Genomic DNA, 57,671 nt, shown 5'->3' with positions numbered 1-57,671 from the left:
CGAGATATAGACGCTGCACACGCTGCTCGAACGCTTTTCCGTGAGCGTCGCCTCCATGCGGGCATGGACGACCCGAACGCGACGGACGATGGGACCGAGGAGGGGGTTACGGAACTGCTCGCCGACCTCCCCGACCGCCTGCGCGACGAGGCCGACGCCGCGGTGGCCGACGCACGCGACACCGACGATCTCGTCGAGCGACTCGCGAATCTCCAGGGCGAACACGACGCGGCAGGCGAGTCCGACGGGACGGAGATTCTCGTGACTGTCGGGGACGAGGAGACCGGCGACGGCGTGTTCGACCGCGTCCGCTCGACGCTCGGCGACGCGCGTGATCGCGTGGCTGGCGACGATGCCGATCGGGCTATGGGCGTCGACGACGACGGCTTGGCGTCGGCGGGCAGCACGGACGTCGACACCGAGTCGTCGATGCTCCCCGGTATCGAGCGGTCGCGCGAACTCGCCGCGGACGCGCGGTCGACAGCGGGGTCCTCGCTCGATCGTGATGTCCCGCTCCCGTCGGTCGATCGGGATCAGACCCGAGATGTCGTCCGCGCCGCGCGCGATCGTGCGGGCATCGGCACGCTCGAACTCAAGCGAACCGTCCGCGACGCCGATCCGAAGCAGGCCGCGCTCTGGGGCCTGGCCACCGGCGTCACGGTCGCCAACCCAGCCATCGCAGCGAGTTACTCCACGGCGGCCCTCCTCTCGGGTGCGGTGCTCGGCGGGAGCGTGGTTGGCGCGTACGCCACCAGCCACGACGACACCATGTTCGACGACCTGGATCCGACGATGATGGCGAAGCGGGCCAACGCCGGGGCCTCGGCGGGAGCGGGCACGCGAAATATCGACGGCAAGTCGGTCGGCGCGATGGTGGGCGCGTCGGCGTACCTCGCCGAGGAACTCACGCCCGAGGCGTACGCTCAGTGGGTCACCGAGGCCGACGCCGAGTCGGTGCTCCGCGGCGCGGAGATGGGCGCGGGCCGGGCGACCGCCTCGGAGGACTTCGAAGGAGCGCGGTCCGGCGCGGCGCTAGGAGGGGGTCTCGGGCTTCTATACGGACTGGCGGCGGACGACGCAGCCGACGACCACCCGATCCGAGAACTCCTCGACGAGGACCTCTGGGACGAGTACGCCGGCCGCCTCGGCGATGAAGACGGTGACGCGGAAATTGAGGGACGACTCGTCGACGGAGACACCACCACCGAGGGCGGTATCGAGACGGACGACGACTCCGCCGCCGAGGTCGGCGACGACGAGTAAGAGTCGATTCGATCACCTGCCGGTTCGAATCACCGTCCCTGGCAACGACTGTTCAGTTCGCCGCGACGTCGAAGTCGTAGGTGACGCCCGTCAGTTCCGCCGAGACCTCCCAAAGCCGTGCTGCCGTCGTCTCGTCGTACGATCGCTCGCTGGAGCGCTGTTCTTCGGGCGAGCCGCGCATGTTTCGGAACCCGCCGGGGCCGATATACTCGCTGCCGCTCAGACCAGGTTCGGTAGCACCGTAGAGCATGGGCAGCGCGCCCGTCGCGGCGTCCTGAGCGACGATGGCGTTCGCGGCCTTCATCCCCCACAGCCGGAGGGTCTCGCCGGCCTGTTCGGGCCCCCGGCGCTGGAGGTCCGTCGCCGCGTAGCCCGGGTGACACGCCACGCTGGTTACGTCGTCGACGCCGACGTTCCGGAGCCGTCGGTGGAGCTCGTAGGCGAAGAGGACGTTCGCGAGCTTGCTCTGGCCGTAGGCGTCCCACTCGTCGTAGGAATCCTCGTGCTGGAGATCACGGAAGTCGATTGCGCCGCTCTCGTGGAGGCCGCTGCTCTGGGTCACGACGCGGGTCTCGCCGTCGGTCTCGTGGAGGTGTTCGAGGAGGGTGCCGGTGAGCGCGAAGTGCCCCAGATGATTGACGCCGAACTGGGTCTCGAACCCGTCGACGGTCTCGCTCCGCGGAATCGCCATCACGCCGGCGTTGTTGCAGAGCACGTGGAGCTCGTCGTGGGTGTCGGTGAAGTCGGCGGCGAAGCGGCCAACCGACGCGAGATCCGCGAGATCCAGCTCGATGACCGTGAGCGAGGTTTCGGGCGCGTCCTCCCGAATCCGCTCGCCCGCCTCGACACCGCGCTCGACGCTGCGGCACGCGAGGACGACGTTCGCGCCGTGGATCGCGAACTCCCGCGCCGCCTCGTAGCCGAGCCCGCTGTTCGCGCCGGTGACGATCACCGTCTTTCCGTCGAGGTCCCCCATTCGTTCCGCGGTCCAGCCGCCGTTGAATGCCATGCAGGTCGTGGGTAGAGGATACGGAAAGCAGTTAGCGTTGCGGCGGCCCCGCCCGATCCAGTATCGTCCACGAACGCGTCCCTGCGCCGAGGTGTTTTGTTCATGGTCGGTGATGTTCCAGTATGGACGACGAGCCCACCGACCTCGACGAAACCGAACGGACCGCGCTCCACGACCTCCAGCTCGGCATCGAACATCTCCATCGGGGGTACGGCCATCTCGTCGCGTTCCACCACGAGGTCGGTCGCGGGATGGACAGGCTGGACGACGCACGCGAGAAACTCCGCAGGTCCGGCCACGACGCGTGGGCGGACGTCCTCCGCGACGATCTCCTTCCAGCAGGTGCGATCGACGGGCGGTGGACCTACGAAGTCGTCGAGTCGTTCGCTGACGAGTTCCTCACGCCCGCGGCCGAGTTCGAGTCGGAGGTGCGCGAGGCGCTGGCCGACGGCCGACGGCACGTCACCGAGCGCCGACAACAGCGCGACTGGCGCGAGCGCAGCGAGGGCGACCGGCAAGCTGATCGATAGATCGAGAACGACGAGCGCGCAAACGCCACTTAGTTCTGGGCGGCCTCGACGTCCGCGGCGTGGTCTTCGAGCGCGGCCGCGACCTCGCGGGCTTGGTCGGGTGAGAGCTGCACCTCGTCGGCGTGAGCAGGAAGGTGGTCGAGGTCTGTGTTGTCGATTTCGAGCTGGAGCTGGACGTGCTCGGGGTTTTTGCGGGCAGCGGTGACGTTGAGCACCGCGAGTGCGTCCTCCTCGAAATCGTGACCCTCCGCGTGGCCGTCGAGCAGATCGAGCGTGGTGTAGGCGTTGACCTTCAGAATGCGATCGCTCATACCCCGGTTTCGACAGCCGGATACTTAACGAGACTGTGGGCGAGCGGGGACGGGAACAGGAATCACAGCAGGTTCGTCCCCGCGTTCGGCTACGCCGATCGGATCACCCCCTGAGCGTGATCTCGGAGAGCACGCCGAAGCCGGTCAGAACGAGATCGGGTTCGCTCGCCGGCCCTTCCTCGGCTGCGTGGATCGCGTGCCTGTCTCGGAACTCGCACAGCGGCGTCGACAGTCGTACGTCGACGTTCCACTCGTCGGGAACGGTGACGTCCACCTCGGCGAAGAGTACCCGTATGTCGATTACCGCCGGAAATCCGGGCGTCTCCGCTCCTCGGAGGTCGAGTTCGAATTCGGAGAGCACCGCCGTTACACGCCCACCTCTGAACTCCGCAGTGGCGATCCGCCGCTCGTCGCTGCTGAAGACCGCGTAGTGGTTCAATTCCATAGCACGGTCAACGAGCGACAGTATCGTAACTGTATCGTCGACACGGATCGCGACGAAAAACGAACGCGTCGAAGCGGGCGTCTCAGTCGTCAGCCGGGATCGGGGTGCCGTCGGCGCGGGCGGGCGTCGGTCGGTCGTCCATGTCGTCCTCCTCGGCGTAGGGGTACCACGTCATCTTCGTGTTGTGCATGAACGGGTCCTCGTAGTCGGTCTCCTCGGGGTCGGCGAGCGCTTCGAGTTCGTCCTCGTCGCGCGCGGCGATGAACTCACGAAAGCTCTCGGAGTCGTCGGATTCGTCCTCGTAGGCCGCGAGGACGTTCGCGATGTAGCCAGGCACCTCGTCGGCCGCGACCCGCATCGCGATCCAGTCCGCGAAGTGGGGGTCCTCGCCGAGTCCGCCACCGAGCCCGATGTCGAACGCCTCGACGGGCTCGCCGTCCTTTCTGGTCTTCATTCCCCGAAGACTGATGTCGGCGATCTGTGGCTGGGCGCACGAGGCGGTACAGCCCGAAAGGTGGACGTGGAAGTCCTCGATCCCGTCGGGGAGCGCGACGTTCTCTTTGAGCCAGCGGGCGTACCGGACCTGGCGGTTCTTGGTCTCGACGATCGAGAGCGAGCAGAACTCCGTCCCGGTGCAGGCGATCGAGCCGCGCATGAACGGGTGTGGGTCGGGCGAGTAGTCTTCCAAGAGGGGTTCGTCGAGGAACGCGTCGAGATCGTCCTCGGGAACGTCGGTCACGATGACGTTCTGGCGCTGCGTGAGTCGAACCTCACCGGAGCCGTACTCGTCGGCGAGGTCGGCGAGTTCGAGGGTGTCCTCGGCTCCCATCCGCCCCACGAGGACATCGAGGCCGACGTAGTAGTTGCCGTCGGGCTGTTCGTGGACGCCGATGTGGTCGCCGTGTTCGTCCTGGCGACCCGCGTTGTAGGTGTAGTCCTCGCGGAGGTCCTCGCCGGCCGTGGGGAGCTCGTAGTCGATGTACTCCTCTTGGAGGGTTTCGCGGATCTTCTCGGTACCCCACTCGTCGACGAGGAACTTGATCCGGGCGTTGAATCGGTCGTCGCGGTCGCCGTGATCGCGGAAGAGGGCAGACATGCCCGCGGAGACCTTCGAGGCATCCTCGGGGGTGCAGAACACGTCGATGTCGCGCGCGAAGCGCGGTTCTTTCCGCGAGAGGCCGCCGCCGACGCGGACGTTGAACCCCATCGTTTCCTCGCCGTCGATCTCCTTCTCGGCGGGTTCAAAGGCTAGATCGTTGATGTCGCCCTGGCCGCAGCCCTCGTCACAGCCCGTGACCGAGACCTTCCACTTCCGGGGCATGTTCTCGTAGGCGTCGTTGCCCTTGAACTCCTCGTGGAGCTCTTCGGCTACTGGCCACGCATCGACGTGCTCGTGTTTGTCCTTGCCCGCGACCGGACAGCCGACGATATTTCTCCAGGAATCGCCGCAGGCCTGGATGGTCGACATGCCGTTTTCTTCGAGTTTCTCGAAGATTTCGGGGACGTCCTCGATCCGGATCCAGTGGAGTTGGATCGACTGGCGGGTGGTCCAGTCGCAGTACGCGCCGCCGAACTCGGGGTTGTCGACCGGACCGCGGGCGTACTCGTCGGCGATCTCGCCGACTACTTCGAGCTGGCCCGGTTCGAGCACGCCGTTGGGCGTCCCGATCCGCATCATGAAGTAGCTCTCCTGGCCGTTGCGCTGGTGGTACAACCCCCACCATTTGAACCGCTCGAACCACGCGTCGTGTTCGTCCTCGGGGATCGCCTCCCACCCCTTCTCGGCGAACTCGAAGAGATGCTCGCGGACCTCCTCGCCGTAGACCTCGTCTTTCCAGCCCTCGACTTTACTCGGCATATCACCGCAAAGCGTCCGACGCCTAAACCCTCGCCCGTGGCGTCAATCCTCCCCGCGTCTCGCCGGAGGGAGAGAATGTTGCCGGTATTCCGGGTCGTTGGAGAGGGTCACTCGGAGCGAGCGAGGCGAGTGCGCCGGCGAGGGACGTGGACGCTCTCGGGAACCACGGAATAGAACTCGCCGTCGATCACCCGACCGACCGTGAGCCAGTCGGTGACGTCGCTCGCCCCGCAGGCGATGCACTGGCCGGCGATGCGGGCCTCGATCGTTGGGGGATCGACGCCGACCTCGACGAACCCTTCGGCGAGGAAATCCGCCATCTCGCAGGGACAGACGTCGTGTCGCGCGAGCCACCAGAGGTCGCCGACGCTGACCTCGCGGGTGTCGTTGACGCTGATCCACGCCCCGGCGTCGAGCTGGTGGACGTCGATTGGCACAGCCGTTCTCGACGCCGCGCTCCCCTGAACCCATCGACCCACGATCGCCCTCGAACGTCCACAGGTTCGATGACGCACGGCAACACCGAAATCACCCGAGGGCGTCGGCATTGTCCGTGATTCGACTGTCGGATATCACGACAACTGTTGCCGGTAAGCGAGAGCCTGGGTAGGGTTTACAGGTGGGCGCGGCCTTATCCGGGCCACTGGCGTACCGCGGAGTGATGAGAGAGAACGACGGCGAACGCCAACACGTGTCGGCGGACGTCGCACCGGAGCTGTACGACGAATCGGGAGCGGATCGATGAGCGACCCGGAGCCGGCCGAAGAGCAGCGGGAACCGAACACGGATCATCTCGACGACGTCGACGACGGCTGTGGCTGCACCGAGATCTGGGAGCATCTCTCCGAAGAGCGCGAGGCGAACGCCGACTGACGGTGCGCGGCTGACACACGGTGGCGGGGTACTTTTCATTCGTCGTCTCCACGAGGCGGTATGACCCCTGACGGCGCGCCCGACGGGACGAGGACCGACCGCGACTCGCCCGTCGGCGAGCCGGTGATCCGGGGTGATCCCACCTTTGCCGGTGAACGCGCGCGCGAGGCCGTCCAGTTCGATCCCGACGATCCCGAGAGCGTGGCGCGCGCCGCCGAGATCGTGCGGTCGTTCGCCGACGATTCCGTGGGCGACGCCGACAGTGTCTACATGCTCCGCGGGGCGGCGGCGTGTGCGGCTTTGGTCCGCGGCGAGGGCTCGTACAAGGCCGCGGCCGAGCGCGTCGACGGCGACGCCACGGTGTCGTTCATCCGGAAGTGGGCACGGGTTCACGATCTCCCGCGATCGATCCGTCAGTACGTCGCCACCGGCGAGATCGCCCCGACCGCGGCGAAACACATCGCCCGGGTCGCGGGCGAGGCGCGCTTCCTGCTCGCGTGGGCGACCCTCGACGCCGATCTCACCGTGCGGGACGTCCGATCGATCGCGAGCGACATCAACTCGGACGTCCCGCCGGAGCGCGCGCTCGCCACTCACGGTGTCCCGCCCGGGGAGGTGACGCTCGACCTTCCATCGGAGACGTACCGCGAGCTCAGACGCCAGGCCGCCCTCCGGGGGGTCGATCCGTCGGCCCTCGTCGCCGAGGCGCTCGATGTGTGGGAACCGACCGAGGACTCGCCGCCGGAACGGTACTGATTTAGGCACGACGGCCCCAGCGCGGGTGTGGGCTGGTAGCTCAGTTAGGCAGAGCGTCCGGCTTTTAACCGGACGGTCGGGGGTTCGAATCCCTCCCAGCCCGCTTCTGCGACGGTTTCACGAGCGGAGCGAGTGAAACGCCGTGACGAGCGGAGCGAAGTCACCGAAAACGGACGCGAGCAGCGAAGCGGCAAGGAGGATTCGAAGCAGGGAGTGAAGTGAGCGAAGTCGTTCGAAAGGCGCGAAGCGCCTTTCGTGATGACGAGAGAGCTTCGCTCTCTCGAACCACGAACGGAACGAGCGTGATTCGAATCCCTCCCGGCCCGTTTCTGACGGTTCTCCGAACGAAATGAAGACCGAAGAGAGCTGCGAGAGGGCGACGTTCAGCCCGAAAGAATGATTTGGGATTCAGCCTCTCACGGGCATGTACGCGAGCGCCGCGATGAGGATGGCAGCGAAGATACTGATGATGATGATCCCCCAGAGACCGAGAATGCGGTCTTCGAAGTCCTGGACATCGGCCAGCTCTTCCTGGTAGCCGGCGACGTCCTGTGAGAGCGTGACGGTGCTGTTGTCCGCACCGAACTGGGTGACGTACGTCGTGTTACCGACGGTGACGTTTTCTCCCGCCGCGAGCTCCATCGATTCAGTCTGTGGACCGGTCCACGCGAGCGACACGCCGCTCGTGTTGACGCCCGAGACGGTCGTGGAGTTGTTGGCGTAGGGGAACTCGTCACCGACCGAGACGTTCCGGGTTTCGGGCGTCGGCAGATACTCGCCGAGCGGCTGGGTCGTTCCGTTCTGATACCGGACGTACTGGGTGCCGTTGACCCCGGTCAGCGCCGTGTCCGCGACGTCCGGATCGTCCCGCAGTTGCTGGTTCACGTCGAACGTCTCACGAAGCGTGAACGAGGTGAGATTGGCAGTGGACGCGTTCCCGGCGGACGCGTTGCCGCCGGAGGCATTGCCGGCGGACGCGTTGCCCGTCGATGCGTTACCGGAGGCGTTTCCGCTGGAGGCGTTCCCCCCGGAAACGTTGGCGATCGCGACCCGGAAGCGTGTGCCGTCGGAGCCGTTGGCCATCGCTCCAGACGGAGTGGTAGTGGTGGGCGCGCCTGGCGTCGTGGTCCCGGCTGCGCCCCCACCGCCGGAGCCGTTGGGCGCTGTCCGATAGGTCTCGTTCTGATAGAGGAGGGTGGAGTTGTTCGCGAACGAGGTGCTGAACTGGACCGATTCGTTGACCCGCGACACCTCGCCGGAGCCGTCGCTGACGTTGACCATCCACGCCTGTCCTCCAGCCTGGAGGGTGTCCCCCTGAGCGTAGCTCTGCCCTTCGACCGAGACGGTCGGCTCCTCGGCCACCGTGATCAACGAGTACGCCCCAATCGCGACCACCACGAAGAAAACGATGTAGACCGCCGCAGCCCGTCGTTGCATACTCGGCGCGAGGATTGCCCGCCGTTTAATCGTTGCTCTTCGCCGAAGCGACCCGGGAGCGAACCATCCCGAACGTCGTCGACGATTCAGCGGTCCACGCGGATCGCGGGACTGCTACTAGCGAAATTGGTCTACTCGTCGCGGCCGGTAATAGATTAAAAATAACAACACGTACGAATCCACGAAGCGGTGGAAAATTTGACCTGTTCGATGAATCCGCTAGAGATCGGTCAATAGTGCCGTATCGCAGTCACGGTCGACAATGCAGTGGTACGAAGCGAGTGTTGAGTGATAGTTACAAACGAATAGTGAAGATGGGCGTTGGAATGATGAGTATAAGTACAGTTCGCTGAAATAGTTGAATAGTAGCCTTGATTGACGATCACAGCTGTCCAGTCGACATCACATCCGACCGTTTCGACCCTCCACTGAGAGTCTCGTAAGGGAGCTGGGTTCATCGTATCGCTGTCGGCTGTTTCAGTCGGTAGTGAGTTGATTGTTTTGATTGGATTGATGGTGCGTGCTGTGGCCGGTGGGTGACTGTGCGGTCGTCGACTGACGGAAGCGGGTTCGCACCGTCACGAACCGGTCGTCGGAACACGAAAGTGAAAGAACTCGTTCGCCAGAGTGACGATCGGGCGAGATAATACACACCCTAAGTGTGTAAAAATCGGAAAATGTCCTTCGTTCGATCGGTGACAGTGAGTTGCGTCATCACCAGAGACCGGCGTCACAGTCCATCGATTCAACGACTCGCCACACGCCTTTCGACGAGGGCGAGTTGAACGGGCGTGAGATCACGCCGTGGTGAGTGAGACCGGTGACAGCGGCCGGCGTTCGGCTGCTTACCCACACTCCAGAAAGATTAAGCCGGGCCAGCGTGAGGTGAGCGCGTGAAGCGCATCATCAGTACGGGCGACGCACCGGCGGCGGTCGGCGCGTACAGCCAGGCGACCACGAACGACGATCTCGTCTTCACCGCGGGTCAGATCCCGTTCACGCCCGACGGCGATTCGCTCGCCGACGAGTCGATCGCGACCCAGACCGAACAGTCACTCTCGAACGTCGAAGCCATCCTCGCCGAGGAGGAGCTCGATATGGGCGACGTGCTCAAGACGACGATTCTCCTCGCCGACATCGACGACTTCGACGAGATGAACGAGACCTACGCCGGCTTCTTCGACGACGAGCCGCCCGCCAGAAGCGCCTTCGAGGTGGGGAACCTCCCGAAGGGCGTCGGCGTCGAGATCGAAGCCATCGCGTCCCGGTAATCCACTGGAAAAAACCCCTCTCGGACGGTCGATCCGGCAGTTTCGTCGATCCTGATCGGGTTCAACAACGGTAGCTTCCAGAAAGCGTCAAGCGAGGCGTCACTCAGTCCAGAGCTTGTGGCGACAGCAGGTGGTTCCACCGCGTCGTCACGGCAACCATCCGGTAGTCCTAATTGGCTCTGCTCCAGAGCGAACGCAATGGCGGACGCTCGCGAAACCCCGGACGATCTCCCGCGGACGGTCGGCCTCCGTGACCTGCTGTTGTTGAGCGTCGGCGGAATGATCGGCTCGTCGGTGTTCTTCTACCCCGCGTTCACCGGTCAGTGGATCGGTCCGGCGGCGATCCTCGCATGGCTCGTCGCGGGCGTCGGGATGGTGAGTATCGCGCTCTGTTACACCGAGCTCGCGACCGCGTTCCCCCACTCCGGCGGCCCGGCGGTCTTCCCGGCCGAAACCCTCGGCTCGAACGGGCTCGTCAGACAGTTCTTCTCCTACCTCGAAGGAACGTCGTACGCGCTCGGCTGGGTGTTCGGCGTCGCGGTTTCGGCGTGGTACGTCGCGAACTACCTCGGCGCGATCCCGTCGCTCGCGGGAGTTCGGTCCCACACCGTGCTGTTCGGGCTGCTCGCGATCGGTGCGAGCCTCGGCGTCACGCTCGCCGGGATCGACGTGACCAAACACACGAACCTCGTCCTCACCGCGTTCGTCCTCGCGGTGCTCGCGGCGGTCGCAGCTCTCGGATTTGCGAACGGCGAGCCCGCGAACACGACGCCGTTCGTTACCGGAAGTAGCACCCAGTTCCTCACCGCCGTCGGCGTCGCGATCACCGGCTACGGCGCGTGGACGGTCGTTCCCGCGGCCGCGGGCGAGGTGAAACGGCCGGCGTGGACGATCCCGCGCGCGATCGTCGGGAGCCTTCTCATCACCACGCTGTGCTACACGGCGGTCGTGGTCGCACTCCATCTCACGACTCCTCCGAGCGCGTTCGCGGGCGACAATCTCGTGATGGTCGCGCCGCTCTCGGCGGTCGTCGTCGACGCGGGGCTCCCGCTGCTCGCGAACTACGCACTGCCCGTCGCGGCGCTCGTCGCCATCTTCACCACGATGCTCGTCGGCATGACCAGCTCCGCGCGCGTCCTCCGCGCACTCGCCGAACGCGACACGTTCCCGACTGCGTTCGCCGCGACGAGCGACCGCACGAACGCCCCCTACGTCGCGCTGTGTGTCGTCGCCATTGCCGCTGCGGCCGTCGTCGTCGGCAAGCAGGTCGTCGGCGGGATCGTGCTCGCCGCACTCGTCGGCACCGTCCTCCCCTATGCCATCAACATCGCGTCGTTCGTCGGTCTCCGGGTCTACCGGACGGACGTAACGCCGACCTTCCACGCGCCGGGCGGCCTCCTCACCGCTGGGGTCGCGTTCGGCTTCCTCACGCTTCTGGCAGCCGGGCTCTCGATCGATTACCCGGTGGCTGCCGGTCTCACCGTCGCGACGCTCCTCGCCGGGTTCGTCGTGCAGTACGTGTTCGGCGACGTCACGGCGACGCCCGACAGCGAGAACGCCTGACGTGTTCCCGTGAGGAAAGCCGACAGAGTACGTCGCACATGCCGTCGACCGACAGCTAGCAACCTTTTTGTTCGTCGACCGGCGACCGGTACTCGGTTATGCTACTGGCTGGCACCGTCGTTGTCGACGCGCAGACGGTCATCCACGACGGTGCGGTCGTGGTCGAGGACGACCGGATCGAAGCCGTCGGCGACGCAGCGGAGCTGGAAGATCGCTACCCCGACCACGCGACCACGGCGTACGACGTGCTCGCGCCGGGCCTCGTCGGCGGTCACATTCACTCGATCCAGAGCCTCGGACGAGGGATCGCGGACGACACCGCGCTGCTGGACTGGCTGTTCGACTACGTTCTCCCGATGGAGGCGACTCTCGACGCCGATCAGATGGAAGCCGCCGCCAAACTCGGGTATCTCGAACTGATCGAGAGCGGGACGACCACGTGTGTGGATCACCTCTCCGTCTCACACGCCGATCGGGCGTTCGAGGCCGCCGGCGAGCTGGGAATCCGTGGACGGCTGGGGAAGGTCCTGATGGACAAGGAATCGCCCGATGGCCTCCTCGAAGAAACCGACGCGGGCCTCGACGAGAGCGAACGACTCATCCGGGAGTACCACGGCGCGTTCGACGACCGCATCCGATACGCGGTGACGCCACGGTTCGCGGTGAGCTGCACCGAGGAGTGTCTCCGCGGTGTGCGCGAACTCACCGACCGGTACGACGGCGTCCGCATCCACACCCACGCGAGCGAGAACCAAGACGAGATCGCGACGGTCGAGCGCGAGACCGGCCACCGCAACATCCACTGGCTCGACGAGGTGGGGATCACCGGCGAGGACGTCGTGCTCGCCCACTGTGTCCACACCGACGAGACCGAGCGCGAGGTGCTCGCCGAGACCGGCACCCACGTCACCTACTGCCCCTCGTCGAACATGAAGCTCGCCTCGGGGATCGCGCCGATCCCGGACTATCTCGATCGCGGGATCAACGTCGCGCTCGGCAACGACGGCCCGCCCTGCAACAACACCCTCGACCCGTTCACCGAGATGCGCCAGGCGAGCCTGCTCCAGAAGGTCGACGCGCTCGATCCCACGAGCACGCCCGCCGAGACGGTGTTCGAGATGGCGACGGTAAACGGTGCGGACGCCGCCGGGTTCGAGGGGATCGGCAAGCTCGTGGAGGGGTGGAAGGCCGACATCATCGGGCTCACGACCGACCTCACGCGCGCGACGCCACTCCACGACGTGCTTTCGCATCTGGTCTTTGCGGCCCACGGCGACGACGTCGCGTTCACGATGGTCGACGGCGAAGTGCTCTACGAGGACGGCGAACTCACGGTCGCCGACGCCCACGCGATCCGCGAGGAGGCTCGTGCTGTGGACCTCGATCTCGACGCGGTCGCCGACGAGCCGGTTCCATGACCGACCGGGGTGAGGACGTCTCGCTCGACGGCGCGACGATCGAATCGGTGCGGCGGGAGGCGACGCGCTCCGTGGTTGGTCGAGAATCGTCGAGTCCCGGTAGCGGTTACTGGAACCGGACGCCGAGGTCGTGCATCCCGTCGTTGTTCATCGCGAGGTTGATGAGCAACGGCGTGATGCTCTCGATCTCGGCGCTGTTCGCGAGCGGCCCGGCGTCGAGCGCACGCAGCCCGTCGATCTCCTCCGCGAGCTCCACGACGACGCCCTTCGCGTCGGCGTCGTCGCCGGAGACCACGACGTCGAGGGCGAGTTCTCGATCGAGATCGGTGAGCGCGCCGGCCGCGAGGTTCTGGAACGCGCTCACGATCGGCACCTCGTCGGGCGTGACGGCCGCAACCGCCTCCGCGACGCTACCTGCTTCCGGTGTGTCGTAGTGAAAACCGGTGCCGTTGCGCGCCATCGCCACCGCGGGGCTGACGACGATCGCCTCCTCGGTGAGGTCGTCGCGCACCGCCTCGATCGTGTCGGCGGCGTAGGCTGGCGGGACGCCCGCCACGACGATCCGGCTCCCCGCGGCGGCGCTCGCGTTGTCGGTGCCCGAAATATCGGTGTCGATGCCGCGATCGGCCAGGCGATTCCGGTAGTCCGCCGCGCGGGACTCGCCCTTCTCGGCGTTCCGCGAACCGATCACGATCTCGTGGTCGGTGTCGCGTGCCCATCGAAGCGCCAGGCCTTCGCCGATGTCGCCGGTACCGCCGAGTAGTGCGACTCGCATACTCGCCTCTCGCCTGACGGTGGCAAAAACGTACCGTCTCCGGCAGTGTGCACGGAGCCGCGCCGGTTCACACCAACCGAGGGAGTGCTTCAAGCACCCCACCGCCGAGACACAGCGCCTCGTCCGAAATGCGTTACACTGCCCCGGTAAGCACGCCGCTCGTGCGGACGTAGAAGTAGACCACGAACGCAGCGGCGATCACCCACTGGCCCGCTTTGACGTCGTCGAACTCACCGACCGCGGTCTTCATGATGGGGTAGGTGATGAGGCCGGCGGCGATGCCGTACGCGATCGAGTACGTCAGCGGCATCACGAGGATGGTGAGCCCCGCCGGGATCGCGTGCGTCAGGTCGTTCCAGTCGATGTCGGCGACGTTCGTGAGCATCAACAGCGCGACCACGACCAGCGCGATGTTCGAGGCGTACTGTGGAATCGCCGCTGCGAACGGAACGACCACCAGCGCGAGGAGGAACAACACGGCGATAACCAACGCGGTCATGCCCGTACGGCCACCCTCTTCGACGCCGGTTGCCGATTCGACGAACGTGGTCACCGTCGACGTACCGAGGGCCGCACCGGCCGTGGTGGCGACCGCGTCGGCCATCAGCGGTTTGTCGATGTCCGGGAAGTTGTTGTCCTCATCGAGAAAGTCACCGGCCTGGCCGACGCCGACGAGCGTGCCAGCCGTATCGAAGAAATCCACGAAGAAGAACGTGAACACGACGAGCCCGAAGACGAACCCGTCGATGTCGGTGAACCCCTCGAGGAACGCACCGAACAGCGGTGTGATGTCGTACTGTGCGCTGGGCAACGTCTCCGGGAACAACACGCCAGGATCGGTGAGACCGACGGTGGTGGCGAGATATCCCAGTACAGCCGTGAGAACGACACCGACGATGATCGAACCCTTGACGCCCCGAGCGTACAGCGCAAGCGTGACGAACAGTCCAAGCACCGCAAGGATCGCGACGGGATCGGAGGCAACGTTACCGAGTGTGAGGAGCGTCGTCGGATCGTCGACGACCACCTGCATCGCCTGGAGACCGATGATCGCGAGAAACAGGCCGATTCCAGTACCGATCGCGAGTTTGACCGGCTCCGGAAACAGCCTGATGACGTACGTCCGTGCTCCGACGGCCGTCAACACGATGAAGATGATCCCTTCAGTGAATATCGCCGCCAGGGCCGTTTCCCACGGAATGCCGATGGCCCCCACGACGGTGAACGCGAAGAAGGCGTTGAGTCCCAGACCGGGAGCCAGACCGAACGGCTGGTTCGCGTAGAACGCCATCACGAGAAGTCCCACGACGGCCGAGATGATCGTCACGACCGTCAGCATCTGCTGGACCTCCACCACCGAGTACCCCTCGATCACGATACCGGGCTTGCCATCGCTGCCCGGTATCCCAGCCAGTATCGCGGGGTTCACGACGATGATGTACGACATCGCGAGAAAGGTCGTGATCCCGGCGACGATCTCGGTCCTGAGATCGGTGCCGTGTTCTTCGAACCCGAAGTACCGCGCGAACACCGAACCCTTCGTCCCGCCACCCTCGTCGCTGCCCCCCGACATCGATCCAGTATCGTCTGCCATGTCGTCGTGACACATCACAGCAGCACTTTTAGTCGTTTGGATAGGACGGTGGATACTCGTCCCGGTGAGTTTCGTGGCCGGCACGGACCGGGCGCGACGTCGACTACCGAACGGCGAAAGCGTCAGTGACACTCTTTGCCACGATGGCGACGGGCTAATGTACCCGCTGGGTGTAGCCTGGCGCATGCAAACCGCAGCCGATCTCCTCGTCGAATGCCTCGAAGTCGAAGGGACCGATCACGTCTTCGGTCTCCCCGGAGAGGAGCTTGAGGAGCTCCTCTTCTCACTCCGGGACTCGTCGATCGAGTTCGTCCCCGTTCGCCACGAGCAGGGCGCGGCGTTCATGGCCGACGTCCACGGCCGACTCACCGGCGATGCGGGCGTCTGTCTCGGGACGCTCGGGCCGGGCGCGACCAACCTCGTGACCGGCGTCGCCGACGCCCAGCTCGACAAGAGTCCCGTGGTGTCGATCACCGGCCAGGGTGGGCTCGAACGCCTCCACAAGGAGAGCCATCAGAAGCTCGACATCGTTGATATGTTCGAACCGATAACGAAGTGGAACACCCAGATCTCCGACCCCGAAATCGTCCACGAATCGGTGCGAAAGGCGTTCAAACTCGCCGAACACGAAAAACCCGGTGCGACCCATCTCGAGTTCCCCGAAGACGTGGCCGGCACGGAGACCGAGGCCTCCCCACTCCCGACGCGAAGTCGGATCCGGCGGCCGAGCCCCGACGAGACGGCGGTCGAGCGCGCGGTCTCGTTGCTGGCCGACGCCGACCGGCCGATCGTGCTCGCGGGCAACGGGGCGATCCGCACTCGCGCATCGGAGCGCCTCCGGTCGTTCGTCGACGCGACCGACGTTCCGGTGGTCGCCACCTACATGGGGAAAGGTGCGGTTTCGGACGCCGACGACCACTCGCTGTTCGCGCTCCAGTACGAAGCCGAAGCGGGCGGCGGCACCCGGATCGCCGACGCCATCAGGAAGGCTGACGCGGTGCTCACGGTGGGCTACGACATCGCCGAACACGACCCGGAAGACTGGAACCCCGCAGCCGACAAGCGGATCGTCCACCTCGACTTCGAGCCCGCCGAGGTGTACGCCCACTACAACCCGAACGTCGAGATCGTCTGCGACGTCTCCGCGGGGCTGCGCGCGATCCAAGAGTACGGCGACGACATCGGCACCGATCCCGACTGGTACGCCTCCATCCGCGAGGACGTCGTCACAGCGAAGTTCGGCCGGCCCGACGGTGACGACGCCTTCTCAGTGCGGCGCTCGCTCCCGCTGCTCCGGGACGCGATGGCCGACGATGACGTCCTCATTTCTGATACGGGCAGCCACAAGATGGCGATCGCCCAGGACTACCCGACCTACGAACCGAACACCTGCATCATCTCCAACGGGTTGGCGACCATGGGGATCGCGGTCCCCGGCGCGGTCGCCGCCGACCTCGCGATCGACGGCAACGTGGTTGCCGCCACCGGCGACGGCGGCTTCCTGATGAACGCCGCCGAGATCGAGACCGCGACCCGCCTCGGCTGCTCGTTTACCATCCTCCTGTTCAATGACAACGACTACGGCCTGATCTCGGAGAAACAGGCCGAGCATCGCGGCGAAAGCACCGGGACGCAGCTCACTAACCCCGATTTCGTCACCTTCGCCGAGAGCTTCGGGATCGAGGGCTACCGCCCCGAGAGCTGGGACGAACTCGACGACGTGCTCGATCGCGTCGTCCCCGACGACGACATCGCGCTCGTCGAGGTGCCGGTGGAATAAGGGTTCGTCGACGAACGAAACGGGACACCGAACTGCACGATCACTGCGGATCGCTACTGCGGTGCCGTGACCGACCGCTCGTCGGAGACGACCGTCCAGTCGTCGAGTGCGATCTCGTTGCCCTCGAACGCCGTGTACTCCGGGTGGACGGTGAAAACGATGTACGTCGCTCGATCGCGGAGGTACTCGACGAGAGTGTGGAGGTTCTCGTCCGCGAGGCTGCTCAGGCCGTCGACGAGCAGGCAGGGAACGGTGTCGCCGACCTCGAAGGCGGCGTGGCCCGCGAGCGCGGCGACGAGCCCGAGGAGTTCGCGCTCGCCCTCGCTCAGCGCGCTCAACTGTGCTTCCCGGCCGTTCCGCGCGACCACGAGGTCGAAGTTCGGCGTGAGGTGGGCGGTCTCGAACCCGGTCTCGAACCGAGGGACGATCTCGCCGATCGCGTCGTCGAACGCTTCTCGTGTGCGGCGTTTCACCGCAGCCTTCCGGTTGCGGAGGTCCGCGATCTCGGTCGAAAGGCGCTCGCGTTCGGCTTCGAGGTCATCGGCGCGCTCGACGCGGGTTTCGAGCGTTGCCAGCTCGTCGCGGTACTCCTCGAGCTCCATCTCGCGGTACTTGACCTCGCTTTCGAGGTCGGTGAGCTCGTCGGTGGTCGCCGAAACTTCGGCCGAGAGCTCCTCGATTCCGTCGTCGAGCTCGTCGCGCCTGGTCCGCAGCTCCGCGAGGCGCTCGCGGCGGTCGGCGACGGTCGATTCGTGGTCCGCGATCGCCTCCTCCAGGTCGCGCTCGCGTCGCTCGGTCTGGGTGAACTCCTCGGCACGCGCTTCGAGTCGATCGACGGTGTCCCGGTGGGTCTCGACTGCCGAGCGGAGGTCGGTGACGCGCTCGCCGAGCGCGTCGACTCGGGCCTCCATCCCGCTGCGCGACGACTCGCTGTCACAAACCCAGCACGCGACCGCGTCGTCGGTGAGCTGGTGGTCGACGTCGGTGACGAGGCCGAGGCGGTCCTCTTCGAGCACGCGCTGGTTGGCCGAGTAGAGCGATTGGAGGAGATCGACGTCGTTTTTCACGCTCTGGAGTTCCTCACGGGCGTCGGCGAGGTCCGCCTCGACCGACGACTCCTCCGGAACCGTGAGCGCTTCGAGCGCCTCCCGTTTGTCCGCGAGCGTCGCTTCGGTGCGTTCGACGGTGTTCTCGAAGCGATCGATCCGCGAGTCGACCTGGTCGCGTTCGGCCCGGAGCTCGCTCAGTCGGTCGCGCTCGTCCGAGCCGTCGTCCTCGGTCGAGAGTTCGCTCATCCGTCCCTTCGCATTCTCGATCTCGGTTTCGAGCCGTTCGATCTCGTCGCGAACGGTTGGGGTTCGGTCCGCGGCTTCGTTCGCCTGCGCGAGCTCGCCCTCGACCTGCTCGCGTTCGTGTTTCAGACTCCCGATCTCCTCGTCGATGTTCTGGATGTCGAGCGGTTGCAGCAGAACTTCTTCGAGGTTCTCGCCGGCGTCGACCGCCTGGCGGACCGGGTTGCGCTCGTCGAGGCAGGCGAACAGCCGCGCCCGCTTGCGGTCGTACTCGTCGATGAGGTAGGGAGATCCTTCCCGTCGGACGGTCCGTCCGTCGCGGACGAGTTCGACCGTGATCGACGCGTCATCGGCGTCGAGTTCCACGTGGCCGCGGTCCGCTCCCTCAGTCAGCGGCGACGCCACCCCGATTGCGGTTTCGAGCGCCTGGATGAAGCTCGATTTGCCCTCCCAGTTCGTGCCGCGGATCGCGTCGAGGCCGGGTTCGAGCGTCGCCGCCCCGTGACGGATCCCCGCGATGTTCTCGATGTCGAGGTGCCAGGTCATGGTGTGCCCTCGCTCGGCACGCGATCGTGGTGCTCGGCGCAGACGTACCCCCGATCGAGCGCCGTGTCGAGCGGCACCCGGCGCGGGCACTCCCCGCAGGTTAGCTGGACTTGGACCTCGACCGTGGCGGCCTCGCCGCCAACGAGGTCGTCCTTCGACGCGAGCGCGCCGAGCGCCTCGCGGACCCGGTCGGCCGTCCGGTCGCGGGCGATCCGCACGCTCTCGCGCTCCCAGTCGGTCCGGGCTTCGGGAGTCCCCTTCTCCCTCCCGAGACAGTCGTTGAGGTGGTTGCGCATCGTTCCCCACGAGATCATGTCGTCGCGGAGCGTCTCGCCGTCGATGCCTGCCGCGGCGAGGACGTCGATGAGCTCTGCGCGTTCGAGGTCGTCGTCGCCGGTCAGGATCGCGTGGTCGGCGTCGAGCTGGGTCGCGAGCGTCTCCCGACCGTTGGCGTCGTAGCTGGCCCGGAGCAGTCGCTTGTTGAACCACTCCGTCAGCGATCGATACCCCTCCGCGGCTCGATCGTCGTGCCCCAACCAGCGAGAGAGCAGATAGTCGTCGACGGAGTCGTGAGTCGACGGGGCGGTGAGGTCGTAGCGCTCGGCGTTGCGCTCGACTTTGCAGCGTGATTCTGCACTCATTCGCCCCTCGTTATGCGAGATATACATATATGGCTACCGAATCGTTCACATGGCGCTGGTCGTGGAGTGAAGCGACATCGGCGACCGGCCGATTTCACACCCCTAGATCGTATAGTTCAGCACAGAGGAATCGGAACGATCGGAGCGATCACGGCGACACCGGACGAATCGGGAAGGGACGACCCACGCTGTGTGTACAGCGAAGGATCCGGCAGTCAGTCGAGTCAGTGGACGTCTTTCCGACGGTCGACGTCGCGCACGACTCCCGGATCGTCGGTTTCGACGAGAGCCGTGTCGTCGCCAACGAGCAACTCCCGACCGCCGGTGTCGCCCTCGATCGCCGCGAGCGCGGTGAAGTGAGCCGCGTCGAACAGGGCGGGGTTGCCGCGCTTTCGGTCGTACGCCGCCGCGAGGATCGTCCCGTGGTCGGCCGCGTACGCTTTCAACAGTCGCTCGATCGAGTCGGGATCGACGTGGGGCATGTCACCGAGCGCGAAGATCACCGCATCCCAATCCCGCTCGCGCGCGGTCGCCACGCCTGCGTGGACCGACGTGCTTTGCCCTCGCCCGTAGTCGGCGTTCGTCACGAAGCCGACGTCGAGCCCCGAGAGTGCCTCGCGGACCGCGAGCGCTTCGTGTCCCACCACGACCACGACCTCGTCGACAGGGCTCGCGAGTGCCGTCGTCGCCGCGCGCCGTACCAGAGCCTCGCCCTCGATCTCGACGAGGAGCTTGTTCTCGTCTCCAAACCGGCTGCTCGTGCCCGCGGCGAGCACGATACAGCCGACCCGTTCGGAGGGTATCGACGCACCCGCGAGGTCGTCCGTCGTCACGATCGGCAGGTCGGTGGGCGAGCTGTGTGTGCCGTTCGGGGAATCGTCCGGTTGGTTCGTGTCGTCGCTCATCCGAATGCACCACGGAAGGAATGGCTCCGGACGCACATGAATCGTGGTGGCGCAGCGAGCACGGCGAAGCGCCCCGACGTCGTGGATGCGAGGGAGCGAACGGTGGTCAGGAAAGCAGCGGCGTTCCGTCGGCACGTGGTCCCAGAACCGGGCCGATCGGATCGGCGTCGAGATCGATCCGGCGGCGGTCCTCGTAGTCCATCGAGCGCTCGACCGGAGTCCGGCCGATGGCAGAGATCATGTCGACGTAATCGGCGAGCGATCGGAACTCGCCGTAGCTCCCGCCGGCGCGCTTCGTGATCTCCTCGGAGAGGATCGTTCCCATGAAGTCGTCCGCACCGCAGTTCAGGAGTTTCAGTCCCTTCTCGTCGCCGAACTTCACCCAGCTCGATTGGATATGATCGACGTTGTCGAGAAACAGTCGAGAAACGGCGATCAGGAGTTCGTCCTCGGCGTCGCTCGCGCCGCCCGAGACGATCCCGCGCTCGTACAGCGGCGTCTGCTGGTGGATGAACGAGAGGGGAACGAACTCGGTGATCGCGCCGGTGCGGTCCTGGAGCCGACGAATCCGATCGAGATGCATGACGCGGTGGCGCTCGTTCTCGACGTGACCGTACATCATGGTCGCCGTGACGGGCAATCCCGCCGCGATCGCTCCCTCCATCGCTGCGACCCACTCTCCGGAGTCGATCTTGCCGGGGCAGATGACGTCGCGCACCTCGTCGACGAGGATCTCGGCGGCCGTTCCGGGTGCGGAGTCGAGGCCGGCGTCTGCGAGACGACGATACACTTCCTCGTAGCGCCGATCCGTGCCGCGAATCGCGTGGTACGCCTCTTCGGGCGTCATCGAGTGGAGGTGGACGTCTCCGACCGACATCGCCCGCATCTGCTCGACGTAGGTTCCGGGCGGGGTTTCGTACTGCTCGGGTGGTTTGTAGTTCACGTCGCTCGCCGGGCTGTCGAACGACCCGAGGATCTCGTGATGCTCGTCGTCGAGCGCGAGCCCCGGATGGAGCCCCGAGACAGACGTCACCTCGGAGACGCCCCGTTCGACCGCGTCACGGACGGTCTCGCGCGACTCGTCGAGAGTCTTCGTGAAGCCGGCGTGATCGACCGCCGAGTCGGATTCGAAGTTCGCGGCGGTGTCCTTGAAGTTACAGAACAGACAACCGGTGTTACACGCGGTGGTGACGTTGTTGTTCAGGTTCGCCACGAACGTGACCTCCTCGCCGACGACCTCGGCACGACGGCGATCGGCAGCCTCCAGCACTCGCTCCTTCCGGCCGTGGTCGATGCCCGCGACATTGGAGCCCGTCGTGATGAGCGCCACACCGTCCTCGACGGAGAGGCGCTCGCCGTCACGTGCCTTCGCGAGGGCGTTCTCGAACGCCTGGTCGGTCTCAGGCATGTGATCGAACTCGATCGTGTCGGGATCTCCCGACGCTGCACCGTCTGCGGGTTCGAGCATACGCCAGCCAGTACGGCGCGCGTGATAAAGCTACGCTCGTATCTGATTGTACGACCCGAAACCGGGTGAACGAGTGGAGACCGAGCGCGAGCAGAGATGGATATACATCGTTACGGACCACCGCCTCTGGTCGAGAGCAGGTGGAGACCATGCCATCCCAGAACGTACAGAAATCGTGGCTCGCATCAGAAAAATACGCGCAGATATACGACATCAACAGCGGACAAGGATACCCAACAGCACCACACACGGTTTCAAAGAGAGTGAGATCAGAGCGGAGAAGCCAACTGTCCCTGAATTCTGAGCACATATTCCATCAAAGCAGAGAAAACCTACCACAAAGGACAAGAAGAGGAGCCGATCGATCATCGACGACTGGTGTAGCTATCGCTCGATCTGGGAGACGAGTTATGAGCCGAAAGGGCCGACGTAGAAGTTTCGTGTTTGCCGATACCGAAGTAGAACGACGACGAGGAAGGTGGTAGCTGCTACAAAGCTGGCGCAGTCGAGAGCGGACCCATCCGTTGCTCGACGTCACGAACGGACGGGATGAGAAGCCAAGGGCCGGATTTGAACCGGCGATGGGCGGCTCTGCAGGCCGCTGCGTTAGGCCGGACTCTGCCACCTTGGCGCAGTTGCTACTACTGAACTCGAAGGGATAACGGTAGCGATTGCTACCGAGCGTTGCCACTCTATGAGAGTGATGAATCGAGGCACCGAAACGGTGCCTCAGGTATGAATGGAAAGGCGGCGAACCACTAGTTGCGAGCCGTTGTAACGGAACGGTCTCGGGTTCCACCGGGACGGACCCAGCGTGTACTACCGATTGCGTTCCTGGGCTCGTACTTGGCCCCTCTTGCGAGGCAGTTTTCCCAGAGGCTCGCGCACTCCAGTACTCGCTGGAACGCTGGCGGGCTTATCTGCCGTGTTCGGGATGGGTACGGGAGTTTGCCCCGCCGCTATGGCCGCCTCAATGCCGATCCGCGGAATCGAACCGCGTGCAGCCGGCGATCGGTGAGGCCAGCGTATGGCTATGATACGTGCGATCCAGATAGCGCCTGGACCCGTCCAGCAGGACGGATTCAATGCGTTATGACTGTGTGGCTCGGTCTGTTAGTGCTCGCGGGCTAAACGCCTCGTTGCCTCGGCGCGTACACCCCGAGTCTATCGAACTCGTCTTCTACGAGTGACCTCGGCGGTACCTCTTTTCCAGGTGGGTTTCGAGCTTAGATGCGTTCAGCTCTTACCCCGTGTTGCGTGGCTGCCCGGCACGTGCCCTCTCGGACAACCGGTACACCAGTGGCAACCAGTCGTAGTTCCTCTCGTACTATACGACCGTTCCCGTCAGGTACCATCACACCCCCAATAGATAGCAGCCGACCTGTCTCACGACGGTCTAAACCCAGCTCACGACCTCCTTTAATAGGCGAACAACCTCACCCTTGCCCGCTGCTGCACGGGCAGGATGGAGGGAACCGACATCGAGGTAGCAAGCCACTCGGTCGATATGTGCTCTTGCGAGTGACGACTCTGTTATCCCTAAGGTAGCTTTTCTGTCGTAAATGGCCCGCATCAAGCAGGCTCATCCGTTCGCTAGACCACGCTTTCGCGTCAGCGTTCTCGTGTTGGAGAGAACACTGTCAGACCACCGTTTGCTCTTACGCTCTATTCCGGGTCTCCGACCCGGATGAGGTGATCTTTGGGCGGGCTCGATATTCTTTCAAGCCCGTACCGCCCCAGTCAAACTGCCCAGCTACCGGTGTCCTCCGCCAGGAGTAAGGGTCACAGTCACTAGTGGGTAGTATTTCAGTGGTGCCTCGGTGGCCCGCTAGCGCGGGTACCTGTGTAACGGCTCCTACCTATCCTGCACACTAGCGACCGTGTCCCAGCGACAGCTTGCAGTAAAGCTCTATAGGGTCTTCGCTTCCCCTTGGGGGTCTCCAGACTCCGCACTGGAACGTACAGTTCACCGGGCCCGACGTTGGGACAGTGACGCTCTCATTCATCCATTCATGCGAGCCGCTACTGAAGCGGCAAGGTACTACGCTACCTTAAGAGGGTCATAGTTACCCCCGCCGTTGACGGGTCCTTCGCCTCATTGTACTGAGTGTTCAGATACCCGCACTGGGCAGGATTCAGTGACCGTACGAGTCCTTGCGGATTTGCGGTCACCTGTGTTGTTATTAGACAGTTGGAGCGTCCGAGTCGCTGCGACCTGCTCCATTCCGGAGCAGGCATCCCTTATTGCGAACGTACGGGACTAACTTGCCGAATTCCCTAACGTCGGTTGTTCCCGACAGACCTTGGCTTTCGCCGCCACGGACACCTGTGTCGGATCTGGGTACGGTCAGCGTGCGCCTTTTCACGGGCTCTAGGTTGGATCGAGTTTCCCTGTTCTGCCGTTCGCCCGCTTCGTGCCATTACGGCTTCCACGAGTTTTGACAGTTCGACCGGGCGAGTGCCCGGCTCGATCGACCCCAAAGCGTCGGCATTGTTGCACGCAGGCACTGGAATGTTAACCAGTTTCCCGGTTCGTCCCCGTCGAATTGCGGGGGGACTAAGGACCGGCTAACCCTCAGTTGACGAACATTGCTGAGGAACCCTTGTCCGTTTGGTCGTCGAGATTCTCACCCGACTACCGCTGCTACTGTGGCCAGGATTGTCGTCACCGCTCGGTCCATACGAACTCTCGCCCGTACTTCCACCCGAACGGAGTGCCGACCTACTGGATCGTACCATAGTGGTACGCCGCTAGGTCTCGGTGGTGGACTTGAGCCCCGATCATTTTCGGCGCTCCAAACCTCGGCCGGTAAGCTGTTACGCTATTCTTAGCGGGTAGCTGCTTCTAAGCTCACCTCCCGGCTGTCTATGGCTCGGAACCACCTTCGATCGCACTTAGTCCACACTTGGGGACCTCAACCAAGCTCTGGGTTGTCTCCCTCACGGTGCACAGGCTTACCCCGCACACCGGACTCCCTGCGTCTGCGGCGTTCGTAGGTTCGGAGTTCGACAGGAGGGCTGACTCCTCTCGGAGTCAGACCCTCCAATCGGTCGCTCTACCCCACGAACTACCTCGACAGAGGTCATGCTTCGACATGTTTCGGTCGGAACCAGCTGTTGCCGGACTCGATGGGCCTTTCACCCCTACACGACGGTCACGGGAGGGTATTGTAGGACACCATCCCTAACAGGCCTCCACGTGCCTTTCGGCACGCTTCACCTTGCCGGCGCGTAGATCGTCCGGATTCGGGTCGTGTCCGCCTGGCTCCCCGCGCTTGAACACGGCGGCCCTGACGTTGCTAATGCAACGTTGCGGCCATGTCGGTTTCCCTATGCCTCCCCCGATACTCGGGTTAGACTCGCCGGGCAGACACACTCCCTGACTCGTTTTTCAAAACGCACGACGGAACACCGGCTCGTGTCGAGTCCTACTGCGGGGTCGCCCCCGGGTCGTTCGTCGACACGCCTTTCGTGCCCCGTCGTTCGATCGCCAACTGAGTTCAAGCCCTGTTGCACCTCCCTTCTTGGGGTGCTTTTCAGCGTTCGCTCACGCTACTTGTTCACTATCGGTCTCGAGTTGTGTTTAGTCTTGGCCGTCGATGCCGGCCACATTCACGAGGGAGATCCAACCCCCGATACTCTGGAGCTGACGCACACCGTACTGGTCCATGTTACGGGGTTGTCACCCTGTCTCACGCTTCGTTCCAGAAGACTTCACATGGACGATCCGGCGATGAGAGTCAGTCCGAACACCACATTGCTCGTGGGTGTGACCCCGTAAGCTTCGGTTTGGACTGTGTCGCGTTCACTCGCGGTTACTGACGACATCCCGTTCGGTTTCTCTTCCTGTCCGTACTGAGATGTTTCAGTTCCGGACGTTCCCCATTGCGCGAAGCAATTGCGATGGAGATTCTCATTCGGAAATCCTGAGTTCTTCGCCTCCGTGCGGCTCCCTCAGGCTTATCGCAGCTTGGCACGTCCTTCGTCGGCACTCGAGCCGAGCTATCCACCAGTTGGCATAGTAGCCACGGTCGTCTACAGAATCCATGAACCCGCTGAACGGGTCCAGTGGACGCCTGGATCGCACGTACACACGGTCTCATCTACACGCCCAGGTGTGGAGTGGTGCGTGTATTGACCCTTCCCACCCGCGCTCACACGGGGTGGTGCATCGGTTCGGTCGGACTCGATCATACCACCGAGACCCACTTAAGGGACTCGGTTCGGATCGAGTCGACGCATGGACCCACTGGGATTCGAACCCAGGGCATCCTCCTTGCAAAGGAGGCACTCTCCCACTGAGCTATGGGCCCGCCTTCCACGAAGGAAGGCTGGTCGCGGACAGACGTCAACCCTGATAGTTCGTCGGTGCCCGGTCGGCACCACGAGTCGCCGAGTACGAACCGCGAGTGGGTCGGGCCGTCGGCCCGATCCCGTTCTGTAGGAGGTGATCCAGCCGCAGATTCCCCTACGGCTACCTTGTTACGACTTAAGCCCCCTTGCGAAGCCCAGATTCGATCGACGTTGCGTCGACCTCATCCGGACCTCACTCGGGTGCTTTGACGGGCGGTGTGTGCAAGGAGCAGGGACGTATTCACCGCACTCTTCTGAAATGCGATTACTACCGAATCCAGCTTCATGCGGGTGGGTTTCAACCCGCAATCCGAACTACGACCGAGGTTAGGAGATTAGCGTCCCCTCTCGGGGTAGCGTCCCACTGTCTCGGCCATTGTAGCCCGCGTGTAGCCCGGCACATTCGGGGCATACTGACCTACCGTTGCCCGTTCCTTCCTCCGCTTTGGCAGCGGCAGTCTCCCTAATGTACCCAACCACCACATGGGTGTTGCTGGCAATTAGGGATGCGGGTCTCGCTCGTTGCCTGACTTAACAGGACGCCTCACGGTACGAGCTGACGGCGGCCATGCACCTCCTCTCAATGGCTCAGGTAAGCTCATCACACTGACCGTCACTGCACATTGTCGGTGCCGGTGAGATGTCCGGCGTTGAGTCCAATTAAACCGCAGGCTCCTCCGGTTGTAGTGCTCCCCCGCCAATTCCTTTAAGTTTCATCCTTGCGGACGTACTTCCCAGGCGGCTCGCTTCTCGGCTTCCCTACGGCACAGCGCAGGCTCGTAGCCTGCGCCACACCTAGCGAGCATCGTTTACGGCTTGGACTACCCGGGTATCTAATCCGGTTCGAGACCCAAGCTTTCGTCCCTCACTGTCGGATCCGTCCTCCTGCGGCGCTTTCGCCACCGGTGGTCCGTCTGGGATTACAGGATTTCACTCCTACCCCAGACGTACCCCGCAGGTCCTCCGGTCCCAAGCCGACTGGTTTCCGCCGGACGCCCACCCGTTGAGCGGGTGGATTTCCCGACGGACCCGTTCGGCCAGCTACGGACGCTTTAGGCCCAATAAGAGTGGCTATCACTCGGGCTGCCGGTATTACCGCGGCGGCTGGCACCGGTCTTGCCCAGCCCTTATTCTGAGACCACCTTACGGTCACGAAAAGCGAGGACTGTATGCCCTCGCACTCGGGATCCCCTTATCGCACTGTCGTGCAGTGTAAAGGTTTCGCGTCTGCTGCGCCCCGTAGGGCCCGGACTCTTGTCTCAGAGTCCGTCTCCGGGTTCTTGCTCTCACAACCCGTACCGATTATCGGCACGGTGGGCCGTTACCCCACCGTCTACCTAATCGGCCGCAGTCACGTCCTCCGGCGGCGGACCGTTTCCGGCTTTCCGTATTCCAACATGAAAGCTGTATCCGGGATTAGCCTCAGTTTCCCGAGGGTATCCCAGTCCAGAGGGTAGTTTGACCACGTGTTACGGAGCTATTCGCCACGGGTCTGAGCCCGTGCGACTAGCATGACTGAATCGGATCCCGATAGCAATAGCCTCCGGCAGGATCAACCGGAATGTCCCGAGCACAAGGCTCGGGGGGTTTAGGCGGGAACACAAGGTATGTGTTCACCTATCGGGTTCGCACTCGGCGACACCGCGGACCGAACCGGGTGTCACCGAACTATCAGGGCTGACATCAGATCCCGTCTTGACGGCGGACCGCAGGGGCGGAATCCTCATTTCCTTCGGACTTCATCGTACACCGTTCGGGGGTATAAACCCTTCGAACGGCGTCCGGAGCGAATCCAACTCGCCCCGAAAGCCCGCAGCGGAGACCGAGTTGAACGGCCTCCCATGTCGTTCGCTTTCTGCATTCCATCCGAGTGCCCTGTACCACTTAAGGGCATCGGATCGTTTTTCGTGCCGGCGGTCGACTCCGACCGGCCGTTCGCATTCCATTCGAATCGCGACGAACGGATAAACCCGTCGACTCAAGGCCGCTTTGTGCTCTGGTGACTCGGTTCCTGCGACCAGTTCTCGGTGAGAGTTCATCGGCAAATTGCCGGATTATGTTTCCGGTACCGAAACGCAGCTACCGGGAGTTGGGTGAAATCGTCCGATAGTCGGTAGTCGAAGCGAGCTGGAGGCTCGCGTGTCGTCTGGAAGATCGAAGAACGGTGTCGCGCGGCTGGAGGCCGACTCCTCATCCCACGCGTGCGCGTCCGGTCGAGTCGGGTGTCTGGCCGCGCACTCGCACCTCGAACTGCGGGCTGAAACCAGTACGGATTTCGTCGGTCGACGTCCTCAGAGTGCTTCGAGGTGTTCGATCCCCTGCTTCGAGACGTTGGCCTCGGTGATGGTGTTCGGCATCCAGTCGGGTTTGTCCGCCGGTGCGTCCTCGTTCCACGCCCAGCCCTCGTAGATATGGACTTTGTGGGTCCCCTTCTCTCGGAGCCGGAGCTCTTCGCGGCTCGCGTTTTCCTCCCCATCGGCGGCGTCGAGCCGCCGGGCAGCCTTGAGTGCCGCCTGGCGTGGTGTCCGCCCCGAGAAAACGCTGGTTTCGTCGTCGCCGTCCCCACGGAGCGCGAAGTTTCGCTTGTCGTCCGTATCTCGTGCCATGGTTTTTGCCACTCCGTGCTGAACCAGCACATGGCACACTATAAATATATCCCTGCGACGGGGGTCGATTTCGGTTGGAGTGGCTGTCGTCCGAGCGAATCGTTCCGTGATTCGGACAAGCGGTCGGATAACAACGAAAGCGTCCACGGCGTTCGTCATGGATCTGCCCGGCAGCTTATACCGTCACGATCCCGACACCCCTCTGTACGGGTGACCGGTGGTCGTCGGACCGTAAGGTTAAGTGTATCCTGTATCGAACAGCGGGATAAGACACCGGGATGGTACGGAAAAAGAAGCTCAGTCCCAGCGGGGCGAAGGACGAGAACGGCGAGTACCACAACGTCCACGTCAATCTCCACGAGGACGAACTGGCGGTGGCAGGGATGGCGATCGGCGACGAAGTGTTCGTCCGGGTGCGCGAGGACAAGATCATCATCCAGAAAGCCGACCAAGACGAGGTCGAACACGACTTCTGAGGAACGGGCCGACGACTGCTCGGCCGGTTCAGAGAGCACGATGCATTTCTACGACGCACTGAAGCCGCTGTTGTTCCGCCTGCCAGCCGAATCCGCCCACAGCGCTGTGCACAGGCTGCTCGAAGCCGCCCAACACACCCCGATCGAACGGGCGCTCGCCGCGCGCTACGGCGTCGACGACGATCGGCTCGCCACCACCGAGTTCGGTCTCGACTTCCCGAACCCGGTCGGCGTCGCCGCCGGTTTCGACAAGAACGCCGAGGTCCCGCGCGCGCTCGGCCGGCTCGGCTTCGGTCACGTCGAGGTCGGCGGTGTCACCGCCGAGCCACAGGACGGCAACCCACGCCCGCGGCTCTTCCGGCTGGCCGAGGACGGCGCGCTCGTCAACCGGATGGGGTTCAACAACCACGGTGCCGACCACATCGGCGATCGCCTCACGCGCGCACGCGCGAACGTTCCCCTCGGCGTCAACATCGGGAAGTCGAAATCGACGCCGCTCGAAGCGGCCGCCGATGACTACCGGTACTCCTACGAACGCTGTGCTGCGGGCGAGTACTTCGTGGTGAACGTTTCGAGCCCGAACACGCCGGGCCTCCGCGATCTCCAGCACCGTGATCATCTCGAACACATCTTCGGGACGCTCCAAGACGCGGGCGCGGACCCGCTGTTGGTGAAACTCTCGCCCGATCTCACCGACGACGCCGTCGAGGAAGCGCTCGCGGTGGTCGACGAGATGGGTCTCGACGGCGTGATCGCGACGAACACCACGACCGAGCGGCCAGCGTCGCTCCAGAGTCCGAATCGCGTCGAGAAAGGCGGCCTCTCGGGGAAGCCACTCGAAGCACGCGCGACGCGAGCCGTCGCGTTCGTCGCCGAGCGGACCGATGTGCCGGTGATCGGGGTCGGCGGCGTGTCGAGCGCGGCCGGAGCCTACCGGAAGCTCCGCGCGGGCGCGTCGCTGGTACAGCTCTACACCGGCCTCGTCTATCAGGGGCCGTCGATCGCGCGCGACATCAATCGTGGACTGCTCGAACTGCTGGAGCGCGATGGGTTCGAGAGCGTCGAGGAAGCGGTCGGCGTCGACCTCGAATAACGAGGGTTACCGGAGCGCGTCGGCCCGGAACTCGAACGCCGCCACGGGCAGTTCGAGGCCGTGCTCAACCAGAATTTTAGGATGGAGTTCGCCGACGACACCAGCATGCTCGCCGTCGAGAACGATGCTCGCGGCGCGACCGTCGATGAACGACGGATGGTCGGTCGCGGGCGTCGCGAGTTCGGCGTCGAACGCGCGCGCGAGCGCGTTCACCCTCCCCTTCGCGTCCTCGTAGGAGGCGTCGGTCCGTGCGAGCACGCCAGCGACGTGGCGTTCCTCCGCGACGTTCGTGTTCTCCGCGCTGTCGACGTGGGCGGCGAGACCGACCTCAGCGAGGTCCTGAGGATAGCGTCGGTGGGTGTTGTTCTCCAGGACCATCACGAGCGAGGGGAGCGTCCACGTCCGGACCATCCCGTACTCCTGGCTGTACGGCTCCGCGATAGTGGTGGGTTCGGCCGCGCCGAACGCATCGTCACCCGGGGAGAGCTCCATCCGATCGAAGTTCTCGGCCTCACCGATGAGGTGGAAATCGAGCAGATCCTCGAACCCGAGCCCCACGAGGGTGTCCCGGATGGCACGCTCGCGCCGCGAACGCTCGTGACGACCGCCGACGGTGCTCACGTCGGGGTACTGCGGCTCCAAATTGTTGAACCCGTACGCGCGACCGATGTCGTCGATCACGTCGACCGGGTGGAGCACGTCGACGCGGTACGGCGGGATCGACACGTCGTAGACCCGGCTCTCGTCGCCTTCCCCGCCCTCGTCTCCGCCGTCCGAAGCCTCGGCGTCGAGTCCCGAGCGTTCGATGAGGTCCACGACCTCGCTCTCGTCGAGCGAGAGGCCGAGGGAGCGTTCGATCCGCTCGTGGGAGACGGTTTTCTCGGTGAGGGCGAAGTCGGGCCGATCGAGCGTCCGGTCGGGGTACTCGACGTTCACGCGCTCGACCGTCGCGCCGCGGGCGTCGAGCGCGTAGCAGATGATCGCGCACATCCGGTCGATGGTCCACTGGTCGGTCCCCGTGAGTTCGACGAACAGCTCCCGGCTCTCGGAGTTCACCTCGGTCCGGCGGCCGTTGATGACTGGCGGGAACGAGAACAGCCCGAGATCGTCGTAGATCGCGGGGTAGCGCTCGTACTCGGCGATCAGGTCGGCGTAGGTCTCGCCGGTCGGATGGTCGGTGAGGACGTCGGCGGGCGTGAGTTCGGCGTGACTGTCGAGCGGGACGAAGCTGTCCTCTTCGGGGTCGATCCCGCGATACGTGATCGAGTTGTCCGCGCCCTCGGCGAGGGATTGGCCCTTCAGCATGGTGAGGTCGTGGATGCCGATGGCCCCTTTCGCGCGCCCGCGGCCCATCGTGGCGTGGAGCTTCTCTTGAAGCTGGATCAGCGAGTCGAGGCCCGCCTGGTCGAGATCGAGGCCCCGAACGACCGCACCGGTGACGTACGGCCGCTCGTCGGGCGTCGAGGGATCGACCTCGATCGTCCAGTCGGCGTCGTTGGTCCGAGGGACGTACACTCCCCTGTCGTCGCCGTACTGGTAGCGCAGCGAGCGCGCGATCCCCTCCACGGAGAGTCGATCGAGCCGATCGGCCTCGAACTCCAGCTGCATGAGTCCCTCCTCGGTCTCGCCCTCGTATTCGAGGCCGAGCTCGAACAGGTCCTCACGGAGCTCCTCGTCGCTTTTCTCGTCGTGGCCGGTAAACCGCCGGAGCTCGTCGGGATCGACGTCGACGACGGCCATCAGTACACCACCTCCGCGTTCCGGAGGAAGTCGAGGTCCACCAGCGTGCCGTGCACGTCCCGAATATCCTCGAACCCGTGGGTGAGCATCAGGAGGCGTTCGAGCGCGAGCCCCCACGCCATCACGTCGCAGTCGACCCCGAGCGGTTCGAGCATCTCGGGCCGGAACAGACCCGAATTGCCGATTTCGACGATCTCGCCCGTCACGGGGTGCTCACCGAACAGTTCGAAGCTCGGCTCGGTGTAGGGGTTGTACGTCGGCTTGAACTCCAGATCGGTGATCCCGAACTGCTCGTAGAACTCGGTGAACGTGCCCATCAGGTCACGCACCGAGAGGTTTTCCGCCATCACCAGGCCCTCGATCTGGAAGAACTCGAGCAGGTGTGTCGCGTCGAGAGTGTCGTTGCGGTACACCTTCTCCACGCTGAAGAAGCGCTGTGGCGGCTCCAGCTCGCCGACTTCGAACCCCGAGAGATATCGTGATGACAACGACGTAGTGTGACCACGGAGCGCGAGTTCGCGTGCGAACTCGGCCTCCCACGGCGAGTGATACCCGTCACTGTCAGGACCGACGCCGTCGCGGTGGGCTGCACGGACGCGCTCGACGAGGTCCTCGGGCAGGTCGTCGATTTCGGTCGGTTGGTCCATCTCGAAGCGCCCCCAGTGCGTTCTGGCGGGATGGTCCTGGGGCATGAACAGGCAGTCGTTGATCCAGAAGTCGGCGTCGACATGCGGGCCGTCCATCTCCTCGAATCCCATCCCGACGAGCACGTCCTTGACGCGCTCGGCGGTCCGTCGGAGGACGTGGGTCCGGCCGCCGTGGGCCTCCTCGGCGTCAGCCTCGACGTTGTACTCGGCGAACTCGACGTCCTCCCACTCGCCGGTGGTGAGGAGTTCTGGCGTGACCTGGCCCACCGTATCGGCGGTCTCGACGCCTTCCATCAGCGCGGTGATCCCGTCGTCGGTGAGACGGACTTCCCGATGGGTGGTCTCGTGACGCTCGACCAGGTTTCGACTCGCGAGCCGATCGAGCACCGACTCGTCCGCGATCGACTCGCCACCGGCGAGCGCGGCGAGCGCGCGTCGTTCGGGATCGGCGTCGGGATCGGCGTCCGCGTCGGCGGTGACCGTCCCGCTCTCAATCGTTCCGTAGCCCTTCCGGGCGTAGTTCGAGAGTGCGATGTCGACCTGCGGGCCGGCGAGGTCTGCCGCCTCGATCACGCTGCCGAGATCGGTCTCGCCGTCGGCCTCCCGCGCGGCCTCGAACAGGGCGATTTCGGGGAGGCCGGTGTCGAGATACTCGTGCCCTTCGTCGGTGAGCGTCACCGAGGTCTCGACGCGTTCGGTGACGCCCACGAGGCCCTCCTCTTCGAGGGCGAACGCCGCGCCAGCGACGGTCGGAGGGTCGAGGTCCGTTTCCTCGGCGAGGCGGTCGATCGGCTGTGCGTCGTTCGCGCTCGCGGCTTCGAGCACCGCGAGCTGGGCTTCGGGGAGTTTCATGTTATGGGGTATACCGAGGGTCGTTCAACTAACGGTTCCGATGCCGATCGAGCGGTTTCACCCGCACCGCCACGGGTTCCACCGCCCGTTAGTTCGCGAAGAAAAAGCGAACGCCGAACGCCACAGTCGCGATCGGTGGTCGGTCTCCGGAGCGTCCGACACGAGGTTCGGCTGCCATGTCACCGAGTGGCGCGCTCGCCGGCAAAAACCTTCCGGGTCGGGAGGTGGGGTCGGTCGCGACTGATCTCGATCGGCCCCGACCGTGCCCAGCTGTGCCCGCAGAAGAGCTAACAGGGACGGGCACGACGCGACGAGTGACGAATGTCCCCGAAACGCATCTCCGAGGCGCAGGCGGCCGAGGCGGAGATCGAGAACCAGGCCGCGGTCGTGACGTCCACGACGCCGATGGACCGCGAGCGAAACGGCGAGATCGAGGCGGCGCTCGACGCCGACCGCGAGATGCTGGTCGAGAGCCTCGGCGGCGAGCCGCCAGGCGACGTGACCGACGCCGAGGCGTGGGACGACGCCATCGAGCGGTTCGCAGACACGGGCAAGGACCATCTCGCCGAAACGATGGCGTCGAAGGTCGAGGCGCTCCGCGAGCGGGCCGAGCGGTCGTCCCCGTCGTTGCTCCGGCTCCGCTTCCGGCCCGAGGAGCCGTTCGAGTTCGTACCGGGCCAGTATGCGAGAATCAGCTACGAGGAGGAGGCCCCGCGAGTCTATTCGATCGCGAGCTCGCCGAATCGGGACGAGATCGAACTCTGTATTCGACGGGTGCCTGACGGCGAGCTCACGCCCGATCTCTGCGATCGCACCGTCGAGGGCGACGAGCTGTTTCTTCGAGGCCCCTACGGCGACGAGTTCCTGCTGCAGGACCCCACAGAGCGCGATCTCGTGTTCGTCGCCACCGGCACCGGCGCAGCACCATTCAAAAGCATGATCGACTACGTCTTCGAGGAAGGGCTCGACGAGTACGAGGGCGAGGAACGTGACGTCTGGCTGTTCCTCGGCGCGTCGTGGGTCGACGACCTGCCCTACCGCGAGGCGTTTCTCGATCTCGCCGCCGAGCACGACAACTTTCACCCAGTCATGACGTGCAGCCGGGAGTCGTACATGGGCAACTGGGACGGCGAGACCGAATACGTCCAGCACACCCTCCTGAAGTATCTCGATCCCGACTGCGTCGACACCGACACACTGCCGCCCGACACCACGGAGTTCGTCGGCAGCGAGCCTGCCGAAGACATCGACGCACGGATCGACCCCGAAAACGCCGAGGTGTACGTCTGTGGCATCGGCGCGATGTGCAACAGCGTCAGGGAAGTGATCGAACCACTCGGCGTTCCGGACCTCTACTACGAGGAGGAGAGCTACGGATGAGACGGCATCAAGAAAAGCGCCTCCGCTGATGGACGGTGGCGCGCGGAGAGCGCTGTGGTGTGGAAGCGCTCTCCCGTGCGAGGGATGACCGAACGAGCGGAGCGAGTGAGGGAGTCGGCTGGGGAGGGTGTGGTCTGCGGTTCTCGTTTGTGTCGTGACTCGATCTCGACGAATCGACCGTAATCACCGGACTCCGTAACGAGGTCACACGGAAATCGATTCGATCGACGGTGAAGAGCGTCGATCCCGTTTTCTGACGGCCGTTACGCCCGCTCGGTATCGAGGTCGATATCGAGATCGTCGAGGATCTCTTCGGCCTCCGCTCGTTTCTCCTGATGATCGGCGAGAAAGTCACGCATTAGTTCGGCGGCCTGTTCCTTGCACCCGCCACACAGCCGTTCGCCACCGACGCACTCCTCGTAGACCTCTGTGGCGAGCTCGTCGTCGTCCGCCGCGAGGAGATAGGCATAGAGCTCGTACACAGGACACTCGTCGGCCTCGCCGCCGAGCTCGCGCTGGAGTTCCGCCGTCTCGCGCCCGCCGGTGGTCGCGGATTTCACCTTGTCGTACCCCGTCTCGGGGTCGTCGAGCAGGCTGATGTGACTCGCCGGGATCGACGAGGACATCTTGCCGCCCGTAAGGCCAGTCATGAACCGATGGTAGATCGACGACGGCGCGCGGAAGCCGTAGCCGCCGTGGTCGAGTTCGATGTCGCGGGCGAGGTCGTCGGCCGCGTCGAGCCCGAGATCGAAACTGTCGATATGCTCGTCGTAGACGCGTTTCTCGCCATCGATCGCCTCGATGAGCGCCGAAAACGCCTCGTCGGTCGCGTTGCGATCGAGGAATCGGGTTCGGGGCCTGAGCGGCTCCTTGCCGGCGGCCCGGAGTTTCTCGATGGCGTCCGTTCGGGTGCCGTCATCTGGACCGGCGTCGTCAGTGCTGGCCTCGGCCCGGTCCGCGAGCCAGTCGGCAGCCTCAACGCACCGCACCGGATCGACATCCTCGGGAGCCCCAGTTTCGACGTTCGACGAGAGTTCCTCGTGGGCCGCGGCGATGAGATGGCGTTCCTCGGGATCGGCCTCGAAGCTCGCGTACGCCGCCGTCACCCCAAAGAAGCGCATCCGCGCCGCGAGGTCGCGCGCGAGGCGGACGTGGGGGTCCTGGTCCGGCCCGACAGGGATCACGGTGGGTTTGGGCTCGTCGAGTTGGGGGTAGAGGATGTCCGCCATCTGGGTCACGACCGACTGCATGTGCGAGACGTCGGTCTCGCCGCCGAACCCGTAGATGCTTTCGAGTTCGGAGAGGTTCGTCTCGACGCCGAGCTCGAAGGCGAGATCCTGAAGCGGACGGTTGTCGGATTGGCGGTAGAGCTCTCCCTCCTCGGGATCGAACCCGAGTGCGATGAGCGAGAGGAGGTAATCGCGGGCGTGGTCGTCGATCTCGTCCCAGTCGAGCCCGCGCGCACTGTGGGCTTCGAGATCGGCGATCAGGCCATACGAATCCGCGCCGCGCTCTTGATGCCAGACCAGTTCGTCGAAGACGAGCTTGTGGCCGATGTGGGGGTCGCCGGTCGGCATGAACCCCGAGAGCGCGGCGGCGGGTTCGTTCGCTTCGAGCGCCGCCAGCACGCGGTCGTAATCGCGGTGGCCGAAGATGACCCCGCGACGCATCAGATAGTGTGGGTCCGGCACGTTCGGGAGCACGTCGTCGAACTCCTCGATTCCGAACTCCTCGAACAGGTTTCGATAATCGGCAACCGTCGAGGAACCCCACGGGTCGAGCGTCGTCTCGTCGGCTCCGGTGGCGGTCCCACCATCCGAACAGAGTGTCGATGTGTCCGACACACTCCGACGAGGCTCACGGTCGTCGCTTCGGGAGCGCTCGCCCTCGTCGGGAACCGAGCGCTCGGACGAGGCGTCGTCCCCGTCGCGGTGATCGTCGGCCATTTCGTCTCGGGGTCGGGCAGGTTCGCGCAAAAAGGGTTCGTTCCCCGCAACCGCCCACACCGCGGGGAAAGAACTAAACCCACGGCGTTTGAAGTAGTAAGTGAAGAGTAAAATCTCGGCTTTCGACAGTTTTTTATCGGAGCAGTCAGTACGCCGAGAAGCCACCGGAGAGCCACGGTGGCGTCGGTTTAGCGGTGTCGCATCGAGCGGCGAGTAGCAACTGCTACACCATGACAGGACACACATCCGACACGGTGGACGGAGAGCGAGGCGACAGGTTGACGGTAACGAACCCGGCAGCGGTGGCCGAACGAAGTGGGGTGGCGTCCGAGCGGCGGACGTACGAACGCGACGACGTAGAGCACTGTGAAACCGACGCCGCGGGGCGGGTCGTCGTCGGGGTCACGGACACTGATGGACGGTTGCTCCTCGTCGTCAACCCCGAAGACGAGTTCGCGGTCCTGCCGAACGAGACGGTCGAGCCGGAGGGCGACTGGGCGACAGTCGGTCGATGGCTGATCGAGGAGATGACGGGCGCTGACACGACGCTCGACGACGTGCGAGCGGTCTGCGAGGTGGAACACGTCGTCGGCGGCGAGAGACAGTCACGAACCCATCACGCCGTCCTCGAAGGCTCCATCGCCGACGATACGGTGACAGACGGGTTCGACGAAGCGGATTGTGAGTTCCAGTGGGTCGAGGCAGTACCGGAGTGGCTCGAAGCGGACGGGACCGGCCGTCGCGCCGATGTCGAACGGTTCGTCGGGGCGGACGAATGAGCGGCGAAGCCGCCGAAGCGAGTTTCGACTGGGACGCATACTGGACCGACGCCGACGAGGAGAAACGTGAGGAGGCGAGCCCGAGCGCCCACCACGCGGCCGAGGTACTGCCCGAATTCGTCGAGCGGTTCGACGCGCCGCCAGGCGTCGCCGACGTGGGCTGTGGAGCCGGTGTCACGACGTTCGCGGTGGCCGATCGCCTCGCGGAGCCGGTGGTCGGCTACGACACGGCCGCGCCGGTCGTCGAACGGAACCGCGACCGCGCCGCACGAGAGGGGGTCGAGAACGTCCGGTTCGAACAGACGACGCTCCCGGAATTCACTCCCGACCGTGAGTTCGGTGTCGTGTTTGCGTACTTCACGCTCCAGTACGTGCGGGATGTGGAGCAAGCACTGGAGAACCTCTATGCGGCGGTCGCACCGGGCGGCGCGCTCGTGTGCAACTACATGAACCGCGCCGCCCGCGAGTTCTGTCTCGTCGCCGCCGACGACCCGCACGACAACGCCGACCACCCGTTCGTGTTCGATCCCGACCAGTACACCGAGCGATTCGGCGCGCTGCTCGACGGCGACAGCGTGCTCTCCCGCGAACGGATCTACGAGACGCTCGGGACGTGGCCACGAAGCGCGTTCACAGTCGCCGACCGACCCGACGTGCGGTGGGCGTGGCACCACGCTCCGCTAGTGTACGTTCCGAAACTCTGACCCATCAGGGCGTGAGCCGCTCGACGGCGAGCCAGTCGATCTCGCCGGTTGGGGTCGTCAGTGCGAACGTCATGCGTTTGTGAACCCCGCCGGCGAGCCGAACGTCGAGCGAGAGCTCACGCGGCGCGAACGCGTGGTCCGCGGGCAGCGCCCGGACGAGTCGCTCGGAGTGGCCGAGGGAATCGACGCTCTCGACGTCGGCGTAGGTCCGGAAATCAGCCCCGAACTTGAAGCCAGTCTTCGGGACGAGGCCTGCCTCGCGGAGCGCCGTGTACACCGCGAGCCGGCGGTCGAAACGCTCGCCCTCGACCCGCCGGCCGCGTTCGACGACCGCGGCGAGGTCGACCCCGAGGTCGATCGTGCCCTCGCCGAGGAGGAAGGCGGTCTCGACCAGGGAGAGCTGGAGCGGACCGCCCTCGGCCCCGCGGCCGGCGAGGCGCTGACCGTAAAAGGCCGCCTCGTACAGTTCGTCGGGTGGGTTCCAGAGGATCGCGCGATCGGCGAGGAGATCGCCCGCAACGTTCGTCGGCAGGTCGTCCGTCGTCGATCCGTCGATGGCGGGACGGGTGGTGTCGAGGTAGGTGATCTCGCTCTCCTCGTCGACGACCGCGAGGACGCACCGCCCGAGACTCGACGTCCGGATCGATTCGCGCTCGCCGACGATCCGGACCCGGTAGGCAATCTCGTCGTCCCACGGCCCCTTGCCCTGCGGATAGACGACGAGATCGGCGCGCGGGCCGTCCGTACTGCGGTCGTGGTCGGCGGCGGTGGAGTCGTCGTGCGCGAGGTCGTCGGCGTCGATCCAGCCTTCACGCACAGGAGAGAGGTAGAACCCGCGCTCGCGGAAGTCCTTGTAGACCAGGAATCGGACGACGAGGCGGTCTTCGACGCTGAGGAATTTCCGAAATCCCATCCCGTCGACCGCGTCGAGATCGCCGCGAAAGAGCAGGTGGGCGGCCTCGACCGGTGCGAGCGCGACTCCCTCGCCTGTGGGCCGACCGTATCCACTAGAATCGTAGTACCGCTGGCGAGCGTCGCCACCGACACGAACGACATCGCCGTCGAGCCGTCCCTCCATACCCTGTATCGGATCGTTGGTCGACATAGGGGCTGTGGTCCGCCGGTCCGGGCGCGTCAGTAGGGCCAGACCGAACTCAGGCGGCGTGCTCGCAGGTCGCGTCGAGACACCGGTTCCCGCTGGGTGTCGCGAATTCGGGCAGTCCACAGTCACACTCGCCGTCGACCACGCCGGTCGGGAAGGAAAAGGCGGTCTCACAGTCGGGGTAGTTGTCGCAGCCTGCGAGGAGGTGGCCCTCGCGGATCACCCGGAGATCGCCGCCACAGTCGGAACAGTCCCACGCACGGTCGAACGTGGCTTTCACTGCGTCGTCAAGTGACTCGCACTCGCGGTCGATACAGAGCGTGAACGCGCGCCCGCGCTCGGCGCGCATCGTCGGGAGGCCACACGCCTCGCAGGGGGCGTCGAGCACGTCCGCACCCGCCGGCAGGCCGTACTGTGCCTCGCAGTCGAGACACGTCACCGCGCCGTCCGCGCGGACGAGCGCGCCGTTGCAGTCAGGACACCTCCCGGCCGGCGCGCCGGCGGCGGAGACTGGGTAGCGCGCGAGTCCGTATCGATCGTTGGTGACGACCCGGAGACGCGAATCGCCGTCGATGGCAGTGAGCGAAAAGTCGTCGGTACTCGTCCCGTCGTAGGCGAGCGTCTCGGGGCGGGTGAGCCACGCAACAGGTCGAAAGCCGTCGCGGTCGTGGACCAACACCGTGTCGTCGGGTTTGATCACCACCACGACATCGCCGCGCTGCTCGCGGGCTCGGTCGCCCTCGGTAGTGATCGTGCAGTCGCCGGCGAACACCCGGATGCCGTCGGACATGGCCCGGGGTGGCCCCGGCTTCGGTCGTAAACCTTCGCCGGTGGGATCGAACGGGAAGCGCTTTGCCGGGGCTGCGAGTAGCGCGCTCATGGACGCAGTACTGTTCGATATGGACGGGGTGATCGTCGATTCCGAGCGCTACTGGGCCGACATCGAGGAGGAGCGGATCTTCCCAGCGGCGGGCGTCCCCGACCTCCAGGCCAGCGAGATCACCGGGATGAACTACCGCGAGGTCTACGACTACCTCGACGACGAGTACGGCGTGACCGTCGGTCGCGAGGAGTTCCTCGGGATCTACGAGGAGGCCGCCCACGAGGTGTACACCGAGCGCGCCGTGCTCATGGACGGCTTTCGCGACCTCTGTGGCACACTCCGGGATCGCGGGGCGCGCCTCGCGATCGTCTCCTCCTCGCCGCCCGAATGGATCAATCTGGTGTGTGAGCGGTTCGATCTGCAGGAGTTCGACGCGACCGTTTCGGCAGAGGAGGTCGACGGGCCTGGCAAGCCCGAACCCCACGTCTACCGTCACGCAGCCGACGAGATCGGTGTCGATCCCACGAAGTGCGTCGCGGTCGAGGACTCGACACACGGCGTGGCGTCGGCCACGGCGGCCGAGATGACCTGCATCGGCTATCGCGGTGCGGACGCGAAGGAGCTCGACCTCGCGGCGGCGGATACGGTGGTCGACGGCCCCCAAGAGCTCAGAGCAACGCTGCTCGCGCAGTGAGTCCGGGGAGAGATATCGGTTTTTACAGCGAACCGACACAGTGGTTATTTTTGACGGCTGCTGTGGAAGTACAATGAATGAAAGACACGAGGGTACGAGATCGGCCCTCAGACATCTCGGCGTGCTCGTTGGGCTGGTGCTGTTCGTGCTGGTTGTTGGATTCCTTCTCACCGGAAGCCCCACTGCCGGCGTCGGTGCGATACTGGGCATGACCGCCATCTTCCTCACGATGTATGCTTTCTATACCGTCATCGACGACTGAGTGGTTCTGTTCGATCCGCCGACTGCGAATGCCGACACGAATGAGATACCGCCACCGCCCCGCAAACCGTACCACACCACGTTCCTCCCCAGCCGATTCACTTCACTCGCTCCGCTCGCTTCGTTCATCCCTCGCGCGCGAGCGCGCTTCCCCACCGCAGCGCGCTCTCCGCGCGCCACCGCAGACGACCGCACAGCAGCCACGTACGGCTCGATCACCCGCTATTCGGATCGGTTGGGCACCGCCGCTGTTGATGTGTGCGTGATCGAGAGAATCACACCACGAGCGGTCACGGCCGGCGCTGACGGATCAATCGACCCACACAGTTCTGGTTTCGGTGACCGGCTCAAGTGGGAGTTCGGGGAAGATCACCTCGACGGCGAAGGTGAGCGTATCGGGGTCGCCACCGAACACCGGAACGGGCACCGTCTCGTTGCCGAGATAGGCGTCGGTCGCGGTCATCTCGACGTCGTTCACCGTGACACGGATGCCGGCGCGCGCGCCACCAGCGTGGTTCGTGACCGTGACTTCGCGAGGGTCGTTCTCGCCGCGAGCGATCCGCTCGGGGAACTCATCCCACTCGATGTCGATACGGGGCAACTCGCGTGCGCTCTCGATGACGCGCTCGGCGACGCCCTCGCTCAGTCCGGCGTCGACGAGCCCCGCAGTGCCAGCGGCGACGAGGGCGGCGGGCGTCTCGATACCCTCGCCAGCGAGTTTGCTCGCCCGACCCGGCCCGACGCCGTCGATCGCGGTGAGTGCGGCGGCGTCCTCGCTCACGCCGTTCTCGACGCGCGCGGCCACCCGACTCGCGCGGTTCGCCTCGCGTGGCCCACCGAACCGATCGAGGAACGCCCGAAGCGCCGCGAGCAGCCGGAGCGCGTTCTGCCGGATGACCCACGCATCGCTCTGGAGTTCGGTGGGGGTCGAACCATGCGTGCTGGCGTCGAGGATCGCGAGCACCTTCCGGGTGCCCGAGTCGAGATCCTTTCCCCGAGAGCCGAGCACATCGTCGATGGCGTCGCGCTCGGCCTGGCGCGCGTTCACGCTGTCGAACTCCGCGCTGGCGGCGACGGTCGCGAGAATTTCGTCGGTGTCGGGATCGGTCCCCGTGAGATCCCCGAACCGGCTCGCGGTCGGGAGTCGAAGGTAGTACGCGGAGGCGAGCGTTCCGAGCGGGGTGGCCGACACTCGGAGGTCGTCGGTTGCGACGAATCCACGCTCTTGGAGTTCGGTAAGGGTCTCGCGGACCTGTTCGCGAAGCTCCTCGACCGCGTCGGGGTTCGAACTGCTCCGCGCACGAACGAACCCGAACGTGGTTTCGAGCCAGTCCATCACGTCGCCGACGTCGCCGATCGTGCCCATCGCGATTTCGGCGTTGAGATGGGTGTCGAGGTCCGCGGTGAGATGGGATTCGATCTCCTTCCCGTCGCGGAGCAGACGACGATACTTCTCGGCGTCGCTCCCGTCACAGACCACGTGGGCGTAGCCCGCGTCGTCGTAGCCGGGCCGGCCCGCGCGCCCGAGCATCTGGAGCACGTCGAGCGGACTCATATCGACCTCGCCCTCCAACGGGTCGTGATACTTCGTGTCCCGAATCACGACACACCGGGCGGGGAGGTTGACGCCCCATGCGAGCGTCGAGGTCGAGAAGAGGAGTTGGATCTTTCCCTGCCGGAACCACTCCTCGACGTGATCCTTGTCGGATTTCGAGAGGCCGGCGTGGTGGAAGGCAACGCCGTCGAGCGCCGAGTTCCGGAGCGTCTGGTTCTCCAAAACTTGGGTCTCGGTGTGGAAATCGTAGTCGCCGCGTGCGCCGATCGGGATGTCTCGCGAGGCAAGTTCGTCCCGGGCCTTCTCGGCCGCACGGACGGTATCCTGCCGGGAGGCGACGAAGACGAGGGCCTGGCCGTCGTCGCGGATGTGCTCCTCGGCGAGATCGAGCGCGCGGTACAGCCGGCGGTACTTGTCGGCGAAGGCGTTCTCGCCGTGGGTGTACGTTCGAACGTCGGCTTCGAGTTCGACGGGGCGATACTCCTCGTCGAAATCGAACGTCGACTCGGGGGGCGCGTCGAGCCAATCGGCGACCTCGTCGACGTTTGGCATCGTGGCCGAGAGCGCGACGATCCGGGGGTCGCAGAGGCGTCGGAGCCGCGAGATCGTGACTTCGAGCACGCTCCCCCGGCGCTCGGAGTCGAGCAGGTGGACCTCGTCGATCACACAGCACGCGACGTCGGTGATGAACCCGTATCTGGGGGAGTCGTGTTTCCGGGTGGCCGAGTCGACTTTCTCGGGAGTCATCACGAGGATGTCCGCGCGCTCCGCTCGGCGAGGGTTGAGATCGCGCTCGCCGGTGACGACGTACACCGAGTAGCCGAGGTCCTCGAAGCGCTCCCACTCGGACTCCTTCTCGTTGGTGAGCGCGCGCAGCGGCGCGATGAAGAGGGCTGTGCCACCCGCGTCGAGACACTTGCAGATGGCGAGTTCGGCGAGCGCGGTCTTCCCCGATGCCGTGGGCGCGCTCGCGACCACGTTCTCGTCGCCCTCCAGGATCGCCGGGAGCGCCTCGCGCTGCATCCGGTTGAACGACTCGAAGGCGAACGCGTCGGCGAACGCGGGGACGGCCTCGGCGACGTTCACGGCGATCGCCTCCGGAGGCGATCGTCGTGAGCTCGTTGCGGACGAAGTGAAGCAACGGCGTTCATCGGAAGCGAGTGCGACGAACACGTCGTGAGCGGAGCGAGACGGCGGTAATCACGTACCTCGACGATGTGAGTGGAGCGGTCAAAGGCGTTTCCTTACCCGTCGCTCAGGCGCTCGATCCGTCTCGGTGACGCAGCTGGGAACACCCACAGGTAGTCAGAAGAGCCGTTCAGGGCGAGAGGTGACTACCCGTCCGAATCCGAATCGGTATCGATACCGTCGGTGTCAGTATCCGCGTCCGTGCCGTCCGAGTCGGTGTCGGTATCCCTGCCATCCGAATCAGTGTCGGCGTCGCCGTCGGTGCCGTCCGCATCCGCGTCGGCGTCCTCGACGGCGCTGTTCCGTGTGTCCCGATCAGCGCGGGCCTCCGTTCGTTCGTCGCCAGCGAGGTCGTCGCCAGTGAGGAAGAGGTAGATCGGCGGCAGGAGGTACGCCGCGATCGCGACGAAAACGAACCCACGCTCGAAGTACGCGAGGAGGCCAAACACGGTGAGGGCGGCCGTCGCTGCCGCATGGATTCCCGTTCGGTGCTTGGTATACCGTCGATAGTAGTTCCACCCCCGTCGGAGTCGTCCCGTGGACGCTGCCGGCGCGCTCATGAGCGAACGTTCGCCGCCCGGCGTAATCAGTGATCGCCCGGCATTCAGTCCGCGGCGGTGGCGCGTTCGGTCGCGCGCTGGAGCATCCCGCTCGACGTCTCGTAGCGGTAGTAAAGCGCGAGCCCGATCGCAGCCGCGACGTTCGAGATCGTGACCGCCCAGAACACCGCGTCGATACCGACGCCCAACAGCACGCCAGCCCCGGCAGCGATCGGGAGCCGGACGGCCCAGAACTGGAGGATCGTCGCGACGAAGCTCGTCCGGGTGCGGCGCGCACCGTTGAAGCCCGCCTCGAAGATGTACGCCACCCCGATCGCGGGGTAGCCGTACGCGAGAATTCTGAGATACTCGACCGAGAACGAGAGCGCGCGGTCGGTGAGTTCCGGAGCGAACGCGGTGGCGATCGCGCCCGGCACGAACCATTGGATCACACCGATCACGCCGAGACCGACGGCCGCGATCGCTACCCCGAGGTAGGTCGCACGCCGCGCGCGGTCCGGCAGCTCGGCCCCGAGGTTCTGCCCGACGACGCTCTGGGTGGCCTGCTGGAGCCCTTGGGCCGGAACGAACGCGATCGACGCGATCCGCGCGCCGACGGTGTACGCCGCGAGTCCCGCCGCACCGCCGGCGGCGAACGCAACCACGACGATCACCACCCGAACGACCTGTCTGACCGCGCCCTGACCCGCGACCGGCGCGCCGACGTCCAAGAGTTCGCGGAGTTCGTCCGTGTCGAACGTCGCGGCCGCACGCGAGTAGATCCCGCCGTTGCGGCCGGCGAGCGCGAGGCCGAGCGCGAGCGCGAACCCTGCGGTGTAGCCCGCGATCGTGGCGAGCGCCGCGCCCTGGACCCCGAGGGCGGGTGCAGGCCCCCATCCGAAGATCAGGACGGGATCAAGCGCGAGGTTCACCGCCACGGTGGCAACCGAGATGAAAAGCGGTGCGCGCGAGTCGCCCCACCCGATGAATGCGCCCTCGACAGCGTCGCTCGCGGCGGCGAAAGGAAGCCCGAGCGCGAGCACCCCGAGATAGACGGTCGCGAGCCGTGTCACTTCGCCGCCAGCACCTCCCTGGGCGAGCGTGAGAAGTTCGGTCAGCGGGCGCGCGACGGCCCAGAGGACCGCACCGCCGCCGACCCCGAGTACGAGCGCGAGACCCAGCCCCGTAGCGGCGGTCCGCCGCGCCGCGGGAACGTCCTCACCGCCGATCCGCTGAGAGACGAGTACCTGGGTGCCCACGTACGGGGCGGTGATGACCAGTGAGAAGATCAACCCGACCACCGGGAGTGCAAGGCCCACGGCAGCGACCGCGGCTGAACTCAGCCGACCGAGCCAGAACAGATCGACCGCCTGCTGAACGACCAAAACGAGGTTCTGGACGAGAAGCGGGGCGGCGAGCACGACGAGCGCGCGCGGCAGCGAGCCCTCGGTGATCTCCTCGGGCGAGAGGTCGAACATAGTGTCGTGAGTAGGTGTGTACGGTACCGGTGATTAATTTTGCCCCGACCTCGACGCATCGAAGTCGTCGAAGATCGGCGCGCCTCGCGGCCATCGTCGCATCGATCTCGCGCGCATCGGCGAACCCCACGCTTTTGCCGGCGCGGTCCCGAGTGCAAGCAATGAGTCGCGCGCGCAAGCCCGACTGGCTCAGGACCCGACCGCCCTCGGGGGAGCGATTCACCGAGATCAAGCGCACGCTCCGCGAGCGCGACCTTCACACCGTCTGCGAGGAGGCCAACTGCCCCAACATGGGCGAGTGCTGGTCCGGAGGAGATGGTGCGGGCAGCGGTCCGGGCACCGCGACGTTCATGCTGATGGGCGAGCGATGCTCGCGCGGCTGTAACTTCTGTGACGTCGAGACTGGCGGAATGGAGCCGCTCGATCCCGACGAACCCGACAACGTCGCCGAAGCGGTGGCGGAGATCGGGCTCGACTACGTCGTTCTCACGTCGGTCGACCGCGACGACCTCGACGATCAGGGTGCGGCCCACTTCGCCCGGACCATCGAGGCGATCAAGCAGCGCGACCCCGAGATCCTCGTCGAGGTCCTGATCCCCGACTTCCAGGGCGATCCCGACTGTGTCCGGCAGATCATCGACGCGGAACCCGACGTGATCGCGCACAACATCGAGACCGTCGAGCGCCTCCAGTGGCCCATCCGGGACCGCCGGGCGAACTACGAACAGTCGCTCTCGGTGCTCGAACAGGTCGAACGCGAGTCCGACATCTACACCAAGACCTCGATCATGCTCGGCCTCGGCGAGTACGATCACGAGGTGTACCAGACGCTCACCGATCTTCGGGAGGCAGACGTCGACGTCGTGACGCTGGGTCAGTATCTCCAGCCCTCGCGGAGCCATCTGGAAGTCGGCTCGTACGTCCACCCCGACAAGTTCGAGACGTGGCGCGCGGTCGCCGAGGACGACCTCGATTTCCTCTACTGTGCCAGCGGCCCGATGGTGCGGTCGTCGTACAAGGCGGGCGAGCTGTTCGTCGAGAGCGTGGTTCGAGAAGGGCGGTCGGTCGAGGAGGCGCGGACGACGGCGCGCGCCGCCTCGCGGTCGGCGTGAGCATCCGAAGAGAACGCCCACGATCGGTCGCGATCGGGGGTGGCGATACCCGATCGCGCTCGTTGCGATCGGGAACAACGATCGTCGTTTTTCCGGCCAAAAATCGGACGAACAGCAACTATCCGGACGTGACTGGCAAGATTGGCGGTCACGGAAAGTCATTTACAAAAGGGATATAACCCAGGCGTCCGAGTCGGTTGGTATGTCAGCGAGGTGGCTTTGCCCGTGAGTACGCTACAGCGCGACCCCGGCGAGCGCTTCGGGATCCTCGACGAGGACGGCGAGGTACGCGAGGGCGTGGAGCCGCCCGACCTCGACGAGGAGACCCTCGTGGGGATGTATCGCGAGATGCGCCTGGTTCGCCACTTCGACCAGCGCGCCGTCTCCCTCCAGCGACAGGGTCGAATGGGAACCTATCCCCCACTGTCGGGTCAGGAGGGCGCACAGGTCGGCAGCGCCCACGCGCTCGCCGAGGAGGACTGGCTGTTCCCGAGCTATCGCGAGCACGGCGCGTCGATGATCCGGGGGTTCTCCCTGGAGCGCACCCTGCTCTACTGGATGGGTCACGAGGTCGGCTACGGCGAAGACGACGCCAACATCTTCACGCCCGCGGTGCCGATCGCGACCCAGCTCCCCCACGCCACCGGTGCGGCGTGGGCCTCGAAACTCAAGGGCGAGAACAAGGCGTTCCTCTGTTACTTCGGCGACGGCGCGACGAGCGAGGGCGACTTCCACGAAGCCCTGAACTTCGCTGGGGTGTTCGACACCCCGAACATCTTCTTCTGTAACAACAACCAGTGGGCGATCTCGGTTCCCCGCGAACGCCAGTCCGCGAGCGCCACCCTGGCCCAGAAGGCCGACGCCTACGGGTTCGAGGGCATCCAGGTCGACGGGATGGACCCGCTCGCGGTGTATGAGGTCACGCGACGAGCGATCGAGAAGGCGAAGGACCCCGACGAGGACCAGCTTCGCCCGACGATGATCGAGGCGGTCCAGTACCGCTACGGTGCCCACACCACCGCCGACGATCCCTCGGTCTACCGCGACGACGAGGAAGTCGAGGAGTGGAAGGCGAAGGACCCGATTCCCCGGCTCGAAACCTACCTCGTGAACGAGGGGCATCTCGACGACGAACGGATCGACGAGATCGAGAGCGAGATCGAGGACGAAGTGGCCGATGCGATCGACGCCGCCGAGGCGTACGACCGGCCCGAGCCCGAGGAAATGTTCGCCCACGTCTACGCGGACATGCCGAAACGCCTCGAAGAGCAGCGACGCTACCTCGAACGGCTGCGCGACAGCCACGGCGACGACGAACTTCTCGAATAACGATAACTATGAGTGAAGCACAACAGGCGGACGTGGAGGGAGAGAGCCAAGATCTCACGCTCGTGCAGGCCGTCCGGGACGGGCTGTACGGCGAGATGGATCGGGACGACGACGTGCTCGTGATGGGCGAGGACGTCGGGAAAAATGGAGGGGTGTTCCGCGCGACCCAGGGGCTCTACGACGAGTTCGGCGGCGATCGGGTGATCGACACGCCGCTCGCCGAATCGGGGATCATCGGGACGGCGGTCGGGATGTCGGCGTACGGCCTCCGGCCGGTGCCCGAGATCCAGTTCCTCGGGTTCATCTACCCGGGATTCGACCAGATCGTGAGCCACGCCGCCCGGCTCCGGACCCGCTCTCGCGGTCGCTACACCTGTCCGATGGTGATCCGCGCGCCGTACGGCGGCGGGATCCGCGCGCCCGAACACCACTCCGAGTCGAAGGAGGCGTTCTTCGTGCACGAACCGGGCCTCAAGGTCGCGATCCCGTCGACGCCGTACGACGCCAAGGGGATGCTCGCGTCGGCGATCCGCGATCCCGACCCCGTGATGTTCCTCGAACCCAAGCTCATCTACCGCGCGTTCCGTGAGGAGGTTCCCGACGACTCATATACTGTTCCGCTCGGCGAGGCTGCGGTCCGCCGGGAGGGCTCTGACGTGTCGGTGTTCACGTGGGGCGCGATGACCCGACCGACCATCGAGGCCGCCGAGGACCTCGCCGAGGAGGGGATCGACGCGGAAGTGGTCGACCTTCGTACCCTTTCACCGCTCGACGAGGAGACCATCCTCGAATCGTTCAAGAAAACCGGGAGAGCGGCGGTGGTCCACGAGGCCCCCAAGACAGGGGGGCTCGCCGGCGAGATCACCTCGACGATCCAGGAGGAGGCGCTCATGTATCAGGAAGCCCCGATCAAGCGCGTCACGGGCTTCGATACGCCGTTCCCGCTGTACGCGCTGGAGGACTACTACCTCCCCGAGGCGGCACGGATCACCGACGGAATCCGGGAGGCTGCGGAGTTTTAGATGGTGCGCGAGTTCAAGCTGCCCGACGTCGGCGAGGGCGTCGCCGAGGGCGAGATCGTGTCGTGGCTGGTCGAGCCGGGCGACGCAGTGGAGGAGGACCAGCCGGTCGCGGAGGTCGAGACCGACAAGGCAGTAGTCGACGTCCCCTCGCCGGTGAACGGCAGCGTGAAGGAGATCCTTGCCGAGGAGGGCGAGATGGTGCCCGTCGGCAACGTCATCATCACGTTCGCCGTGGAGGGCGAAGACGAGGACGAAACGGACACGACGAGCCAAGAAGAGTCGACCGAGACCCGAACTGACACCGCGACCGAGACCGGTCCCGACGCCGGGACGGCGGACGAGGCGAGTGCAGAGACGGACCAGGACGGCGAAATGTCAACCGCCGATGGACGGGTCTTCGCCGCGCCGAGCGCACGCCGACTCGCGCGCGAACAGGGGGTCGACATCACGACCGTCGAGGGATCGGGTCCCGGCGGTCGGGTAAGCGATCACGACGTCCGCGCGGCCGCCGAGAGCGGCGCGAGCGGGGCGGGCGGAGCAGGCGGGGATGACGGAACGAGCGGAGATGAGGTCACGTCGGCCGTCTCGGACGTCTCCGGTGAAGCAGGCACAGCCGGCGAAAGCGGTGGAGCGGCCGCCAGCGGAGCGAGTGCTGCTCAGGCGTCCGCGCCGTCGGGGGCGAACCGCGACCGCACCCTCGCCGCACCCGCAACGCGACAACTCGCCGAGGAGGCGGGTGTCGACATCGACGACGTGCCGACCGACGAGGAGCGCGACGGCGAGGCGTTCGTCGCGCCCGAGGCGGTCGAGGCGTACGCCGAGGCCCAGCAGGAGGCCCAGGCGGCCGACACGGCCGCGGTCGCGGCGGGCGAGGCGGGAGCACAGGAAGAACGGATCCCGTATCGTGGGATGCGCCGGACCATCGGCCAGCAGATGGAGGCCTCGAAGTTCACCGCACCCCACGTCACCCACCACGACGAGGTCGACGTCACGGAACTGGTCGAGACTCGCGGGGAGCTGAAGGAGGTCGCGGCCGAGCGCGGCATCTCGCTGTCGTACATGCCATTTGTAATGAAGGCCTGCGTCGCCGCGCTCCGGGAGTTCCCGATGGTGAACGCGATGCTCGACGAGGAAAGCGAAGAGATCGTCCAGAAGAAGTACTACAACGTCGGCGTGGCGACCGCGACCGACGCGGGGCTGATGGTTCCCGTCGTGGACGACGCCGGCAACAAGACCCTGCTCGGGCTCGCCTCGGAGATGAACGAGCTGGTCGAGAAGGCCCGCGAGCGCTCGATCGCGCGCGAGGAGATGCAGGGCGGGACGTTCACCATCACCAACGTCGGCGCGATCGGCGGCGAGTACGCCACCCCGATCGTCAATCACCCCGAGGTCGCGATCCTCGCGCTCGGCGCGATCAAGGAGAAGCCGCGCGTCGTCGACGGCGAAGTCGTTCCCCGGCACGTGATGACGGTCTCGCTCTCGTTCGATCACCGGGTTCTCGACGGCGCGATCGCCGCGCAGTTCACGAACAAGGTCGAGGAGTACCTCGAACACCCGAACCGACTGCTGCTCGAATAGCGCCCGACGCTCGCTGTTTTTCCGCCGTTCACTCGTGTTCGGCTGCCCACAGCCCGGTGAGCGCCCATGCGCCCGCCACAAGCGCATCGAGCGCTGCGAGACGGCGATGTCGCGGCTCACGAACGCGACAGCGACCATCGAGAGCGCGTGAGCGACATCGGCGAGCGCTCGGCGAAACCCACCTGGTTTTTCACGCAGCGGCGAGTTTTGCCGTGCATGGTCGTTGGCGACGTGACAACCGGAACGGACGTACTGATCATCGGCGCGGGGCCTGGCGGCTACGTCGCCGCCATCCGCGCCGGCCAGCTGGACCTCGACGTTACGCTGGTCGAGAAAGAGGCCTACGGCGGGACCTGCCTGAACCACGGCTGCATCCCCTCGAAGGCGCTGATCTCGGCGACCGACGTCGCCCACGACGCGAGCGAGGCCGAGGCGATGGGCATCCACGCCGACCCTGCCGTGGACCTGAGCGCGATGGTGGGCTGGAAGGACGAGATCGTCGACCAGCTCACCGGCGGCGTCGAGAAGCTCTGCAAGGCCAACGGCGTGAATCTCGTCGAGGGGCGCGCGGAGTTCGCGGGCGAGAACACCGTGCGAGTCGCCCACAGCGGCGAGGGCCAGGGTTCGGAATCCATCGAGTTCGAGCACGCCATCGTCGCCACCGGCTCGCGCCCGATCGAGGTCCCGAACTTCGAGTTCGACGGCGAACACATCATCTCCTCGCGCGACGCGCTCGCGCTCGATGAGGTTCCCGAGAGCCTCGTGGTCGTCGGCGCAGGCTACATCGGAATGGAACTCTCTACTGTTTTCGCGAAGCTCGGCACCGACGTCACCATCGTGGAGATGCTCGACTCGGCGCTCCCGGCCTACGAGGACGACGTCGCGCGCGTCGTCAAGAGCCGGGCCGAGGAGTTCGGGATCGATTTCCACTTCGGCGAGGCCGCGAGCGAGTGGGAGGAATCGGGCAGCGGGATCACCGTCATGACCGAGAACGAGGACGGCGAGATCGCCGAATTCGGCGCGGAGAAGGCCCTCGTCGCGGTCGGGCGCGAACCCGTGACCGACACGCTGAATCTCGACGCGGTGGGCCTCGAACCGAGCGAGGGCGGGTTCCTCGACACCGACGACCGCGCGCGAACCGACGTCGAGCACGTCTTCGCGGTCGGCGACGTCGCCGGCGAGCCGATGCTCGCCCACAAAGGGATGAAAGAGGGTGAGGTCGCCACCGAAGTGATCGCGGGCGAACCCGCCGCACTCGACTACCAATCCGTGCCCGCCGCGGTGTTCACCGACCCCGAGATCGGGACCGTGGGGATGACCGAGAGCGAGGCCGAGGAGGCGGGGTTCTCGCCGGTCGTCGGCGAGATGCCGATGCAGGCGAGCGGGCGCGCGCTCACGCTCGGCGAAAGCGAGGGATTCGTTCGCGTGGTCGCCGACGACGACGCGGGGTTCATCCTCGGCGCGCAGATCGTCGCGCCCGAGGCCTCCGAGATGATCGCCGAATTTGGATTGGCGATCGAGATGGGGGCCACCCTCGAAGACGTCGCCGCGACCATCCACACCCATCCGACGCTCGGCGAGGCCGTGATGGAGGCCGTCGAGAACGCCCAGGGGAAGGCGATCCATACGCTGAATCGGTGAGAAATTCACGAGTTCACGTGAGTTCGTGAATTTCGATCCGAACGGGCGACGGGAAAGCGGGAATCGTGCTGCGGCGTCCGCCGGGTTTTTGTTCGGGTAGCCGTACTATGACGTATGAGCGGCTCATCCGACGACGAACTCGAAGAGCTCCGTCAGGAAAAGCTCGAACAGCTTCAAGAACAGCAGGGCGGGGAGGGCGGCGACCGCGAGGAGGCGATGAAGGCCCAGCAGGAACAGGCCGAGGCTCAGAAGAAGGCCCAGCTCCGCCAGCATCTCACCGACGGCGCGCGCAAGCGGCTCAACTCGGTCAAGATGAGCAAACCCGACTTCGGCGAGCAGGTCGAACAGCAGGTGATCGCGCTCGCGCGCAGCGGCCGGCTCGGCGACAAAATCGACGAGGATCAGATGCGCGAGCTCCTCCAGGAGCTCAAACCCGACCAGCAGAGCTTCGACATCAAGCGCCGATAGAAGCACGCCGAAACGAGCCATCGGAAGGACCGGAAGGCTTCAACCACGGCTCGCCACTCGCCGGCATACTGTCGGTCAGCTGTTTGTCGTTCTTGCCGTCGAAGCGTGGCGACCGCCGTTCGGTCTTTCGCAAGCGTCAATACACGAATACCGCTAACCGACAGTATGTACGACCGCACCAAGGGGTTTCGTGATTTCTATCCGGGCGAGATGAGCGCGCGGCGAGCGGTCATCGACACGCTCGAAGAGACCGCCGCGCGCTATGGGTTCCGCGAGGTCGGGACGCCGGCCCTCGAACGCACCGAGATGTACGTCGACAAAAGCGGCGCGGAGATCGAAGAGGAGCTCTACTCCTTCACCGACCAGGGCGGCCGCGACGTGGCGATGACGCCGGAACTCACGCCAACGGTCGCGCGGATGGTGGTCGCCAAACAGCAGGAGCTCGCAAAGCCCGTGAAATGGTTCTCGACTCGGCCGTTCTGGCGGTACGAGCAGGTGCAGCAGGGCCGATTCCGGGAGTTCTACCAGACCAACGTCGATGTCTTCGGCTCGGCGGAGCCGACAGCCGACGCCGAGGTGCTCGCGTACGCCGCGGACGCGCTCACCGAACTCGGCCTCACGAGCGAGGACTTCGACTTCCGGGTGAGCCACCGTGACGTTCTCGGTGGGTTGCTCGAATCGTTCGAGGGCGAGATCGACACCCAGGCCGCGATCCGAGCGGTCGACAAGCGCGAAAAGCTCGAATCCCCCGAGTACTACCGTCTCCTCGCTGACGCGGGACTCTCGGACAGTCAGGCCGAGGAGTTCGACGGACTGCTCGACACCTCGGAGGACGATCTCGACGATCTCGTGTCGTTCGCCGGTTCGGCACAGGTCGAGAGCGCGGTCACGAACCTTCGGAACGTGCTCGATGCGGCCGATGACCTCGGCGCGCGCGAGTACTGCACGCTCTCGCTCGACACCGCCCGCGGGTTGGACTACTATACGGGAGTGGTGTTCGAGTGTTTCGACTCCACGGGTGAGGTGAGTCGATCAGTGTTCGGTGGCGGCCGGTACGACGATCTGATCGAAGGGTTCGGCGGCCAGTCGATGCCCGCGGTCGGCGTCGCACCGGGACTCGCGCCACTCTCGCTGCTCTGTCAGCGCGCGGGCGTCTGGCCCGAGGAGACGATCGCGACCGACTACTACGTCCTCCAGGTCGGCGACACCCGCCCGACGGCCGCCCGCGTGGTTCGCGATCTCCGCGAACAGGGCCACGTCGTCGAGACCGACGTCGCGGACCGGAGCTTCGGCGCGCAGCTGGAGTACGCCGATTCCATCAACGCCGAGACCGTGGTGATCGTGGGCGAACAGGACCTCGCGGAGGGCGAAGTCACGGTGAAGGACATGGAATCGGGCGAGCAGACCCAGGTCCCGGTCGAGGGGTTCCCCGGCGAGCGCGAGCGGCCGACGTACGACGACCTCGCCTGATGGGCAATGACGGTCGCGGGCTGCGCGCGTTCCGAGTGGCGTACGACGGCCAGCCGTACTATGGCTTCCAGCGCCAGCCCGACGTCCCGACCGTCGAGGATGCTGTTTTCAATGGGCTTCGCGAGTTGGACGTGCTCGACGCAGCCGCCGACAAACCACCGGCGTACGCCGCCGCGGGCCGAACCGATCGTGGGGTGTCGGCGGTCGCACAGACGGTGGCGTTCGAGTGCCCCGAGTGGCTCACCCCCGCGGCGCTGAACGGCGAACTCCCGGCGACGATCCGGGCGTGGGCGTCGGCCGAGGCTCCAGCGGAGTTTCACGCCACCCACGACGCCACGGCTCGGACCTACACCTACCACCTCCACGCGCCTGCTGCCGACGTCGACCGGGCGCGCGAGGCGCTGTCGGTGCTCGCCGGTGAGCACGATTTGCACAACCTCACACTCGACGACAGCGGGACCGTCCGGACGCTCGAGCCGGCGATCGAACCCGACGGCGAGTTTCTCGTGATCGAACTCCGTGCGGGCGGTTTCTCGCGCCAGCTTGTCCGGCGGATCGTCGCACTCGTCCGAGACGTGGCGACGGGCGCAGCCCCGCTCTCGAAAATCGGACGGGTGCTCTCGCCCACACCGCTTTCGGGCCCCGAGGGCGTTGGTCCCGCGCCCGCCGCACCGCTCGTGCTGACCGACGTTTCGTATCCCGGTCTCGATTTCCACGTCGATTCCGAGGCCGCGACGAGCGCGCGATCGGTTTTCGAACAGCGCCGGATCGCGGCCGTGACCGAGGGCCGGGTCGCGGGCTCAGTACGGGATGAAATCGGCGAGTGAGATCGCGAGAAGGTGTGCTGGTCGTGCCGTTCGCAGGATACGTCGCCTCTCGGACCGATACTCACCTGCTGTCCCGGGAGAGGCGTCGCAGTCGAGAACACCAGCCGTGGTTCGAGATCACGCACCGAGAATGTGTGAGATCGGCAAGGGTTTATTGTCGATCGGGCAATCAGTTCTCGTATGGCGTCCGTCTTCGAGCGCGATACGTCGACGATCGGCACCGTCGTCGGGATCACCGTGATGCTCATCGCCCTGTTCGGCTCCACGTTCCTGGGCTGGGAGTGGGGTGGTTCGGGACAGCCCGTAGCCCTCGTGATCGGGGGTGCTGCGGCCCTCGCGGCGGGGTGGGTCTCGTACCGAAAGCTCCGGGGCTGAGGGAAGCGGCGATCACTCCCAGCTGTCGGGCCAGACGCCCGCCGCGCGCATCCCCGGCTCCGCGCCGTCCTCGTGGAGGCGTTCGCGGAGAGCGTCGGTGTCGACGCGGTCGGGGTCGACCGTCGTGAGTTCGCGGACGAGGAGCGCGGCGAGCATTGCGTGCTCACGGAGGATGCGGGGATCGGCTTTATCGCGGGTGTCGGCCCGGGTGTGGGTCCAGCCGCGCTCCCACCGGCCGGCCTCGCCCGCGCGGTGGCTGTGGAGCTGGAGCGCCGGCACACCCTCGTGGAGAAACGGCCAGTGGTCGCTGTAGGGATGGGGACGGTCGCTCACCGAGATCGGCTGGGCGGTGTGATCGCTCACGCGCTCGGCCGCATCGGCCATCGCGTCGGCAGTGTGGGTGATCGCGTGGAGGTCGCGGTGGCGGCCGGCTCCGTCGACGTTGACGACCGCTTTCACGCGGTCGAGATCGACGGCCTCGGCGAGCGCCGCGCTGCCCATCAGGCCGAGCTCCTCACAGCCCACGCCCGCTACTCGAACCCCGCAGTCGAGATCGAGATCGGCGAGGATGCGAGCGGCGGCGACCGCGACCGTGATCCCGCAGCCGTTATCGAGCGCGCCCTCCGCGACATCGTGGGCGTCGTAGTGGGCGAGCAGCACGATCTCCTCGTCGGTATCGGGGCCCAGAGAACCGACAACGTTCTGACTCTCGCTCTGCTCGGTCGTCGCCGCCACAGCGATGGACGTGTCCGCCCCGCGGTCTGCGTACTCGGTGAGCCACGCGCCGGTCTCGTGGCTCACGCCGATTCCGGGGATCGCGGCCTCGTGATCGAACCGGAGCGCCCCGGTGGGCGGGAGCTGGCCGGGGCGGTGGTTGTGGAAGACGAACGCTGCCGCGCCAGCGGCCGCGGCGTGTCCGAGCTTCTCCATTCGGTGGACTCGACGCTCGCCCGCCGGCGAGTCGGTGCTCGCGAGCGCCACCTTCCCCCCGACATCGGCGGCATCGATCTCGTCGGGCGTTCCATGGCCGACGTCGACCAGCTCGCCGTGAACGTCGCCGGCCGGCGAGTACGGCAGCGCAAACGTCTCGAAGGAGCGATCGATCGGCTCGCCCGCCGCGAAACCGTTGTGGCCTGCTGGCGACATGCTGACCGCGAGTTCTGCGCGCCCGCGCGTCCAGCGCTGCATCTCGAAAGGTTCGATCGTGGGCCCGATCCCGGCGCTCTCCAATCCAGCGGCGACGAGGTCGGCGGCCCGGCGCTCGCCCGGATGGCCGCCGAGGCGGTCGTCGATCTCACAGAGTCGCGTCAGGAACTGCCACGGGAACTCGTCGCGCCACGCCGCACCGAGGGCGCGGTCGGTGTCGCTCATACGTTACGAAGCGGTCGCTCATATCTAAAAGACAGGACTAAATAGCTGCTCGTTGTCATTTTGGCTGTTGTATAATGCAGCTTGATGTACATATCCTAAGATTTTTTGTAGTTCGCTCTTGGGTACGTGATTGTTGGTGGGTCAGAGTGCGGTTTCGAGGATGGCTTCGAGTGCTTCTCTCCCTGGTTTACGGTAGATACGCTGGCGTAGCTGGAACGCTCGAACGTACGGCGTGACCTTGTCCTTGGAGACGCCTCGATGGGGCGAGAGCCACGGGCGCAGCAGCGACCCGTGGCTCTCGCAGGTGTTGACATGGACGTCTCCATCGGCGTACTCACCGTCACCGTGGACGACGTATTCGCGGTCGAAAGCAGCGTCGTCCTCCAGCGGCTCGTACGCACGAAAGCCATCGGTATAGACGGTCAGCGACTCCTGCTGGCGGTCCGCCAGCAGGAGTCGAATCGTGGATTCGTCCGCGGTCTTCGCTGGCATCACGTAGCGGTCGTCGGTTCCGCGATCAACCAGAA

Annotated in this window: 48 protein-coding genes, 3 tRNA genes and 3 rRNA genes (1 of these 54 running past the window's edge); 26 read left to right on the top strand and 28 right to left on the bottom strand. The window is 65.4% G+C overall.

Features of this window, described 5'->3' with window-relative positions:
* Positions 1-10 carry the end of an MBL fold metallo-hydrolase gene (locus PHA81_RS06680; protein ID WP_005044963.1) on the top strand. Its footprint begins 1,283 nt before the window's first position, so 10 of the gene's 1,293 nt are visible here — the last part of the coding sequence; its start codon lies off the left edge, out of view; it ends in the stop codon at positions 8-10.
* Between the two features lie 53 nt (positions 11-63).
* Entirely contained in the window at positions 64-1,263 is a 1,200-nt protein-coding gene (locus tag PHA81_RS06675; RefSeq protein WP_005044962.1) for a hypothetical protein, read from the top strand.
* 52 nt (positions 1,264-1,315) lie between these two features.
* Here PHA81_RS06675 and PHA81_RS06670 read toward each other — a convergent pair whose 3' ends face one another.
* Positions 1,316-2,272, bottom strand: a complete 957-nt coding sequence (locus PHA81_RS06670; RefSeq protein ID WP_273835940.1) for an oxidoreductase — start codon at positions 2,270-2,272, stop codon at positions 1,316-1,318.
* 122 nt (positions 2,273-2,394) lie between these two features.
* Between PHA81_RS06670 and PHA81_RS06665 the strand changes: the two genes are divergently transcribed.
* Positions 2,395-2,802: a hypothetical protein gene (locus PHA81_RS06665; RefSeq protein WP_005044958.1), complete on the top strand. Its 408-nt coding sequence runs from the start codon at positions 2,395-2,397 to the stop codon at positions 2,800-2,802.
* A gap of 29 nt (positions 2,803-2,831) precedes the next feature.
* Here the strand turns inward: PHA81_RS06665 and PHA81_RS06660 are convergent, their stop codons facing one another.
* From PHA81_RS06660 to PHA81_RS06645, 4 genes are all read right to left on the bottom strand, one after another.
* On the bottom strand, positions 2,832-3,113 hold the full coding sequence (locus PHA81_RS06660) for a DUF6360 family protein (protein WP_005044957.1): 282 nt from the start codon (positions 3,111-3,113) through the stop codon (positions 2,832-2,834).
* Positions 3,114-3,216: 103 nt separating this feature from the next.
* Positions 3,217-3,558 carry a LiaF domain-containing protein gene (locus PHA81_RS06655; protein WP_005044955.1) on the bottom strand — a complete coding sequence of 114 codons (342 nt, stop codon included), beginning with the start codon at positions 3,556-3,558 and terminating at the stop codon, positions 3,217-3,219.
* Between the two features lie 82 nt (positions 3,559-3,640).
* The gene (locus PHA81_RS06650) at positions 3,641-5,416 is read right to left on the bottom strand and encodes a ferredoxin--nitrite reductase (protein ID WP_005044954.1); all 1,776 of its coding nucleotides are present in this window, start codon (positions 5,414-5,416) and stop codon (positions 3,641-3,643) included.
* A gap of 107 nt (positions 5,417-5,523) precedes the next feature.
* On the bottom strand, positions 5,524-5,853 hold the full coding sequence (locus tag PHA81_RS06645; protein ID WP_005044952.1) for a hypothetical protein: 330 nt from the start codon (positions 5,851-5,853) through the stop codon (positions 5,524-5,526).
* Between the two features lie 304 nt (positions 5,854-6,157).
* On the opposite strand from PHA81_RS06645, the gene PHA81_RS06640 reads away from it, so the two are divergent.
* From PHA81_RS06640 to PHA81_RS06630, 3 genes are all read left to right on the top strand, one after another.
* Complete coding sequence (locus PHA81_RS06640) at positions 6,158-6,289, top strand: hypothetical protein (protein ID WP_005044950.1); 132 nt, start codon at positions 6,158-6,160, stop codon at positions 6,287-6,289.
* A gap of 60 nt (positions 6,290-6,349) precedes the next feature.
* Complete coding sequence (locus PHA81_RS06635; RefSeq protein ID WP_005044948.1) at positions 6,350-7,045, top strand: hypothetical protein; 696 nt, start codon at positions 6,350-6,352, stop codon at positions 7,043-7,045.
* Between the two features lie 29 nt (positions 7,046-7,074).
* A tRNA-Lys gene (locus PHA81_RS06630) sits at positions 7,075-7,148 on the top strand.
* Between the two features lie 305 nt (positions 7,149-7,453).
* On the opposite strand, the gene PHA81_RS06625 is transcribed toward PHA81_RS06630, so the two are convergent.
* Positions 7,454-8,482: a hypothetical protein gene (locus PHA81_RS06625; protein WP_005044947.1), complete on the bottom strand. Its 1,029-nt coding sequence runs from the start codon at positions 8,480-8,482 to the stop codon at positions 7,454-7,456.
* An 893-nt stretch (positions 8,483-9,375) separates the two neighbouring features.
* On the opposite strand from PHA81_RS06625, the gene PHA81_RS06620 reads away from it, so the two are divergent.
* The 3 genes from PHA81_RS06620 to PHA81_RS06610 all read left to right on the top strand — a co-directional run bounded on the left by PHA81_RS06620 (position 9,376) and on the right by PHA81_RS06610 (position 12,734).
* Positions 9,376-9,753, top strand: coding sequence for a Rid family detoxifying hydrolase (locus PHA81_RS06620; RefSeq protein ID WP_005044945.1), 378 nt, complete (start codon positions 9,376-9,378; stop codon positions 9,751-9,753).
* Between the two features lie 198 nt (positions 9,754-9,951).
* Positions 9,952-11,316, top strand: a complete 1,365-nt coding sequence (locus tag PHA81_RS06615; protein WP_005044943.1) for an APC family permease — start codon at positions 9,952-9,954, stop codon at positions 11,314-11,316.
* 98 nt (positions 11,317-11,414) lie between these two features.
* The gene (locus PHA81_RS06610; protein WP_005044940.1) at positions 11,415-12,734 is read left to right on the top strand and encodes a 5'-deoxyadenosine deaminase; all 1,320 of its coding nucleotides are present in this window, start codon (positions 11,415-11,417) and stop codon (positions 12,732-12,734) included.
* A 106-nt stretch (positions 12,735-12,840) separates the two neighbouring features.
* Here the strand turns inward: PHA81_RS06610 and npdG are convergent, their stop codons facing one another.
* The gene (gene npdG, locus PHA81_RS06605) at positions 12,841-13,509 is read right to left on the bottom strand and encodes an NADPH-dependent F420 reductase (protein ID WP_273835933.1); all 669 of its coding nucleotides are present in this window, start codon (positions 13,507-13,509) and stop codon (positions 12,841-12,843) included.
* A gap of 133 nt (positions 13,510-13,642) precedes the next feature.
* Positions 13,643-15,082: an NCS2 family permease gene (locus PHA81_RS06600; protein WP_085945734.1), complete on the bottom strand. Its 1,440-nt coding sequence runs from the start codon at positions 15,080-15,082 to the stop codon at positions 13,643-13,645.
* A gap of 205 nt (positions 15,083-15,287) precedes the next feature.
* On the opposite strand from PHA81_RS06600, the gene PHA81_RS06595 reads away from it, so the two are divergent.
* Entirely contained in the window at positions 15,288-16,883 is a 1,596-nt protein-coding gene (locus PHA81_RS06595; RefSeq protein ID WP_005044933.1) for an acetolactate synthase large subunit, read from the top strand.
* 53 nt (positions 16,884-16,936) lie between these two features.
* Here PHA81_RS06595 and PHA81_RS06590 read toward each other — a convergent pair whose 3' ends face one another.
* The 10 genes from PHA81_RS06590 to PHA81_RS06545 all read right to left on the bottom strand — a co-directional run bounded on the left by PHA81_RS06590 (position 16,937) and on the right by PHA81_RS06545 (position 28,694).
* Positions 16,937-18,721 carry an archaea-specific SMC-related protein gene (locus PHA81_RS06590; protein WP_005044931.1) on the bottom strand — a complete coding sequence of 595 codons (1,785 nt, stop codon included), beginning with the start codon at positions 18,719-18,721 and terminating at the stop codon, positions 16,937-16,939.
* On the bottom strand, positions 18,718-19,362 hold the full coding sequence (gene rdfA, locus PHA81_RS06585) for a rod-determining factor RdfA (RefSeq protein WP_005044930.1): 645 nt from the start codon (positions 19,360-19,362) through the stop codon (positions 18,718-18,720). The genes PHA81_RS06590 and rdfA overlap by 4 nt, the downstream gene beginning before the upstream one ends.
* 224 nt (positions 19,363-19,586) lie before the next feature.
* Positions 19,587-20,267, bottom strand: a complete 681-nt coding sequence (locus PHA81_RS06580; RefSeq protein ID WP_005044928.1) for a nucleotidyltransferase family protein — start codon at positions 20,265-20,267, stop codon at positions 19,587-19,589.
* 106 nt (positions 20,268-20,373) lie between these two features.
* Positions 20,374-21,735: a 7,8-didemethyl-8-hydroxy-5-deazariboflavin synthase subunit CofH gene (gene cofH / locus PHA81_RS06575; RefSeq protein WP_005044926.1), complete on the bottom strand. Its 1,362-nt coding sequence runs from the start codon at positions 21,733-21,735 to the stop codon at positions 20,374-20,376.
* A gap of 555 nt (positions 21,736-22,290) precedes the next feature.
* Positions 22,291-22,366: transfer RNA gene (locus PHA81_RS06570), tRNA-Cys, on the bottom strand.
* Positions 22,367-22,593: 227 nt separating this feature from the next.
* Positions 22,594-22,708: ribosomal RNA gene (rrf, locus tag PHA81_RS06565) — 5S ribosomal RNA — on the bottom strand.
* 122 nt (positions 22,709-22,830) lie between these two features.
* Positions 22,831-25,769, bottom strand: a 23S ribosomal RNA gene (locus tag PHA81_RS06560).
* Between the two features lie 207 nt (positions 25,770-25,976).
* Positions 25,977-26,048: transfer RNA gene (locus PHA81_RS06555), tRNA-Ala, on the bottom strand.
* Positions 26,049-26,177: 129 nt separating this feature from the next.
* A 16S ribosomal RNA gene (locus PHA81_RS06550) occupies positions 26,178-27,651 on the bottom strand.
* Together the 16S, 23S and 5S rRNA genes with 2 tRNA genes alongside form the textbook arrangement of a ribosomal RNA operon.
* A gap of 728 nt (positions 27,652-28,379) precedes the next feature.
* Positions 28,380-28,694 carry a non-histone chromosomal MC1 family protein gene (locus PHA81_RS06545; RefSeq protein ID WP_005044923.1) on the bottom strand — a complete coding sequence of 105 codons (315 nt, stop codon included), beginning with the start codon at positions 28,692-28,694 and terminating at the stop codon, positions 28,380-28,382.
* A 278-nt stretch (positions 28,695-28,972) separates the two neighbouring features.
* Here PHA81_RS06545 and PHA81_RS06540 point away from each other — a divergent pair, with 278 nt between their 5' ends.
* Both PHA81_RS06540 and PHA81_RS06535 read left to right on the top strand, forming a co-directional pair.
* The gene (locus PHA81_RS06540; protein WP_005044921.1) at positions 28,973-29,170 is read left to right on the top strand and encodes a hypothetical protein; all 198 of its coding nucleotides are present in this window, start codon (positions 28,973-28,975) and stop codon (positions 29,168-29,170) included.
* A gap of 40 nt (positions 29,171-29,210) precedes the next feature.
* The gene (locus tag PHA81_RS06535; protein ID WP_273835924.1) at positions 29,211-30,263 is read left to right on the top strand and encodes a quinone-dependent dihydroorotate dehydrogenase; all 1,053 of its coding nucleotides are present in this window, start codon (positions 29,211-29,213) and stop codon (positions 30,261-30,263) included.
* Positions 30,264-30,269: 6 nt separating this feature from the next.
* On the opposite strand, the gene pheT is transcribed toward PHA81_RS06535, so the two are convergent.
* A complete protein-coding gene (gene pheT, locus PHA81_RS06530; protein WP_005044917.1) occupies positions 30,270-32,003 on the bottom strand; it encodes a phenylalanine--tRNA ligase subunit beta in 1,734 nt (577 codons plus the stop codon).
* Entirely contained in the window at positions 32,003-33,502 is a 1,500-nt protein-coding gene (locus tag PHA81_RS06525; protein ID WP_005044916.1) for a phenylalanine--tRNA ligase subunit alpha, read from the bottom strand. The genes pheT and PHA81_RS06525 overlap by 1 nt, the downstream gene beginning before the upstream one ends.
* A 321-nt stretch (positions 33,503-33,823) precedes the next feature.
* Here PHA81_RS06525 and PHA81_RS06520 point away from each other — a divergent pair, with 321 nt between their 5' ends.
* The gene (locus tag PHA81_RS06520) at positions 33,824-34,882 is read left to right on the top strand and encodes an FAD-binding oxidoreductase (protein ID WP_005044914.1); all 1,059 of its coding nucleotides are present in this window, start codon (positions 33,824-33,826) and stop codon (positions 34,880-34,882) included.
* A gap of 263 nt (positions 34,883-35,145) precedes the next feature.
* Here the strand turns inward: PHA81_RS06520 and PHA81_RS06515 are convergent, their stop codons facing one another.
* Complete coding sequence (locus tag PHA81_RS06515; protein ID WP_005044912.1) at positions 35,146-36,828, bottom strand: tryptophan--tRNA ligase; 1,683 nt, start codon at positions 36,826-36,828, stop codon at positions 35,146-35,148.
* Between the two features lie 230 nt (positions 36,829-37,058).
* Between PHA81_RS06515 and PHA81_RS06510 the strand changes: the two genes are divergently transcribed.
* The gene (locus tag PHA81_RS06510) at positions 37,059-37,607 is read left to right on the top strand and encodes a hypothetical protein (protein WP_273835920.1); all 549 of its coding nucleotides are present in this window, start codon (positions 37,059-37,061) and stop codon (positions 37,605-37,607) included.
* Positions 37,604-38,311 (top strand): class I SAM-dependent methyltransferase, encoded by a 708-nt coding sequence (locus tag PHA81_RS06505; protein ID WP_005044906.1) that lies wholly within the window; start codon positions 37,604-37,606, stop codon positions 38,309-38,311. The genes PHA81_RS06510 and PHA81_RS06505 overlap by 4 nt, the downstream gene beginning before the upstream one ends.
* A gap of 4 nt (positions 38,312-38,315) precedes the next feature.
* On the opposite strand, the gene endA is transcribed toward PHA81_RS06505, so the two are convergent.
* A complete protein-coding gene (endA, locus tag PHA81_RS06500; RefSeq protein WP_005044904.1) occupies positions 38,316-39,389 on the bottom strand; it encodes a tRNA-intron lyase in 1,074 nt (357 codons plus the stop codon).
* Positions 39,390-39,465: 76 nt separating this feature from the next.
* Entirely contained in the window at positions 39,466-40,203 is a 738-nt protein-coding gene (locus tag PHA81_RS06495; protein ID WP_005044902.1) for an endonuclease NucS domain-containing protein, read from the bottom strand.
* An 88-nt stretch (positions 40,204-40,291) separates the two neighbouring features.
* Between PHA81_RS06495 and PHA81_RS06490 the strand changes: the two genes are divergently transcribed.
* Entirely contained in the window at positions 40,292-40,930 is a 639-nt protein-coding gene (locus tag PHA81_RS06490) for an HAD family phosphatase (protein WP_005044901.1), read from the top strand.
* 73 nt (positions 40,931-41,003) lie between these two features.
* A complete protein-coding gene (locus PHA81_RS06485) occupies positions 41,004-41,192 on the top strand; it encodes a hypothetical protein (protein ID WP_005044900.1) in 189 nt (62 codons plus the stop codon).
* 309 nt (positions 41,193-41,501) lie between these two features.
* Here PHA81_RS06485 and PHA81_RS06480 read toward each other — a convergent pair whose 3' ends face one another.
* The 3 genes from PHA81_RS06480 to PHA81_RS06470 all read right to left on the bottom strand — a co-directional run bounded on the left by PHA81_RS06480 (position 41,502) and on the right by PHA81_RS06470 (position 45,951).
* Complete coding sequence (locus tag PHA81_RS06480) at positions 41,502-43,832, bottom strand: DEAD/DEAH box helicase (RefSeq protein ID WP_005044897.1); 2,331 nt, start codon at positions 43,830-43,832, stop codon at positions 41,502-41,504.
* 248 nt (positions 43,833-44,080) lie between these two features.
* Positions 44,081-44,494 (bottom strand): hypothetical protein, encoded by a 414-nt coding sequence (locus PHA81_RS06475; RefSeq protein ID WP_005044895.1) that lies wholly within the window; start codon positions 44,492-44,494, stop codon positions 44,081-44,083.
* Positions 44,495-44,538: 44 nt separating this feature from the next.
* The gene (locus PHA81_RS06470) at positions 44,539-45,951 is read right to left on the bottom strand and encodes an MATE family efflux transporter (protein ID WP_273835912.1); all 1,413 of its coding nucleotides are present in this window, start codon (positions 45,949-45,951) and stop codon (positions 44,539-44,541) included.
* A 152-nt stretch (positions 45,952-46,103) separates the two neighbouring features.
* Between PHA81_RS06470 and lipA the strand changes: the two genes are divergently transcribed.
* The 9 genes from lipA to PHA81_RS06425 all read left to right on the top strand — a co-directional run bounded on the left by lipA (position 46,104) and on the right by PHA81_RS06425 (position 55,773).
* Complete coding sequence (gene lipA / locus PHA81_RS06465) at positions 46,104-47,063, top strand: lipoyl synthase (protein WP_273835911.1); 960 nt, start codon at positions 46,104-46,106, stop codon at positions 47,061-47,063.
* A 225-nt stretch (positions 47,064-47,288) separates the two neighbouring features.
* Positions 47,289-48,392, top strand: a complete 1,104-nt coding sequence (gene pdhA / locus PHA81_RS06460) for a pyruvate dehydrogenase (acetyl-transferring) E1 component subunit alpha (protein ID WP_005044889.1) — start codon at positions 47,289-47,291, stop codon at positions 48,390-48,392.
* An 8-nt stretch (positions 48,393-48,400) separates the two neighbouring features.
* Positions 48,401-49,414, top strand: a complete 1,014-nt coding sequence (locus tag PHA81_RS06455; RefSeq protein ID WP_005044887.1) for an alpha-ketoacid dehydrogenase subunit beta — start codon at positions 48,401-48,403, stop codon at positions 49,412-49,414.
* Positions 49,415-50,992, top strand: coding sequence for a dihydrolipoamide acetyltransferase family protein (locus tag PHA81_RS06450; protein ID WP_005044885.1), 1,578 nt, complete (start codon positions 49,415-49,417; stop codon positions 50,990-50,992).
* Positions 50,993-51,208: 216 nt separating this feature from the next.
* Positions 51,209-52,633: a dihydrolipoyl dehydrogenase gene (lpdA, locus tag PHA81_RS06445; protein WP_273836211.1), complete on the top strand. Its 1,425-nt coding sequence runs from the start codon at positions 51,209-51,211 to the stop codon at positions 52,631-52,633.
* 114 nt (positions 52,634-52,747) lie between these two features.
* Positions 52,748-53,101: a DNA-binding protein gene (locus tag PHA81_RS06440; protein ID WP_005044880.1), complete on the top strand. Its 354-nt coding sequence runs from the start codon at positions 52,748-52,750 to the stop codon at positions 53,099-53,101.
* Between the two features lie 165 nt (positions 53,102-53,266).
* Complete coding sequence (gene hisS / locus PHA81_RS06435) at positions 53,267-54,571, top strand: histidine--tRNA ligase (protein ID WP_005044879.1); 1,305 nt, start codon at positions 53,267-53,269, stop codon at positions 54,569-54,571.
* Entirely contained in the window at positions 54,571-55,398 is an 828-nt protein-coding gene (gene truA / locus PHA81_RS06430; RefSeq protein WP_005044877.1) for a tRNA pseudouridine(38-40) synthase TruA, read from the top strand. Before hisS ends, truA begins: the two co-directional genes overlap by 1 nt.
* 180 nt (positions 55,399-55,578) lie before the next feature.
* Positions 55,579-55,773 (top strand): hypothetical protein, encoded by a 195-nt coding sequence (locus PHA81_RS06425; RefSeq protein WP_005043482.1) that lies wholly within the window; start codon positions 55,579-55,581, stop codon positions 55,771-55,773.
* Between the two features lie 12 nt (positions 55,774-55,785).
* On the opposite strand, the gene PHA81_RS06420 is transcribed toward PHA81_RS06425, so the two are convergent.
* Positions 55,786-57,144, bottom strand: a complete 1,359-nt coding sequence (locus PHA81_RS06420; RefSeq protein WP_005043483.1) for a M28 family metallopeptidase — start codon at positions 57,142-57,144, stop codon at positions 55,786-55,788.
* Positions 57,145-57,285: 141 nt separating this feature from the next.
* Positions 57,286-57,671 (bottom strand): transposase (locus PHA81_RS06415; protein WP_273835893.1); only part of this gene is annotated, 386 nt, incomplete at its 5' end.

It is taken from the genome of Halococcus sp. PRR34 (genome assembly GCF_028617175.1).
GTDB lineage: Archaea > Halobacteriota > Halobacteria > Halobacteriales > Halococcaceae > Halococcus > Halococcus salifodinae.
This window is presented reverse-complemented; position numbering and strand designations above follow the sequence as displayed.

Excerpts from the sequence above, each read along its gene's own strand:
- PHA81_RS06675 (WP_005044962.1), top strand. The coding sequence starts at position 64 with ATGGACGACCCGAACGCGACGGACGATGGGACCGAGGAGGGGGTTACG.
- PHA81_RS06670 (WP_273835940.1), bottom strand. The coding sequence starts at position 2,272 with ATGGCATTCAACGGCGGCTGGACCGCGGAACGAATGGGGGACCTCGAC.
- PHA81_RS06665 (WP_005044958.1), top strand. The coding sequence starts at position 2,395 with ATGGACGACGAGCCCACCGACCTCGACGAAACCGAACGGACCGCGCTC.
- PHA81_RS06660 (WP_005044957.1), bottom strand. The coding sequence starts at position 3,113 with ATGAGCGATCGCATTCTGAAGGTCAACGCCTACACCACGCTCGATCTG.
- PHA81_RS06655 (WP_005044955.1), bottom strand. The coding sequence starts at position 3,558 with ATGGAATTGAACCACTACGCGGTCTTCAGCAGCGACGAGCGGCGGATC.
- PHA81_RS06650 (WP_005044954.1), bottom strand. The coding sequence starts at position 5,416 with ATGCCGAGTAAAGTCGAGGGCTGGAAAGACGAGGTCTACGGCGAGGAG.
- PHA81_RS06640 (WP_005044950.1), top strand. The coding sequence starts at position 6,158 with ATGAGCGACCCGGAGCCGGCCGAAGAGCAGCGGGAACCGAACACGGAT.
- PHA81_RS06635 (WP_005044948.1), top strand. The coding sequence starts at position 6,350 with ATGACCCCTGACGGCGCGCCCGACGGGACGAGGACCGACCGCGACTCG.
- PHA81_RS06625 (WP_005044947.1), bottom strand. The coding sequence starts at position 8,482 with ATGCAACGACGGGCTGCGGCGGTCTACATCGTTTTCTTCGTGGTGGTC.
- PHA81_RS06615 (WP_005044943.1), top strand. The coding sequence starts at position 9,952 with ATGGCGGACGCTCGCGAAACCCCGGACGATCTCCCGCGGACGGTCGGC.
- PHA81_RS06610 (WP_005044940.1), top strand. The coding sequence starts at position 11,415 with ATGCTACTGGCTGGCACCGTCGTTGTCGACGCGCAGACGGTCATCCAC.
- npdG (WP_273835933.1), bottom strand. The coding sequence starts at position 13,509 with ATGCGAGTCGCACTACTCGGCGGTACCGGCGACATCGGCGAAGGCCTG.
- PHA81_RS06600 (WP_085945734.1), bottom strand. The coding sequence starts at position 15,082 with ATGTCGGGGGGCAGCGACGAGGGTGGCGGGACGAAGGGTTCGGTGTTC.
- PHA81_RS06595 (WP_005044933.1), top strand. The coding sequence starts at position 15,288 with ATGCAAACCGCAGCCGATCTCCTCGTCGAATGCCTCGAAGTCGAAGGG.
- PHA81_RS06590 (WP_005044931.1), bottom strand. The coding sequence starts at position 18,721 with ATGACCTGGCACCTCGACATCGAGAACATCGCGGGGATCCGTCACGGG.
- rdfA (WP_005044930.1), bottom strand. The coding sequence starts at position 19,362 with ATGAGTGCAGAATCACGCTGCAAAGTCGAGCGCAACGCCGAGCGCTAC.
- PHA81_RS06580 (WP_005044928.1), bottom strand. The coding sequence starts at position 20,267 with ATGAGCGACGACACGAACCAACCGGACGATTCCCCGAACGGCACACAC.
- cofH (WP_005044926.1), bottom strand. The coding sequence starts at position 21,735 with ATGCTCGAACCCGCAGACGGTGCAGCGTCGGGAGATCCCGACACGATC.
- PHA81_RS06545 (WP_005044923.1), bottom strand. The coding sequence starts at position 28,694 with ATGGCACGAGATACGGACGACAAGCGAAACTTCGCGCTCCGTGGGGAC.
- PHA81_RS06540 (WP_005044921.1), top strand. The coding sequence starts at position 28,973 with ATGGTACGGAAAAAGAAGCTCAGTCCCAGCGGGGCGAAGGACGAGAAC.
- PHA81_RS06535 (WP_273835924.1), top strand. The coding sequence starts at position 29,211 with ATGCATTTCTACGACGCACTGAAGCCGCTGTTGTTCCGCCTGCCAGCC.
- pheT (WP_005044917.1), bottom strand. The coding sequence starts at position 32,003 with ATGGCCGTCGTCGACGTCGATCCCGACGAGCTCCGGCGGTTTACCGGC.
- PHA81_RS06525 (WP_005044916.1), bottom strand. The coding sequence starts at position 33,502 with ATGAAACTCCCCGAAGCCCAGCTCGCGGTGCTCGAAGCCGCGAGCGCG.
- PHA81_RS06520 (WP_005044914.1), top strand. The coding sequence starts at position 33,824 with ATGTCCCCGAAACGCATCTCCGAGGCGCAGGCGGCCGAGGCGGAGATC.
- PHA81_RS06515 (WP_005044912.1), bottom strand. The coding sequence starts at position 36,828 with ATGGCCGACGATCACCGCGACGGGGACGACGCCTCGTCCGAGCGCTCG.
- PHA81_RS06510 (WP_273835920.1), top strand. The coding sequence starts at position 37,059 with ATGACAGGACACACATCCGACACGGTGGACGGAGAGCGAGGCGACAGG.
- PHA81_RS06505 (WP_005044906.1), top strand. The coding sequence starts at position 37,604 with ATGAGCGGCGAAGCCGCCGAAGCGAGTTTCGACTGGGACGCATACTGG.
- endA (WP_005044904.1), bottom strand. The coding sequence starts at position 39,389 with ATGGAGGGACGGCTCGACGGCGATGTCGTTCGTGTCGGTGGCGACGCT.
- PHA81_RS06495 (WP_005044902.1), bottom strand. The coding sequence starts at position 40,203 with ATGTCCGACGGCATCCGGGTGTTCGCCGGCGACTGCACGATCACTACC.
- PHA81_RS06490 (WP_005044901.1), top strand. The coding sequence starts at position 40,292 with ATGGACGCAGTACTGTTCGATATGGACGGGGTGATCGTCGATTCCGAG.
- PHA81_RS06485 (WP_005044900.1), top strand. The coding sequence starts at position 41,004 with ATGAATGAAAGACACGAGGGTACGAGATCGGCCCTCAGACATCTCGGC.
- PHA81_RS06475 (WP_005044895.1), bottom strand. The coding sequence starts at position 44,494 with ATGAGCGCGCCGGCAGCGTCCACGGGACGACTCCGACGGGGGTGGAAC.
- PHA81_RS06470 (WP_273835912.1), bottom strand. The coding sequence starts at position 45,951 with ATGTTCGACCTCTCGCCCGAGGAGATCACCGAGGGCTCGCTGCCGCGC.
- PHA81_RS06455 (WP_005044887.1), top strand. The coding sequence starts at position 48,401 with ATGAGTGAAGCACAACAGGCGGACGTGGAGGGAGAGAGCCAAGATCTC.
- PHA81_RS06450 (WP_005044885.1), top strand. The coding sequence starts at position 49,415 with ATGGTGCGCGAGTTCAAGCTGCCCGACGTCGGCGAGGGCGTCGCCGAG.
- lpdA (WP_273836211.1), top strand. The coding sequence starts at position 51,209 with ATGGTCGTTGGCGACGTGACAACCGGAACGGACGTACTGATCATCGGC.
- PHA81_RS06440 (WP_005044880.1), top strand. The coding sequence starts at position 52,748 with ATGAGCGGCTCATCCGACGACGAACTCGAAGAGCTCCGTCAGGAAAAG.
- hisS (WP_005044879.1), top strand. The coding sequence starts at position 53,267 with ATGTACGACCGCACCAAGGGGTTTCGTGATTTCTATCCGGGCGAGATG.
- truA (WP_005044877.1), top strand. The coding sequence starts at position 54,571 with ATGGGCAATGACGGTCGCGGGCTGCGCGCGTTCCGAGTGGCGTACGAC.
- PHA81_RS06425 (WP_005043482.1), top strand. The coding sequence starts at position 55,579 with ATGGCGTCCGTCTTCGAGCGCGATACGTCGACGATCGGCACCGTCGTC.
- PHA81_RS06420 (WP_005043483.1), bottom strand. The coding sequence starts at position 57,144 with ATGAGCGACACCGACCGCGCCCTCGGTGCGGCGTGGCGCGACGAGTTC.